Here is a 57493-nt window from a genome sequence, read left to right as displayed (position 1 = left end):
GAAGACCGGCACCTTACGCAGTTCGATCAGGCGCAGGAGCGCGTCGAAGTCGGCACCGTCCCGGAATGTCACGCCGAAATGGCGCGGGTACAACGCCAGCTCGCCCGGTTCATAATCGGGGCTGAGGTGGCAGACAAGCTGGTCGCCGAAGAAGTCAAGCGTGATCCGGTCGGCATAGCGGCGGGCGAGCCGGCAGCCGAGCAGATCGACGTAGAACCGCTCGGCCAGCGCCAGGTCTGTCACGGGTATGGCGAGGTGAAAGGTATCAGCGGTGTTCCGCACGGTTCGCTCCCTGTTCGCCCGCCGGCTCGAAGGCCAGCAGCGTGTCCGACCGGAGCCCGAGCCGCAGCGTCTCCAGGCCCACGATGTCGGCCGCGTGTACGTTCCCGAGATTGGCCTCCGGACCGACCCGGCGGATGAAGTGGGCCTGCAGGATCTTGGTGGGAGCCTCGAACACAAGTCGATCCACTGGCACGTCGGAATCCAGGATGTCCTCGATCAGGCCGAACCGCAGCTGCCCGTCTGGCCGGCAGATGCCGCTGGTGCCGCTCTCGCGGGCTTCCAGAATCACCAGATGAGCGCCGGCATGCAGATCGGTCCGGATCGCCGCGAGCCACCGGGACGGTGACTGGCGCTCGGAACGTTCGGCGTCCTTGAACCCGACCTCGCTCAGCACGATGAACTCGTCGGCGAGCTTGGAAACGTAACTCGCTTTCTCCTCGACGCCAAGGTCGATCGTCCCGTTCGACACCTCCACATACCGGCAGCCCTGCTCGTGGCACAGTCCCCGGAAATCGTCAAAACGGTTCTGCAGAATATGCTTTTCGAACAAGGTGCCACCGAAGAAGAAATCGATACCCAGAGTGCGCAGACAATTGATCTTGTTCGCGAGGCCGGCTGTCACGAGCGAGGTGCCCCACCCGAACTTCACGAGGTCGATATGATCACTAAAGCTGACAACAGCATCACAGAAGTAGCCGGTCGGCAGGCCATTGTCGATCACCAAGGTAATTCCACGGGAACGCGGTTTCGACTGGCGCGCGGGCAGCGCGAGAGCACTGATGATCATACTGCGGCCTCCTGGAGCGGTACTCGCCGATCGGGGATCCGGCAGGCGGGGCGAAATCACCACGCGCGCCAAATGCCACCCCACCCTTCTCCCACTACATGAAAACGCCTTTAACGCCGCCTGTGAGCTTACTGAAAAGATCGGGTGGACAGCGTAATCCTACCGGTCGGGTAATCATGACCTGTCGACGGATCCATCAGTAAGCTCTCATCGAGTTCCGGGGTTTCGTTAACGTTGTTCGAGAAGGATGCGAGCGTGCCTGCTGTCCTTGGCAATCCTCGTTCGATGGATCTAGAAAAGCGGTCGTCCGCGGGCCGCCACCGCATGATCGATCTGGTGGAGGCTCGCAGCCGAGATCATCCCCATCGCGTCTTTCTCACGGATGCGGGCAGTGGCCACAGCCTGCGCTACGGTGAACTCAACACGACGATACGTGACTGGTGGTCGGAACTCGACCGCGCCGGCTGTCGGCCTGGGCAGCGGGTGGCAATCGCCGTCTCCGACCCGGTGGACTTCGCCACCGCCTACCTCGCGGCTATCACCAGCGGGCGCCACGCCGTCCCGCTGAGCCCGAGCGCTCCCCCGGCGGAGCTGCGGCGGATACTTGCCCTGGCCCGGCCCGCCGCGGTGGTCACAGACCAGGGCCTGCCCCCGGCAGCTGGCGTCCAGCAGATCGCCCCGTGCCCAGCTCGGACCGGCTACCACGGTGTGGCTCCGGGGGGTGACGGTGGTGTGCTGTTGTCCACCTCAGGTACCACGGGTACCGCCAAACAGATCTTCCTGGCTGAGGCGCAGCTCAGCCACGTCGCGCACGCGGTGGCCGGCCACCACGCCCTCACCCGTGCCGACATCGGTTTCTGCCCGCTGCCTCTGTTCCACGTCAACGCCGAGGTGGTGGGGCTGCTCGCCACCCTGGTCGCGGGCGGCGCGATGGTGCTGGACACGCGCTTCCACCGGCGGGGATTCTGGCGGCGGATCGTCGAGCACAACGTGACCTGGATCAACGCCGTGCCGGCCATGGTGACGATCCTCGCCCGTGATCCGGATGCTGGGCAGGCGCGTTCGACCAGGGTGCGTTTTGTCCGGTCCGCGTCGGCGGCGTTGCCTGTCGCGGTGCTGCACGCGTTCGAGCAGGCCACCGGCATCGAGGTGCTGGAGACCTATGGCATGACCGAGGCGGCCAGCCAGATAACGGCCAATCCGCTGCGGGGAGTACGCAAGGCCGGCTCGGTCGGGCTACCGGTCGCCACCGAGGTACGCGTGGTCGACGAGGACGGGCAGGAATGCCCCGCGGGTGTCACCGGTCATGTCCAGATCCGCGGCGCAGGAGTGATCAGAGCGTATGTGGGCGAGGCGGGCAACGAACGGATCGACGTCCACGGTTGGCTGGATACCGGCGACCTGGGGTACCTCGACACAGATCGGTACCTGTTCCTGGTCGGCCGCACCGACGATGTGATTAACAGAGGCGGCGAGAAAATCTTCCCGCGGGAGGTCGAGGAAGTCCTCCTGACCGATCCCCGAGTCAGCGCGGCCGTGGTTGTCGGCCGCCCCGATCCGGTCCTCGGACAGACGCCGGTTGCGCTGGTGGTACCGGCCACCGGGGCCGGCGAGGGCCTCGCCGCCGACTTGGCCGCCCGCTGTGAGTCAGCGCTGGACCGTTTCAAACGTCCCGTCACCATCGACCTTGTCGACGCGCTGCCGGTCGGGCCCACCGGCAAGGTGATGCGGCGGCTCGCCGGCAGCCGCCTCGATGGAAGCCGACGGCTGCGCGACCGGCTCGGCTGTACGAACGGACTCTCATGACGACAGCGACATCCAGCCCGGTACGGGCCGCCACCGAGGCGCCGGACGCCCTCCACCGGCCCCGAACGGCGCCAGCGGGAGCGGAAGCGGCCCCAACAGGGCCAGCGGAACCGGGGCCGCTGATCGGCAGTACAGCCGCCGCCAGCCGGCGGGCGCATCTTCACGACGTCGACCTGGTCCGTCTGCTGACCTTTGTCGCGGTGGTCGGCGTCCACACGACGGGCGGCACGAACCCGTTCCAGAGCGTCGGCGGCAACGCGGCACTCATGCTGCTGCACTTCACCCGTGAGGCGTTCTTCTTCCTCACCACCTTCGTGCTGTTCCACACCCATTACGACCGGCCGCTCGCGTTGGGCCGGTTCTGGCGGCGTCGTTTCCTGCTCGTCGGAGTGCCCTATGTGGTCTGGACCGTCGCCTATGCCAGCCCGGTGCTGGTACGGCAACTTGCCGACGGTCAGATATCCGCCTCCGCACGCACTCTCGGCTACGACTTAATCACCGGTGATGCCTGGTACCACATGTACTTCCTACTGGTCACGCTGCAGGTGTACCTGCTGTACCCGCTGCTGGCGCGTCTTGTGCGCCGCACGGCCGGCTACCATTGGCAGCTACTGGCAGGAAGCGCCCTGCTCCAGATCGCGACTCTGGCGGAGGTCCACTACGGCCGGCCGTGGCCCGGGGTGGCCGGCATACTGGAACAGCACTGCCACGAGCTGTTCGCGATGTACCAGTTCTGGCTTGTCGCCGGTGCGCTGGCCGCGGTCCACGGCGATCGCTTCCGTGACTGGATGAGCCGGCACATCGTGCTCACGATGCTGAGCGCGGCGCTGGCCGCGGGCGCCGCCGAGCTCTGCTACACGATCGCACGCCACCATGGACAAGCACCATTTGACGCCGCATCGGTCTTTCAGCCCATTATGGTGCCATGGGGGGTAACGAGCATCATGGCCCTGTTCGCCCTGGGCGCGATATGGGAACGCAAACGGCGGCCAGGACGTCTGGACTCGCTCATGCGCAGGGGTTCGGAGCTGTCCTTCGGCATCTATCTCGTCCATCCGGCCATCCTGCCGGGTGTGCTGGCTCTCCTTCCTCGCACACTTCCCCCGCCGTGGTCGACCTTGTCGGCGATGTCAGCGACGCTGTTCCTGTCGGCGGCGGTGGTTGCGCTCTGCCGGCCCACGCCGCTGAGCCTGGCGGTATCCGGCCGACCCCGGCGACGGCCAAGGCGCACCGACGCGAAGACCGGCCCGAAGCGGCCCTCGGTTCCCGCGCCAACGGCATCGACGCGACCACGTTCTCTCGCGCCCGCGATCCGATCCTCCGATCAGTAACAGCCGGCCCGGCCGGACGATGACCTTCCGGCGCAAGAAACTCCTCCTGGCCACCCTGGCAGCGATGCTGCTCTTCGTGACGCTGACAGAACTCATCGCTCGTGCGGGCCACACAAAACCGGCCACGATAAGCATCTCGGCTGCCTCCAACCAGTCGCCTTCGCCGTCGCGACGTGAAACCGGCACCGTCAGAACCGCCGCCCAGACGCTGATGAACCAGAGCACAAGAACGATCACGGTAAATGGATTGCGACGCATCTACCTGTTGCTGCGGCCGGTTCAATCCGTTGGCCGGCTGCCCTTGGTGATACTTCTGCACGGCCGCGGGCTGACGCCAGCCGCGATGGTGTCGTTGAGTGGGCTCGCTCCGCTCGTGGCCGAAGGCCGCGCGATCCTTGCCGTACCCACGGGCCTCGGCCTGTCCTGGAACGCCGGCGGCGATTGTTGCGGAACGGCGGGCCGTTCACGGCCGGACGACCCGGCCTTCGTGCACAACGTGGTTGCCGCGGTGCTGCACGGAGAGCAGATCGACACGAGCCGCATCTACCTCGTCGGCTACAGCAACGGTGGGAAGCTCGCCCTCCGGATGGCCTGTGAGGACCCTGCTGCGTTCGCCGGGATCGCGACCTACGGAGCGGTCCCGCTGGTGCCGTGCGCGCAGGGGGGCGCGGTGTCGGTGCTGCTCGCCGCCGGCACCGCCGACCAGGTGCTTCCCTACCAGGGAACGCGGCTGGCCCGGCCACCGCTGATGTCGGTGGCCGCGGCCGTCCAGCTCTGGCATGATCGGGACGGCTGCCCGGCACGGCCGACGACAACAGGCCGAGTGGGCCCGGCCGAGATCCTGACATGGCGCGAATGCCGGAACCACACCGCGGTTGCCACCGTCATTTATCACGATCTACCGCATGCCTGGCCGGCTCAGCCGCGGGTAGCGGCCGCGGCCAGCGCCGCCACCGTCATCTGGGATTTCTTCACCGGTCTGCCGGACGTACCGGCCCCGCCAAACCCACCCGCCGCCACGGTCGCTCGCGCCACCCATGGACCAGGGTGACTGCGGCTCGACGGATATCGGGCACCTACTCAGGCCGCGCGCCCTGGGACTGCGGGATACGAGCCGTTCATGATCACATGATTTTCAGCTGGCTACGTATCGAGATGAGAAACGAAAATTCCGATCAGAATACGGCCGGCCAGCATTTCGCTTGGCGCGGAGAAATGACCGGACGAACCTCACGTTCCAGGATCCGCCGATGCAGCGCCCACATCTCACGATCACCCGCTTCAGCCGCCAGAAGGGTGCCGGTGTCGTACGTGACTCCACCTTCCTCCTCCGTCATCGGGATCTTCTCCCGACTCCGAGCCGATCGAGAATCTCGTCGGCCCGCCGCAGCGCGTCCGGGGGGATGGGGCCGTGCTCGGCTTCGTACTCACGGACGGCCGCAAGGCCCTCCTGGATGCCGATGTGGTGATCGATCACCTGTGACATCCAGGCCGACAGGCTGACCCCCTTGGCCGTCGCCGCCGCCCGTGCAGCCGTGAGGACACGTTCGTCCAGGGATGGGGCCAGGGCACGCGCCTCGCGTCATCGCTCCCCGTCCATCGCTGCGCGATGCACGGGTACCCCGGCTCATCGGTCGCCACCCAACACCTCCGGTGGCTCCCCGCGCCGCCTCGCGATGCACGGATGCACGGATGCACGGATGCACGGACCCCAGCCCCGCTCGTTGACCCACTCCCCTGTTGCCGGACGCTCTGAGCCCGGCAGGAACGGAGCCGCCAGGAAGTGGCCCGGACGGATCAACGCAGGCGCCGGGCCACCTCGGTCGCCCAGTACGTCAGGATGATGTCCGCGCCCGCCCGGCGGACAGCCGTCAATGTCTCGGTGATGGCGCGCTCCCGGTCGATCCAGCCGTTCGCCGCCGCGGCCTCAACCATCGCGTACTCGCCGGACACCTGGTAGGCGGCAACCGGCACGTCCACAGCGGCGGCGACCGCCGCCACAACATCGAGATAGGCCAACGCCGGCTTCACCATCACGGCGTCCGCGCCCTCGATGAGGTCGAGGGCGACTTCGCGCAGTGCCTCACCGGCCGAGCGGGCCGGGTCCTGCTGGTAGCCGGCACGGTCCCCGAAGCGCGGCGTGCACTCGGCCGCGTCCCGGAAGGGGCCGTAGAAGGCCGAGGCGTACTTCGCCGAGTAGGCAAGGATCGGTATCTCCGAGTACCCGCCCGCGTCGAGTGCCACGCGAATCGCGCCCACCTGGCCGTCCATCATTCCGCTCGGCGCGACCACCTCAGCACCCGCATGGGCCTGAGCCAGCGCGATCGAGCCGTACCGCGCCAGAGTCGCGTCGTTGTCGACCTCGCCGTCCTCGGTCAGCAGACCGCAGTGGCCGTGGTCGGTGTACTCGTCCAGGCACAGGTCCGTCATGATCACAATGTCGCCACCGACCTCGGCGACAAGATCGGCAAGGGCCAGCTGCACGATGCCAGACGGATCATCCGCGGCCGAACCACGCCCGTCCTTGTTCGCGGGGATGCCGAAGAGGATCAACCCGCCGACGCCGGCCCGAGCCGCCTCGGACGCGGCCTTGCGCAGCGACTCCCGGGTGTGCTGCACGACACCAGGCATCGAGGCGATGGGCGTCGGGGCGTCGATGCCCTCCTTGACGAACAGCGGAAGCACGAGGTCGGCCGGATGCAACCGCACATCGGACACCAACCGGCGCAGGGCCGCGCCGCGGCGCAGCCGGCGGGACCGGGCCAGCGGGAAGGCGACGCGATCACCAACGATATGATCAGCAGCGCCCGGCAGCCCGGTCACCGCCGGGAACCACGCCGGGCCTTGGGCAGCCGGGCGGCGAGCGGACCGACCTTGCCCAGTTCCTCACGGTGCTCGGCGGCGAAGTCCGCCAGCGCCTGCACCAGCGACGGGATGGTCGCCTCTGCCGCCTGGACGTCGACCCGCAGACCCAGCTCGGCCGCGGTGGCCGCGGTCTGCGGTCCGATCACCGCGATCACGGTGGTCTCGTGCGGCTTGCCGGCGATCCCGACCAGGTTGCGCACGGTCGAGGAGGACGTGAACACCACGGCATCCACCCGGCCGCCCTTGAGCGCCTCCCTGATCGGAGCCGGCGGCGGCGCGGCGCGCACCGTGCGGTAGGCCGTGACGTCGTCGACGTTCCAGCCCCGGTCCTTCAGACCCGCGACCAGCGTCTCGGTAGCGATGTCGGCCCGGGGCAGCAGCACCCGGTCGAGCGGGTCGAACACGTCGTCGTACTCGGGCCAGTCCGCCAGCAGCCCCTCACTGGACTGCTGGCCGGAAGGAACAAGATCTGGCCGGATGCCGAAGGCACGCAGCGCGTCCGCGGTCGCCTCACCGATCGCGGCCACCTTGACACCGGCAAACGCGCGGGCGTCCAGGCTGCGTTCCTCGACCTTCTCCTGGACGGCACGGACCGCGTTGACAGAGGTGAAGGCGACCCACTGGTAACGGCCGGACACCAGGCCGGTGATCGCGCGCTCCATCGGGGCGGCTGTCCGCGGTGGTTCCACCGCGATCGTCGGCACCTCCAGCGGGCTCGCGCCGTGCGAGCGCAACAGATCCGAAAGGATGGCCGCCTGCTCCTTGGTCCGCGGCACCAGAACCGTCCAGCCGAACAGTGCCCGCGACTCCCACCAGGACAGCTTGCCCCGGGCCGCGACCGCGGCCCCGATCGCCATCACGACACAGGGTGCGTTCGCGATGACGGGCGCCGCATCGGCCTCGATCCGGTCCAGCGTCGAGGAAACCGTCCGCTGGTCGGTGGTGGTGCCGTCCACCGTCACAGCGACGGGTGTGTCGCCCGGTCGGCCCTGCTCGACAAGCGCCGCCGCGACCTTGCCGACCTCGTTCGAGACCGCCGTCATCACCAGGGTGCCGGGTGCCTGCGCGAGGGAGACCCAGTCGATGTTCGCGCCGGGCGCGCCCGTGAGCCCCAGGCCCGCGCCGATCCCGCCGATCCCGAGCGACGCGCCCAGCGGTGGCGCCGTCAGGCCCGGACCACCGAGCGCCGTTCCACCCACGCCGGAACCACCCAGGTCGGCCAGGCCACGCCCGCCGAGGCGGCTGGCCCCGTACGTCGCCGCGCCCAACGCCATACCCGGGGTGTCCGCCGACGGGGCGATGGTCGGCTGCACCCCGCTGGCGGAGAACACTCCCGCCGTGCTCGCGAAGGTGACCGGAAGCCCGGGGGCGACCCCCGAGTAGGCGGCGACCGCGGCGCCGGTCAGGATCCCGGGCACCACCCGGAAGGGAATCTTGGCCTTGGCCAGCGCCTGCGCGTCGGCAGCACCGATCCCGGTGAGCCATGGATCCGACGCGTACAGCCGGACGACCCGTTCCCCCGCCCGGGCCCGCGCGACGACCGCGGCGGTTGCCGCGTCCGCGTCCATGATTGGTTTCACCAGTGCGGAATCGCCGATACGCAGCACCTCGCCGGGAAGCTTCGCGACAATCTCAGCAGCGACATCGGGATCAACGATTACCGAATCGGCGGCGGCCAGCGTCTCCGTGGCGAGAACGGTCAGCAGGTCAGGATCGCGCGGGCCGGCTCCAACGAGAGCGACTGGGATCAGGGGCTTCTTCGTGCGGCGGGTGGCCATGATCAGAAATTTCCCATCAACGTCTGTGCTCCAGCGGACAACATCTCGTCCGCGAGGCGCTCTCCCAGCGCCTCCGGGTGGTCAGCGGGCCCGGTGACCACGCGCCGGAGAACACCGTTCCCCTCCGGCGACGCAACCACCGCCCGTAGCCGGATGGCACCGGCGGCCATTGCTCCATCGGGCGTCACCGCAACGTCGGCAAGAGCGCCGACCGGTGCGCTACAACCGGCCTCGATGGCAGCCAGATAAGCACGCTCGGCAGCGACAGCAGTGCGCGACAGTGGGTCGTCCAGCGCAAACCGTAGCAGCTCGGCGAGAGTGCCTTCACGTCGGTACAGGTCGACCCGATTGACAATGCCGTCAAGGGCGTCAGGATCACCCACGCATTCGATCGCCAGCGCACCCTGCCCAGCGGCTGGCAGCATCACATCCGCATCCAGCACCTCGGTCACCGCGTCCAGCCGGTCCAGCCGGTCCAGCCCGGCATGGGCGAGCACAACCGCGTCGACCGCTCCGTCGATCGCCTTCTTTATTCGGGTATCGACGTTACCTCGGATCGGGACGACATTCAGCCCGAGCCCGAGGGCCCGCAGCTGCGCCGCCCGCCGGGGCGAGCCGGTACCAACCCTGGTCCCGGGCCCGAACTCGGCCAGCATCCGGCCGCTCGGCGCGACGATGACATCACGGGGATCCGCGCGCGGCGGAACGGCCGCGATCACAAGTCCGTCCGGTGTCGCCGTCGGCAGATCCTTCAGCGAGTGGACGGCAAGATCAATTTTGCCGGCCACCAGCGCTTCGCGCAGCGCGCTCACGAATACGCCAGTCCCGCCGAGCTGGCTGATCGCCTCCTGGGAGCTGTCTCCAGCGGTCACGATGCGCACCAGCTCGACCTGGCGGCCCAGCCGTTCCCGCAGCCAGCCCGCCACGGTGGCGGACTGCGCGATGGCCAGCGCCGAGCCCCGCGTGCCCAGCCGCAGCACATCCCCCCGCCCATCGCCGCCCAGGACGGGCCCAGCGCCCGCTGTCCGACCCGGCCGGAGCTTCCCGCTCGTCATGGTGCCTCTCGTAGATCAGGTGCGGATACGACGGCCGGCGCTTCCCGAGGGAGGTCGAACAGCTCACGCAGTGCCTCGGCATAGGTGTCGCCCCCAGGGGACGCGGCGAGCTGTTGCACCCGCACGGTCGGCGCATGCAACAGCTTGTCCGCCACCCGCCGCACCGTCCCCTCCACCAGCGCCCGGTCCCGGGGAGAAAGATCTGGCAGGCGGGTCTGCAGCCGGTCGAGCTCATCGCGGACGACAGCGGCGGCCTGCGCCCGAAGCGCCACGACAGTCGGCGCGACGCGGTGCGCACGACATCGATCAAGATAGGCGCCGACCTCGGAGGCCACCAGCGCCCGTACCGACTCGACGTCGCTGGCAACCTGCCGCCCGTCGAGGGCGGTCCGCAGGGTGTCGAGATCGATCAGGGTGACGCCCGGAAGATCACAAACGGTCACGTCGACGTCCCGGGGAAGAGCGAGGTCCAGCAGAACCAGCGGCCGCCCTCCCCTGCGGGCCATCGACTCGGCGATCGTCTGGCGGGTCAGGATAAGCCCGGCCGCCCCTGTCGACGTGATCACCAGGTCGGCCCGGTCCAGCTCCAGCGCCACCTGCGTGAGCCCGACCAGCTCAGCCGCGTAGGCCTCGACTATTCGTCGAGCTCGTGCCGGGGTGCGGTTCGCGACCACGAGATCGGCCGCGCCTGCCCGCCGCGCCACCGCCGCAGCCAGAGATCCCACGGCCCCCGCTCCCACCAGCAGGACCCGACGGCCGGCAAGCGCGTCGATCGCGGGCATGTCGATCACGGGCAACGTGCCGGCCGGCGCCACCCGATCCGCGGCATCCAGCGACCTGGCACCCAGCGTGGGCCCGGGCGCCGACGCGCTCCCCGTCGTGCCCGCCAAGCCGGGCTGGACGGTCGCCATCGCCTGCCACCCGGCCGCGGCCATGTGTATCCCCACCGAGACGATCGATGCTCCAGCCGAACCGATCTCGGTCTCGCTGTGCGCACGCTTGCCCACGCGCAACGCCGTCTGGAACAGACCGCCGAGGGTGGCTCCGGCGCTGGCCTCAAGCTGGGCCGCCCGGAAGGCCGCGCGCACCTGCCCGAGGATCTGCGCCTCCCCCACCAGCATCGAATCGAGGCCACAGACGACCGAGAACAGGTGGCTCACAGCCCGCGCCTCATGATGGACGTACAGGTGCGGAGCAAGATCCGACAGTTCTGTCCCGGTGATCCGGGTGAGCTGGTCGGACACGTCCGCGACGCCACCGTGGAAGGTCTCCACCTCGGCGTAGATCTCGGTGCGGTTACAGGTCGACAGCACCACGGCCTCGGCGACGCACGCGGCCTGGCACAGATCGCGGAGCACCTTCGGGACATCGTCATCGGTGACGGCAGCCATCTCCAGGATGGACGTCGGTGCCGTCCGGTGATTGAGCCCCACGGCAAGCAGGCTCATGCTCCGTCCCCTCCGGTGGTACCCACAAACGGGCTGCCACCACGGGTGCGCCGCGGTGTCGGCTCGGCGGGGGTGCGGGTCATGAGCACGATCCGGGAATCGACGGGCTCGCCCTGGCCGCCGGCGCCGCTGACGGGTGCGCCCACGTCGTCCCTCACGGCAAGGTCGTCTTTTACAGCACGGTCATCCGTTGCGCAAACGGGGCGTTTCCGGGCCTCGTGAAACGAGAGAATCTGCAGTTCCACTGCAAGATCAACCTTACGCACGTCCACTCCCACCGGTACCGACAGCACGATCGGCGCGAAATTGAGAATGCTTGTGACCCCTGCGGCGACAAGACGGTCACAGACAGCCTGCGCGGCGGCCGCCGGTGTGCAGATCACGCCGATGGTGACCTGATTCCCCTCGACAAGGGCCTCCAGCTCGTCGAGGGGACGCACCACAACGCCGCCGATCGATTCGCCGATCCGGCAGGGATCCACGTCAAGTAACGCGACCACGCGAAACCCCCGGGACTGGAACCCACCGTATCCCGCGAGCGCGTGGCCGAGATTGCCGACCCCGACCAGCAGCACCGAACGGTCCTCGGTCAGGCCGAGCTCAGCGGCGATGCGGCCAAGGAGAAGAGCCACACCGTAACCGACGCCACGCGTTCCGTACGAACCAAGATGAGACAGATCCTTACGCACCTTCGCCGAGGTCACGCCGGCCGCTGAAGCGAGCGTCTCGGACGACACCGTATGCACCCCCCGGTCGGCGAGCGAGGTAAGAACCCGCAGGTAGAGCGGAAGTCTGGCGACTGTTGCCGCTGGCACTGGCGAGCGAGCACGGACGGCCGACACTGCCCGGCGAAGCTCAGTCATGTACGACTCCCGCACCGCTTGAGGCGCCCGGCTGCCGGCGGCGCCTGCCGTCCGCCCCTCGCGGTGCTGCACGGTCGAACGACGCCGGTAGACGACTGTCCGGGTGAGTTTACGACTTCGTGAAGGCGTTCACGAAGTTGATGTGATCTTGTGCTCAGCCGGCCGGCGACCCGCCAGCGAGCCCGGGGCCCGCACATCGTCGGCGGCTATGCGCGGGAAGACCATCCCCAGCGACCGCCGGTCAACGCACGCCGAAGACGCGCCTCCTCGACCCGCCAATACCCGTGCTCCCGGCCATCCACAAGAATCACCGGCACCCGGTCACCGTAAGCATCGAGCAGATCAGCCCGCGTATCGACATCGACCTCCTGCCAGCCGGCCCCGACATCATCGGCCACCCGAGCGACCGCGATTCGCGCGTCCTCACAGAGATGGCAGCCGGCCCGGGTCACCAGGGTGATCCGGACGCTTCCCCGCTGGCCGCTCACGGCAGGGCACCAGCTCGGGCCGCGCCGGCCCGTAACGCCACTCCGGCTGTCAGGCCCCGGGCTGTCAGGCCCCGCCCCGGCAAGGCGGATCTTTCTAAATAACACGACCTAATCACAAAGGCACTTCCTCGTGACGCATGGGACAACCACACATCTTCACCTTGCCATGCACGCCTGGTACCGGATCGTTAGCTAGACTCGGCTGTCCAGGGTCCCTGATGGTCGTCGCCGGAGGCGCGAGAAAACCATGATCGCGCCTTTTCCGGCCAGGCCGCCCCGATGCGACGGGCGTCCGGATGATCCCGGGCCTGAACGGGTCACGCTCTACCTCGCTCAGCCTCGTTACCTCACTCAGCCTCGTTGATCCTTCGGAGCCAGTATGCCCGCCGCCCTGTCCCAGGCATACCGGGGACGTGGACGGCCACGGGCCCCGCTGCGGTTCATGCGCGGATCCCCGCCATGAACCGGTCCTGGTCGTGCCCTGCTCCCGGCCCCATCGGCCTGGCCTCGCTGCGTGCCGAGATCTCATCGATGGCGAACACCCCGCACGCGGCCATGCTGGGCGGGCCGCTACGGGCCAGCTCAGCCGCGGGGGGATCGGCCAGCCCGTCCGGCATCCGGCCGGCATCCCCGGATCACCATGGCGGTCACCATGCCTCCGAGCTGGCCGATCCACCGCCATCCCAGCATGCCCCGCAGCCAGAAACGGACATCACCGATCTCGTGCGCCGCGCGCAGGAGGGGGATAACGAGGCCTTCGGCCGGCTGTATGACTCCTACCTGGAGCTGGTCTTCCGCTATGTGTTCTACCGGGTCGGCAGCCGGGCCATGGCCGAGGACATTGTCAGCGAGACGTTTCTGCGCGCGCTGCGCGGCATCAGGACCTTCACCTGGCAGGGCCATGACATCGGCGCATGGTTCATCACAATCGCCCGGAACCTGATAATTGACCACAAAAAGTCACGCCGGACCCGCATGGAGTTCCCCACCGATGACATCCTGGCGGCCGCGGACACGCAGCTTGTCTCCGGGCCGGAGGAGTCGGTCCTGGCCGGCGTCACGAACAGGGAGCTGCTCGACGCCGTCCAGGCCCTCAACCCCGAGCAGCGGGAATGCGTCGTGCTGCGCTTCCTGGAGGGGCTCTCCGTACGGGAGACAGCATTGGCGATGAGCAAGAACGAAGGCGCGATCAAGGCGCTTCAATACCGGGCTGTCCGATCCCTGGCCCGCTATTTCGCGGCGGATACCACCCCGTAGGCCCGGCCCCGCCGGATCGGTTTCGTCATGCATCCAGCATCCAGCGGGAACCGGGCGAGTTCAAACGGTCGTTGCGACCCGTCCCATCCTGCTGGCTAGTTTGGGGGTACAGGGTACACATCGCTCCAAGGGGGTCACCGACAGCATAAAAAAAGATCTTTTTAATATTGGCTACGCGCAGGTGATATTTGATCGCCGAAACTCCGATCTCCGCCTGTAGCTGAATCCGGCCTTGCTGAGTGCCGAGTTCGGGGTGTGTCCGCGGCCCGTGCGGCGCGCCCGCCGGGGCCAGAACCACAGCGCGCGAAGCCGAGATCCCGCACCAGCCCGCCGTGAATATCGCGCCATCCAGGGCGTGTCCCAAAAGCCATCTGTCCGGCTCACCACGCCCAGGCGGCCCCTGGCCGCGTTCTCGGCGACACCGATACAGCTCATCCGGTACCGGTGTGGCCCGCGGCCTTGCCAGGAACCGCCTGAACGCGGCTCCCTGATTGCACGACGACTTCCGGAACACGCCGTAACGCCACGGGACGGATCATCGGCGGCGTCGATGTCGTCCAACAGCTGCTGGGAACCTGGCGACGGCCGGCGCCGAGTGCCGCCGCACAGCCGCAGCGCACCGTACGCTTCCCAGGTCGCAGTGACAGCGTGGCCCTCCCGTGGGCCGTGGACGTCCAGGAGATCACGATGCGGTTTCGATCACGCCCGGTACGGACAGCTGACGACCGCGCCCGCAGAGCCGATGCCGAAGCAGCCGCGACCGCGGCGCTCAAGGCGGCCGCCGAGTCCGCGGCCAAGGCGCCACCCGACCCGACCGCGGCCGCCTTCTTCGATGTGGACAACACCATGATGATGGGAGCGTCCATCTTCTACTTCGCCCGCGGGCTTGCCGCGCGCGACTTCTTCCAGTCCCGGGAGCTGCTGAAGTTCGGCTGGCAGCACGTGACCTACCGGGTCCGAGGGCTGGAGAACACCGATGGGATGCGCGACGTCAAGGAGACCGCACTCGCCTTCGTCGCCGGCCGCGAAGTCGCCGAGATCGTCCGCTTCGGCGAAGAGATCTACGACGAGCGGATGGCGGAGCGCATCTACTCGGGTACTCGCGCGCTGGCCGAGCAGCACCTCGACGCAGGCCAACGCGTGTGGCTCGTCACCGCCACACCGGTCGAGCTGGCGGCTGTCATCGCCAGGCGGCTCGGCCTCACCGGTGCGCTCGGAACGGTCAGCCAGGTCGCGGCCGGGCGTTATACCGGCCATCTCGTCGGTGATCCACTACACGGGCCGGCCAAGGCAGCCGCGGTGCAGGCCCTGGCCGAACGCGAGCAGCTGGATCTGTCCCGGTGCTGGGCGTATTCGGACTCCATCAACGATCTGCCCATGCTGTCGCTGGTCGGCCATCCCGTGGCAATCAACCCAGACCCTGACCTGAAGGCCGTCGCCCGTGAACGCGACTGGCCGATCAAGGACTTTCGTACCGCGCGCAAGGCCGCCCGTATCGGAGTGCCCACAGCGGCCGGTATGGGGGCGCTGGCCGGAAGTGTCGCGGCCGGCATGGCGCTGCGCCGTCGATACAGCGACGCGGCCGGCTGACCCTGACCGCGGGCACTCCCACCGCCCATCACCGCCCATCACCGCCCGCCACCCGCCGCCATACTGACCGATGCCACAGCCACAGCCACAGCCACAACCGACAACGTCGTCAGCGGCGGCCGCTCGGCATACCGGGATCTCTCGGCGTACCGAGCCGGGTGGGCCGCGGCGGGCTGGGCGGCGTGCCACGGGTCACGACAACGATGGTCACAACCGAGGCCAGCTCGAGCGCGGCCAGCCAGCTCGCCAGAAAAACATCATCGACCGCGGCCAGCAGACCAACCACGGCGGTTACCGACAGCAGGTAAACGAGTACGAAACAGCGGGCCACCCACGTCCGTCTGGATCCCCTGAAACGTCCGGTCGCCTGGGAAAAACCATGAGCGCGAGGTCGGTCCGCAGTCGTCATGTGTCAGAAGAATACCGATCGACGCTGCATCAGGAGTCCGTAGAGAGAATGTTGGATCGTCTCCCGGATACGATCGGTGAGTTCGAACACCAACATCGGGTCCTCGGCCGCCGCCGGGGTCAGCGATTCGGTGTCCACGGGCTCACCGAACTCGATGAGCCATTTCGACGGAAGAGGCAGCAGCCCGAACAGCCCAAACCAGGGAAAGGTGGGGGTGATCGGCAGGTAGGGCAGCCCGAGCAGCCGGGCCAGCATCCGGAGATTCCCAATCATGGGATAAATTTCCTCGGCTCCGACGATGGTGCAGGGAATAATGGGGACCCCGGCTCGCAAAGCGGCCGAGACAAACCCGCCACGACCGAAGCGCTGGAGCTTGTACCGCTCGCTGAACGGTTTCCCGATTCCCTTGAAGCCTTCCGGCCACACCCCGACCAGGTGGCCGCCCGCAAGCAGCCGTTCCGCGTCCGGCTGGCAGGCCAGGGTGTTACCCGTCTTGCGTGCGACCGGCGCGAGAAACGGGACGGCGAACACCAGATCCGCGGCGAGCATCCGCAGGTGTCGATGGGCCGGATGATGGTCCATGATTGCCAGCGCGGTCATCATCGCGTCCAGCGGCACCGTACCCGAATGGTTGGCCACGATGAGCGCGCCACCGGTGTCCGGAACGTTCTCCAGCCCCCGGGTCTCGACCCGGAAGTAGTTCTGGTAGATCGGCCGGAGCAACGGCGCGATGACGTTCTCGGTAAGATCCTCGTCGAAGCCGTGCTCGTCGACCACGTAGTCGCCAGTGATCCGTCGCCGCAAAAACGCGAGGAAACCCGCGAGAGCCTGCTCGAGGCTGCCCGCATCGGCCAACGGTTCGGCGGGCAGCATCGATGCGGGGGCCATACCCAAGTCTCCCGCCGGATCGCTCTCGCCGCCCGCGGCCGGCTCCCGCGGCGCGGCCGGCTCCCGCGGCGCGGCCGTCAGCTCCCCACCACCGTCCCGGGCGCCGCGCGCGGACCCGTTCCGACCAGGCGTGACGTGATCCTCACCAACCGGGTCTGTCTTGGCCCGGCCTGCCTCGGCTGGGTCCGGGTCCGGGTGGGGATTGCCGGCCGCGGTCATGCGCTCGGTCGCAAGCACGTCGGCAATCGGCTCGTCCTCAACCGGGACCGTCTCGCCGCCCCGGTCGACGCCCGACGGGCCCTGCTGCCGGGAACGCCGCTGCGCGGCAGCCCCCGTCCTGGCACGCCCGTCCTTACTCCCAAGCTGGATGATCCGCGCTTCGCTCACACCAGTGACCGCCTTTTCACCAGACCTGCCCCGCGCCCGCGGGCTGCCAGGGTTCCTCAGCCGTTGAGATGCGCCTGCCGAGCCAGACCGAAAAAACATGACCATGCGACCGTCGCCCACCCGGACCCTGGCGGCCACCGTCCCCGGCAGCCGACGTCGCCCGCCGCACGGCTACCGCCGCGGGCGGCTCCGGGTCACGACGTCCCGACAAGCCTGCGCCGCGCCAGTACGCCCAACAAGCCGCGTTCGACCCGGATAACAGTCTCACGGTCGATCGCGAAACGCATCGGGCGATCTCGTACAAAGTCGTCGAATGTCTCCAGCGTCGTGAATCTCGGGACATAGCCGAATACCTGCTTCAAACGGGTCGTATCGACAGCACGGCCGTGCGCGAGGAAGCCGAGCTGCTCCGCGGAGAAGTCCAGCAGCCGGGACCGGCGAACCAGGTTTCCCAGCGTCACCACGGCGGGTGACGGCACCGGCAGCGGCGCCCGCCCCGCGCGCCGTACCGCTTGGGACAGCAGGAGGACGCCGTCCCCCGCCACGTTGAACGTGCCGGGATGATCCTCGATCGCGGCCCTCGTCAGCACACCGAGCGCGTCCTCACTGTGCAACAGCTGCAGGCGCGGGTCAAACCCGAGCACCGTCGGGACAACCGGTAGCTCGAGGTAACGGGTCAACGGGCTGTCAATTCCGGGGCCGACGATGTTCGTGAAACGCAGCACGCTGACAGTGACATCCGGCCGGCGCCGGCTGAAGCCTCGGACGTATCCCTCCACCTCGAAGGCGTCCTTGCTATAACCACCGCGGGGAAGAGCACGCGGTTCCATTTCTTCCGTGAACAAAGCCGGATCCCGGGGCGACGATCCGTAAATTGTGGTAGTGGACTTGACGATCACCTTTGTAACGCTCGGCGCCTTCTGGCAGGCCGCAAGCAGCTGCATGGTGCCGATGACGTTGATTTCCTTCATCGCGCTCCGGCCCCCGGCACCGAGCGGAGTCGCGATGACATTCAGATGCAGCACGGTGTCGACCGCGGCGGCGCCGATGACCTTCGCGATCAACGGATTACGGATGTCCGCGCGGACAAACTGCGTACACCCGAGATCGCCATGCGGTGGTATGGTATCCACCCCGATCACATTCTCGATCTCCGGATCAGCCGCAAAGACACTCGCGACCTGCGCGCCGAGGGGTCGGGAAACACCGGTGACAAGCACACAACGCGGTCGCATTCTGGTCGCCCCCTGCCCGATCCCGACGTCATGTTACGCCCTGGGGTTGTCCATACGGCAACGCGCCGTGGTCCGTGGCGTGGCGTCCCATTAGCCGACGTTAGCCCGCGTTAGCGGACGCAATGTGACCTGACACCACGCCCAGCCGGCCCCGAACACCGCCAATCGATCACCGGGTGAAATCAGATATAAGCAGAACGCGAGAGTGGCTCCGCGGACACCACCGATCGTGAACGCTGTTCGCGAGGGCCATGAGCGATCACAATCGCGGCGCGGCGACGCACGCGCAAAACATCCACCGCCCGCCCGCAGTTAACAGCGATCATAACGCGGCGTAGTGAATCCTCGCAGACCGCAAGATGACCGACCGCAACCTCACCATAGGTATGGGTGAATCGCAGCGTCAGGGTACGTTCTGCTATGCGCACCTCAACCGGATCGCCGAGGATGATGCCCGCGGCCTCGAGATCCGTGCGAGTGATGTTCAGAGCGAGGTTACCGAAATGATCGATGTCGACGACCTCGCCATGGATGTGGTCCTCATCCACCGAACAGGCGCGTGGCCGCAGCTGGACCACGCAGGCGGGATCCAGCCTCGGCCCCACGTCCTCCAGCGGCAGCCCGACCGCCAGCCGCGCGGCGACCGGGGCGTAGACGTCCCGGCCGCGGAACACCGCGGTCGGCATCGGCAGCCACAGTTCCCGGTTGGCGATCTCGTGGACCTCGACAACACCGCCCAGCATCTCCCAGGCGAGCGAAGCCAGCCCATTGTCAGGCGCGACAATGATCGACCCGTCCGCGGTGCGCACCGCTATCCCGCGGACGTACCGGCCGTCGGTACCGAGTGGTTCGACCAGGGCGAGGTGTATCCCCCTGGGCAGGTAGCCGACGGCCCCCGCCAGCATTACCGCACCGTGCTCGACATCCTGCGGGAGTACCGCGTGAGAAATATCGATCACCCGCGCGTCCGGGGCGTGCCTGGCGATCACCCCGTGACACACACCCACGCAGGCGTCGTCCAGCCCGTAATCCGACAGAAAACTGATCCACAAACCCGCCATACGATCCCCTGTGCCGAGGCTGGCTCCGTTGCCATCCGTCACATGCGAGCTTCCCACAAGACTTGGCAGCCGGCAGTCGAGGACCTACCGCCGAAACCGGACTGTTACACAGCACTCCGCCCGAACCGCTGGAATTCAACGTGTCAGTTTTCCACCCCGGGCATGCGGAACAGTGCGGCAGCCAGGAGAAGAAATTGCGTACCGCAAAGTAGCAGCGCGACTACTTTTTGTTACGACGCTGAACGCGCGTGCGCTTGAGGAGCTTACGGTGCTTCTTCTTGGCCATACGCTTACGACGCTTCTTGATAACCGAACCCACGAACCCGACCGATCTGTTTGAGGAAAGCCGAACGAACTGTCGGCTGAGCCTACCCGCTCCCAGGCCCGTGCCGGCCGCGTCGCCCCCGGAGTGGCTCGGCTCCCGGGGCCTCCGATGGAGCGCCGGGGACCCACAACCGCACCCCCATCGGGCGCTGGGCACCCGCCGGACCTGGCCATCCGGACCACCGGGGCCAGACGAGCTGTATCGGTGTCGCCGAGAACGCGGCCAGGGGGCGCCTGGACACGGCGAGCCGGACAGACGACGTCCAAAACACGCCCTAACCGGAGGCGAGCGCGCAGGACCGGTCCCGGGCCGCCTCGATCGCGGCCAGCAACGCCGCTCTGACCCCGTGCTTCTCCAGCTCCCGGATAGCATTGATCGTTGTCCCGCCCGGGGAGGTCACAGCCTCCCGTAACATCACCGGATGCTCGCCGGAATCGCGCAGCATCACAGCGGCCCCCACCGCGGTCTGCACCAGCAGCTGAGCCGCGACCGCCCGCGGGATACCCAGCAGGATTCCCGCATCGATCATCGATTCGACGAGGTAGAAGAAGTAGGCCGGGCCGCTGCCGGACAACGCCGTCACCGCGTCCTGCTGTGCCTCGGGCACGCGGACGACCTTCCCGACCGGCGCCAGCAGATCCTCGGTACGCCGCAGGTGGTCCTCGCTGGCATGGACGCCCGCCGAGATCACTGACATCGCCTCGTCCACGAGGACCGGCGTGTTCGTCATCACCCGCACGACCGGTGTCCCCGCGGCGAGCCGCTGCTCCAGGTAGGTGGTGGTGATACCAGCCGCCACCGAGACAACCAGGTGCTCCGGGGTGACAACGGCCGCGATCTCATCGACCAGAGCGGTCATGTCCTGCGGCTTGACCGTGAGTATCAGCACGCTCGCCCGAGCGGCCGCGATCGGATTCGACAACGCCTGGACCCCGTGGCGGGCGGACAGCTCCTCGGCGCGCTCGGAGCGGCGCGCGGTCACAAAAAGATCATCGGGATCATGGCCAGAGCGGATCATACCGGACAACAGCGCCTCGCCCAGCTTGCCGGCACCGAGAATCGCGACCGTCATGAACATCCCTCCACTGGAACCGACCGCACGGCGCCGCTCCTATCGGGATGACCGCAGCGCCCGCAGGAAGAACAGCAGATTGGCCGGGCGCTCGGCAAGCCGCCGCATCAGGTAGGCGTACCACTCCCGCCCACACGGTACGTAGACCCGGACCACCTCACCCGCTCCGGCAAGGCGTCGCTGCTCGCCCGGCCGGACACCGAAGAGCATTTGATATTCGAACGGCCGGGGGCGGGGGCCACCCGGATCCGGCTCTACCAGGCCGGCCGTGCCCCCAGCAACAGCCCCAGCAACAGCTCTGGCCAGTCGACCGGCCAGCTCGACCAACGCAGGATCATGGGTGGCGACCATGGGGTAGCCCCGCCCAGCCATCAGGATCGCCAGACACCGCGCGTAGGAGGCGGCCACCTCGGTCTGGCGGGTGAAGGCCACCGACGACGGCTCGGCATAAGCGCCCTTGCACAGGCGGACCCGGCCACCGGCGACAGCAAGATCACGACAGTCCGCCTCGGTGCGGCGCAGGTACGCCTGGACGACGCTGCCCGTCTCGTCGAACTCCCGGCGCAGCTCGGCCACTGTGGTCAGGACCGCGTCGGTTGTGGTGTGGTCCTCCATGTCCACGGTGACGCAGGTGCCCGCGTCCCGAGCTGCCTGGCACACCCCGAACGCGAGCTCGCGGGCAAGCGGCGCGTCGAACGCCTGGCCAAACGAAGAGAGTTTGAGTGACACCTCCGTGGCCGGGGTGAGACCCGCGTCGGCAAGCGCCCGCAACAGGTCACAATAGGTCATGGCGGACTCGTACGCCCGCTGCCGGTCGATCGCGTCCTCACCGAGAACATCCAGGGACACCCGCAGGCCGGCCTCACACAACCGGCCCGCGACACCGACCCCCGCGGAAACGTCCTCACCCGCGACGAAGCGGTTGACCACACCGCGGGTGACCGGGCTCGTCGACACGAACCGCCGGACCCGATGATCGCTCGATGCGGCCAGCACCGCTGTTCGCAACATCGCGGTACGCAGCACCCTTCCAGCCTCCCCCCGCGGACCGTGGCCAGACCGCTGACGCGCGGCAGCAGCCCGGGAAAGGATTCTCCCCGCTCGCGGCAACCTGCCCTCGCCCGGTCCGCTGTCAGGCGAGGCGGGCGACGACCAGCACCGTGCGAAACGGCTCAGTGATCATACCGTCCGGGAACGCCTCCAGCAGCGACCTCCGCTCAGCGGCCAGAAAGTCCTCCAGGCGATCCCCGATCGCCTGGACGTACGACTTCGAGCGGAGCCACAGCTCATACGCGTCCAGCGCAAGCGTCCGGCTCCACCGGTCAGACACCGTCACGACTTCGGCGAACAGACCCGTCCACCGCAGTTCATCCGCCCACGGGCGGAGCCGGTAATCCCGCTGGTAGCCCGGGCTCATCGCCTCCAACCGCCGCTGCTGGCGTTCGCACCAGCGAAGATCCGCACCGTCGACGTCATTCCACCAGACGGCGAGCGCACCGCCGGGCCGCAGCACCCGGGCGGCCTCGGCCGCGGCCACCGGCACCCGGACCCAATGCCATGCCTGCGCATAGCAGACGAGGTCCGCCACAGTGCCGGTGAACGGAAGAGCCTCACCATCAGCGCGTACCGCGCCCAGTCCGGACGTGCGTTCGCGCAGGCGCCCGAGCATCACCGCACTGTGGTCCACCGGGATCACCCGAGCGCCGCGGGCCAGCAGCTGACGGGTCGCGATGCCGGTTCCCGCGCCGACCTCCACGATGTCGGCATCCGCGAGCCCGCGCCCGGCCAGCCACTCCAGATCCGCGAACAACCGATCCGGATAGGACGGCCGCGCGGCGTCATAGGCGTCCACCAACGGATCGAACAGCGACCTGGTGCCCACCAGAGCATCGTGTCATCATCGCGGAACGCCGTGAAGGACATCCGCGTCCGCAGCGTCGATCGCCAGTCGATCGCCGGTCGATCGCGGCGAGCCCCGCTGCTCGCGGAGCTGGATCAGCGCTCAATCAACGCGGGTGGCTGCTCGCTGTCGCGGGCGCGGCGGCGAGATTGAGCCGGGTGAACGCCAGCGCCTCAGCGAGATCCGCCTCCCGCTGGGCCCGGGACTCCGCTCGCCTCGTATTGATCTCTACGACCACGGTGCCGTCGAATCCCCGCGCCGCCAGCCTCTCCAACAGGTCAGCGCAAGGCTGGTTGCCGCGTCCGGGCACGAGGTGCTCGTCCTTGGCCAGCCCGCTGCCGTCGGCCATGTGGACGTGGACGAGCCGTTCGCCCAGCTCGTCCGCCATGGCCAATGCATCGGAACGCGAAACGCTGGTATGCGACAGGTCCAGAGTGACATGCCGGTAGTCATCACCCAGCGGCGACCAGTCCGGAGCGTACGCGGAAATCTCCCGCCCGCGCGCGCGCAGCGGAAACATGTTCTCGACCGCGAAGCGGACGGCTGTCTCGTCCGCCATCCTTTCGATGCCCTCGACAAAATCGCGGGCATAGTCACGCTGCCAGCGAAACGGCGGGTGGACGACGATGGTCGGCGCCCGCAGTGTCTCGGCGACCGAACGGGCCCGCTGTAGCTTCGCCCAGGGCTCAGCTCCCCATACGCGCTGGGTCAGCAACAGGCATGGGGCATGAACAGCGAGAATCGGAATACCGTGGTAATCGACAAGCCGCCGCAGAGCCTCCGGATCCTGGCTTACCGGGTCCGTCCACACCATGATTTCGACACCGTCGTAGCCGAGCCGCGCGGCCATCTCGAAGGCGGCCGCCGTCGATTCGGGGTACGTCGACGCGGTCGACAGCGCAATCTTCGCCGAAGGCACCCTGGCGGTGATCCGGTCAGCGCGGCGGGGAGCAATCACGGTCGGGTATGCGGTGCCGCGGGAAGATACGGCGAAACCTCGCGCCGGTCCTTGCGGGCGCCGCATACCGCCGCCTGCGGCCTCGGCGCCCCCGAGCCGCGGCGCTGGGGTTGACGCCTCGGGCATCCTTCCAGAGTAGGGTGTGCCCGCTCGATCTTCACTGCCACCTCACGTGCCGTCATCGGGTCTCCGGGACCCCGCGGGGATCCACCAACCCCCGCGGCGGCTCACCACCGTCCGAGAAATGAACATCCGGACACCATTGCGGTACTCGGCCCCACGTACCCAGGCAGCACGCGCGGATCCGGGCCGCCGGCCGTCAGCATCCGCCCTCAGCACCGGCTCTCGGGTCAGGCGGACGTCAACCAGTCCAGCCTACGCAGAATGACGCCTTCACGAAGCGCCCACGGACAGATCTCCACCTCGCTCAGGTTGAGCAGGTCGAGGGCCTCGGCGGCCACCACGGACCCCGCGACGAGCTGGCCCGCGCGATCAGCCGACACCCCCGGCAGGCTGCAGCGTTCAGCCGCGGACATCTTACACAGGCGGGTGGATATCTCACGCAGCGTATCCTGGCGCAAGACTCTGCGCACGTACGGGCCGCGGCTGTACGGCTCGGCACCGCCGATACGAGCCAGCGACCGGAAGGTCTTCGACGTCGCCACCGCCCGGGTGGGCTCGCCGACCACATACAGGTTCGAGACCACCGGCGCAATATGTGCCCGGACATACCGGCGCAGCGCCGCGACCTCCGAGCGCTTGGGCGGGTCGTTGGCCAACCAGTCACGGGTGAGCCGGCTCGCCCCCAACGGCAGGGATGACACCACGTCGGGATCCTCGTGCATCCCGGCCGCGATCTCCAGTGAGCCACCGCCGATGTCGAGCGCGAGCAGCCGCCCGGCGCTCCAGCCGAACCAGCGCCGCACCGCCAGGAAGGTCAGGCGCGCCTCATCCGGGCCGGGCAGGACCGCGAGCGCGATACCGCTGGCCGTCCGCAGTCTGGCCAGGACCTCCTCGCTGTTGGTAGCGTCACGCAGAGCAGACGTGGCGAACGCCACAAGGTCGTCCACACCGAGGTCGTCGGCACGGCCACGCATCTGGATGATGCATTCCGTCAGGGTCTGCTCGCCCTCGGCAGACAGCACGCCGCCGTCATCGAGGAGCTCGACCAGCCGCAGCGGAACCTTCACGCTGGCCGCCGGCAGCGGCTGGCCACCGACATGGGCGTCAACCACCAGCAGATGCACGGTGTTCGACCCGATGTCGATCACACCGAGGCGCATCCGACCGGCCGACACGCGCTGCACGGACACCTGACCGTCAGCCTGGCTCAGCCCTTCTGGACGGGCTCCGCCCGCTGTCACCGCATCCCGGGCAGTGGCCTGCCGGCTCACCGCGTTCGGATCAGCCGCCGGCTGATCACCGATGGCCGGCCTCACCGACACAGCACACATCCACCCGCTGTGACAACCAACCGTCCGCGCTGTGCTGGCCGCAACAGCTTCACCACGCTCGCATCCACTCCTGGTCAGTCGTCCGGCCACCGCACGCCGCACCGAAGATCTTGGACGTGCCCCGCCCCAACCAAGATACGGCAATGATCAGGGTTCGAACTTGTAACCCAGGCCTCGGACGGTCACCAGATGGCGCGGGTTGCCCGGCTCATCTTCGATCTTCGTACGCAGCCGCTTGACATGGACGTCAAGGGTCTTGGTGTCCCCGACGTAGTCCGACCCCCAGACACGGTCGATCAGCTGGCCGCGGGTGAGTACCCGGCCCGCGTTGCGCAGGAACATCTCCAGCAGCTCGAACTCCTTCAGCGGCAGCGGGACAGCGGTGCCGTCGACAGTGACCACATGGCGTTCGACGTCCATCCGGACCGGGCCGGCCTCCAGCGTGGCGGTGACGCGCTCCTCGGCCTCGCCGCGGCGGCGCAGCACCGCGCGGATACGGGCGACCAGCTCACGGGCGGAGAACGGTTTGGTGACGTAGTCGTCGGCACCCAGTTCCAGGCCGACAACCTTGTCGATCTCGCTGTCACGAGCCGTAAGCATGATCACAGGCACCGCCGACTGCTGACGCAACGCCCGGCAGACCTCGGTTCCGGACAACCCGGGCAGCATCAGGTCCAGCAGGACGAGATCAGCGCCGTGCCGCTCGAACTCGGCCAGCGCGGCCGGCCCGTCCGTGGCGACCGCGACCTCGAACCCCTCCCGTTCAAGCATGAACGACAACGCGTCCGAGAACGACTCCTCGTCTTCCACGACCAGAAGGCGGGTCACCCTTCACGCTCCTTTGTCATCGCTGTCGTTGCCACGCTCAACATCGGGATCAGCATCGACGCAGGCCCGCAACAGCGGCAATCTGATCGTGAAAGTCGAGCCGGCGCCTTCGGAACTCCACACACTGACGTTTCCCCCATGGTTCGTCGCGACGTGCTTGACGATCGCAAGCCCGAGCCCCGTGCCGCCTGTCTGGCGGGAACGCGCCGGGTCGGCACGGTAGAAGCGTTCGAACACCCGCTCCAGGTCCCGCTCGGCGATACCGATGCCCTCGTCGGCGACAGACAGCTCAACCGTGTCGCCTGCCCGGCGGACCCCGACGACCACCCGGGTGCCCGTCGGCGAGTAGCTGACGGCGTTGTCGAGCAGATTCGCCAACGCGGTCGCGAGCTGGCCCTCGTCGCCGCTGACAGCGAAATCGCTGTCGCCGATCACAGCAATAGTGATCTCACGGGCCGAAGCCGTCAGCCGGGTGCGGTCCAACGCCTCGGCCAGCACCGCCGACACCCGCACCGGTCGTGGATCGGGCATCGGATCCGCACCCTGCAGACGGGAAAGATCGATAATCTCTTGGACGAGCCGCGCGAGCCGGGAGGACTCACGCGTCATCCGGGAGGCGAAACGCCGGACCGCGACCGGGTCGTCGCTGGCGACGGCGACCGCTTCGGCGAGCACATGCAGCGCGCCGACCGGGGTCTTGAGCTCATGGCTGACATTGGCCACGAAGTCCCGGCGGACCGCCTCCACCCGGCGCGCCTCGGTGACGTCGTCAAGGATCACAGCCACATGGCCGTCCGAGCCGAGCCGCAGGGTGCGGGCCCGCACGGCGAACGCCTCCTGATCAGGACGCGGGCGGGTCAACGGCGGCTCCGGGCGCGGCGGCAGACCGAGCTGCCGGTCGCGGTCGACGCCGTCCGCGCGGGTCTGTCCGGCCAGGTCACCCAGTTCGTCGAGAGCCAGCCGGCCAGCATCGATCACGCCCATGGTCTGGGCCGCCGGGTTGGCGAGCACCACGACGTCGTCCGCGTCCAGCACGACCAGCCCGGATGGCAGCCCGTCAACGAGCCGCCTGATGAGCCGTGACGGCAGTGTTGGCTGCGCGGCCGGCACGTCGGGCAAGGTCACGTCAGGCAAGGCCGAGCCGGACGGGGTCTCGTCGGGCAGGGCCGCGGGCCGCTCCGGAGCGGGGCGCGCCGCCGGGCCGGATGAATTCGGGCGAAGCGCAAACCCAGGTCTTCGCTCACCCACACCGTCACCCACGGGCCGAATCGTAGGTGCCCAGCCGTAGCCTGCGCGTGCATCAAGCCAACCAGAGCCGATCGTCGCCAGGAGTTCATCCGCCTCATGCGATTCGTTCACCAAGGGGCGAGCGCCACGGACCATCGTTTGATCACGGTAAGGTGGCGCAACGGTCGGGACCATGCGTTGTCCGGGAAGCCACCGCCGCCTCGCGGTACCTCACGGCATGTTCGAGGCCGCGGGCGGTGGCAGCCTTCCGGAGCGCCGATGTCGACCCGTGGCGCCGGGAGGGCGGGTATGTGGTAATTGCCACGAAACCCGTCTCCGCTGTGATCAAATGGGCCGACAACCGCCGCGAACCCGAAGGAGCCGTCCGTGCGGGACGCCTTCCACGACGATCTCGAGAGCATCAACTCGTCCCTCGTCGAGATGACCAACCTGGTCGCCTCCGCAATGGCACGAGCCACAACGGCACTTCTCGACGCTGATCTCCAGCTTGCCGAAGGCGTGATCACCGCCGACGAAACTGTAGATCTTCTCCGTAACGAGATCGAAGAAAGATCCTTCGAAATAATGGCGCGGCAACAGCCAGTTGCCACCGATCTAAGAACCATGGTCACGACGCTGCGGATCGTCGCTGACCTCGAGCGCATGGGTGATCTTGCGCTGCACGTGGCCAAGGTGGCCCGACGGCGCTATCCCGGGCGCGCCATCCCGCCGGAGCTGCACTCGACCATCCTGGAGATGGGTCAGGTGGCGCAGCGGATCGTGGCCAAGGCAGGGTCGGTCATCGCAAGCCACGATGCCGCTCTCGCCAAGGAGCTGGAGAGCGATGACGACTCGATGGACGCCCTGCATCGCAAGCTCTTCCACGTGCTGCTGGAAACCGAATGGACCTACGGTATGGAAGCGGCGATCGACATCACGCTGTGTGGTCGTTTTTACGAACGCTACGCCGACCATGCGGTATCGGTCGCCCACCGAGTGATCTATCTGGTGACCGGTCACAAGCCCTGACACCCCTGGGACAGGCTGCCAGGCTCGGGATCTCGGGAACGCGGGAACGCGGGAACGCGCCCGGCAGCTGTACCGCCCTGTTGTTTCTGGGCGGCTGTGGCCACAGGAGACGCGGCATCATGGGGCTGGGGCACGCGCCCCAGCCCCATTTCTTGATCAACTCCCCTATTGCCGGGCGCTCTTGCCCTGTGCGGCCACGGCGGCGGCGGCCGTCGCCGCGGCCGCCGGGTCGAGATACGCCGAGCTCACGACCCGTAGATCGTTGTCCAGTTCGTAGCGCAACGGAATGCCGGTGGGGATGTTCATGCCGGCGATGTCGGCGTCGCTGATCGCGTCCAAGTGCTTGACCAGCGCACGCAGGGAGTTGCCGTGGGCCGCGACCAGCACGGTCTGCCCAGCCCGCAGATCAGGCACGATGGCGTCGTACCAGTACGGCAGCATCCGCACAACGACGTCACGCAGACACTCGGTTGCCGGTATCGCGTCTGGCGGCAGGCCCGCGTACCGCTCATCCACTCCGCTGGCCTGGTCGGGCCCGATCGGTGGTGGTGGCGTGTCGTAGGAACGGCGCCAGAGCATGAACTGCTCCTCGCCGTACTTCTCGAGCGTCTCAGCCTTGTTGAGACCTTGTAGGCCCCCGTAATGGCGCTCATTGAGACGCCATGAACGACGGACCGGGATCCAGGTGCGCCCGGCGGCATCCAAGGCGATCCAGGCGGTACGGATCGCGCGTACCAGCAGCGAGGTGTGTACCACGCTGGGCAGGAGGTCGGCGTCACGCAGAAGCTCGCCGCCGCGGGTCGCCTCCTTGACGCCCTTGTCGGAAAGATCTACATCCACCCAGCCGGTGAACAGATTCTCACGGTTCCACGTGCTCTCGCCGTGGCGGAGCAGGACGAGCGTCGGCATACGGTCGATCCTGCCGCAACATGGGCGCCACAGGTGGCCAGATCGATGCGGCGCGCTCATGCGGGCACGCCGCCCAGTCAGGACGCCCTGACAACGCGGTCCCTTTGCCGATCCATGCTGGGTCCACCCGCTCCCGGCCTGTCCGCGCCCGCGCCCGCGCCCGCGCGGACAGGAAACCCCCGAGCGTTTCCGCCAGCTCAGCCACAGGGCTGACACGCTGACGGGTCGTCGGGACCAGCGACGACGCTCGGGGGTCTGGTGCCTGTCTGGTTCTCGCCGGTGCCGGTGCCCGCAGGTCACCCGGCCGGATGAGGACCACGAGACCGGCTAGCGGACAGTCACCTCACGAGTCCGTTTATCACACAAAACTGGACCACCTCCCTTCCCGTGTACCGACAACGCTACGTTCACCCGGGCGTGCTCAGCAACCGCTTTTTCGACCACGGCGGCCAGCCCACCCGGAACGAGCGCCAATGTCTGGGTGCCCGGATCTGGTGTCAGATCTGGGTGCCGAGCCCGCATGCCCAAGGAGCCATGGGAGCGCCCGGCAACAGGGGCGTGGGTCAGGCAACGGCGTCCGGATGGATGGATGGATCGGGAGGCGACGCCCGGACGGCGCGAGCCGGACAGTCCTGTTGCCGTGCGCTCTGAACCGCGTCGCCTTCGGCCGACTGGGTTCGGTCCGCCAGCTACACTTGGCCCATGGCGGTGGATGTCGAGGATGGGCCGCGAAGTGGCTGGCAGACGCAGCTGCGGTCGCGCGGCTACCGCCTCACTCCGCAACGCCAACTCGTCCTGGAAGCGGTTGCCCGGCTTGGCCATGCCACTCCGGAAGAGATCGTCACAGAGGTCCACCGCACCGCGGGTGGGGTCAACATCTCGACAGTCTACCGAACGCTGGAACTTCTCGAGAAACTGAAGCTCGTCTCCCATGCCCACCTCAGGCACGGTGCGCCGACCTATCACGCCGCTGGCGCCGAAGACCACGTCCACCTCGTCTGCGGAGCATGCGGAGCCGTCCAGGAGGTCTCCCCGAACGTGTTGTCCGACCTGGTCATCGAACTGCGGGAGCGGCTCGGTTTCACCGTGGACGTCAACCACGTAGCGCTCACCGGCCGCTGTGTGGACTGCGCGGGCCCGCATGCCGGTTGAACGGTCCATGGCCACCGAAGCGTCTATGGCCACCGGCCCCACCGGGGTGCCCGTGACCGGCGCTGAGTCCCAGGCGTCGGACAAGTTGGATAACAACATCCATTATCGTTCTCCGCTGCTGGACATGACCGGCGCCGTACCCGCCACCGGACCCGATCTCGGGGTGGCTGACCATTACGGGGACCCCCTGCGCGAACAGCGCAAGGCCGCGTCCGGCGCGGCCGTCGTCGACCGCTCGCACCGCGGGGTCGTCGGCATTACCGGTTCGGACCGCCTTTCCTGGCTGCACAGCATCACCTCCCAACATCTCGGCACGCTGCCGGCGATGCGGGGCAGTGAGGCGTTGGTACTGTCTCCGCACGGCCACGTCGAACATCATCTGATGATCGCGGATGACGGTACGGCCACCTGGCTGGATGTGGAACCAGGTACCACCGACCAGCTGCTGGCCTACCTGGCATCGATGCGGTTCCTGCTGCGGGTCGAGCCGGTGGACAGCACCGGTGATCGAGCCGTCCTTTCGGTGATCGGTCCGGCCGCGGTGGCTGCCGTCACCGACGCCCTCGGTCCGCTCGACCGCTCGCTTCCCTGTCCTGGCGACGGGCCCGCCACCAGGACAGGGCTTACCGAGTACGACGGTGACCGGCTGGCCCAGGGACCGTATCCGCTGGCCGCGACCCATCATCGGGATCCGGGAGCCTCGGTCGGGACGCTTGTCCGGGCGATGCCCCACGGCGTCGACCTGCTGATTCCTCGACCGGAGCTGACCGCGACAGTCGACCGGTTGCGGTCGGCCGGAGTGACGCCAGCCGGCATCGCCGCGTTCGAGGCGCTGCGGGTCGCCGACCGTCGGCCTCGGCTGGGCGTCGACACCGACCACCGGACGATCCCGCACGAGGTCGGCTGGCTGTCCACCGCCGTCCACCTCGACAAGGGCTGCTACCGGGGTCAGGAGACCGTCGCCCGCGTGCACAACCTGGGACGTCCGCCGCGCCGTATGGTGCTGCTCCACCTCGACGGCACCACGGTCACCCAGGGCGCGCAGGTGAGCGCCGCTGGCCGGACGGTGGGGTTCGTCGGCACGTCGGCCATGCACGGGGAGCTCGGCCCGATCGCGCTGGCCATCCTCAAACGCGGCGTCGCCGACGACGCGGTCCTCGTGGTCAACGACCCAGCGGCTGGCCGCGTCGCCGCGTCCATCGACCCGGCCAGCGGGCCACAGCAGCCAGCGCGCCCGGCAGGCCGGCTTACTGGCTAAAAGGCTCCGGCAAGCAGGCCTCCGGCGGGAAAACGGTGCCGAGGTGTGTTCAGACCGGCCGGGCCGCGAGAAGATGATCAGCCTCGCGCGCCTGCGGGTCGGCGGCATACCGGCGCAGACGTCGGCGCACATCCTCTACTCGCCGTCCGTTACGCTGCGACCGGGTGGCCTCCAGCAGGGGCACGACCTCGCGGATCAGCGAGCATCCCTGATCAAGGTTACCCAGATCGATCTGGACAGCCGCGTGGCGTAACAAGTAAGTGGCGTGGTCGCGGGCATGGATGGCCGGGTGTATCGCCAGGGCTTGGGTCAGCCACCGATCGGCCTGACGCAGCCGGCCGAGGTCGATGTAACAGATTCCGATCTGGGCGGCATACGACCCCTCGTCGAAGATGCTCGCCCAGGCCGGGTCCTGTGGGGTGGCTCGTTCGAAAGCGGCCTCACACCGGACGAGCGCGCGGAAGCACTCCACCGGCTCCCCCAGCGCCGCATATGCCCGCGCCAGCCTCATCTGGAACATCGCGCCCGCGCGTCCGCTGATACCACCGCTGCTGGCAAGGGATGTGTTCGCCAGTTCAACAGCTTCCCGCGGACGGTCGAAGTCAACGCACTGCAGCGCCATGTTCTTCATGATGTTCGCACCGACCAAACGGTCCCCAGCGGCATGCGCCGCATGCAGGGCCGTGATCCAGTAACGCTGGGCGCTGGTGTGATACCCAGCGTCGAACGACGCCCAGCCCGCGACCCGAGCAAGCTCAGCGGCCAGCAGCTGGAGCCTTCCCCCGATCTTCTCCGTGTAGGAGCCCCGGGCGAGCAGCTCAGTGACCACACCCAGCTCAGCATCCACCAACCGCCGGACGCTCTCGCCACCAAGTCGATCATCCATCAGGCGTAACCCGGGGATGTTGTGCTCAATGCGATTGACGATCTGGGCGTCCACCTGTCTGCCACCCAGCGCCGCGGCGAGCCGGGCGGGCTCGAGGTTCAGCCACTCGCCGGCCAGGGCAGCCACACCGGCCCCCGTGATGGTCAAAAATCCACGACGATCCGTGAGGGCGTCTTCAACCACATCGATCATGGAAGTCACGCTGCCCGCGCCACTCCAGGGGTAGTCGGTGCGCACAACATCACCGGTCGGCAGCCACGCGGGCCATGGATGGGACTCCACCTTCTCCGACGAGACACCAAGCTCGGCGGCAAGAGCGAGCTGCGAGACCCGGTCGGGTACCACGCCGCGATGCTCCCAGCGCCAGACCTTCTGGCGTTCCGCCGCCATGTTGGCCACTCCCAGGTCGCGCGCGCGACGCGCCACCACCCGGGCCAGCCTCTGGTAAGACCAGCCACGCTGCGCTCGGACGAACGCGAGCGGGTGGGCGCAGACACCAGCGCTGTCAGTCAACATCATCCGCTTCCTTCGAGTCGCAATTGGTGAGCGATTAACAACTCTAGGTGAATGACCCCCCTTTCGTACAGTGACCAAGCCGGTGCTGTGAGCGCAAAGGTGTCGCCAAGAGCCAACAAATCGTTCGTAAGAACATCTATTGCACGGCAATCGCACAATGCACACACATAAATCGCCTAAAGTAGTCGATAGCAACATCTATCACCCAATTGCTTGCTGTCAAGCAAGCAATCAAAGAGATCGTACCGTCACTCCCCGACAACAACAAAGGGTGGACCACGGCGAGATCACACACAGAGTATTCGGCTACTCGCCGAACGCAGATACATGCCGGATCGCCAGCAGCCCAACGCACGCGGCTGAACTCGAGCAATCAGGGCGTGAACTGACCCGTTTCCACGGTCAGGACGGCAGCAGCCGCCCGTCCTCGCCAAAAAAGATCAACGAGTCGAACGGGGCGTCAAGCGTCACCAGGCCAACAGGATTCGGATGATCGACATTAACACGGACGGTGAGCATCCCGGCCTCGGTCCGGACGTAGACCGACCGGTCCGCGCCGAGACGCTCGACCACCACCACCTCGCCGCTGATCTGAAAGGTGTCACCCGGGCCACCGGCGTGACCGGCGCGCTCCCCGGCCGCGCCGGGCCCGGCCAGGCGCAGCCGCTCCGGCCGAACCCCCACCGCGACCGAACCTGCCGGCGCGGGAACGGCAAAGCCCCTGCCGCGCAGCGTTGCGTCCGCCCAGCTGCCGTCACACACGTTCATCGGCGGAGCACCTACGAAGGTGGCGACGAAACGCGTGGCTGGCCGGTCGTAAATGTCGTCCGGGGTGCCGGCCTGCTCCAGCCGCCCATGGTTGAGCACGGCGACCCGATCACCAACCGCCATGGCTTCGGCCTGGTCATGAGTGACGAACAGCGCGGTCGACCCCAGGCCACGCAGGAGAGCGACGATCTCCACTCGCAGTTCGGCCCGCAGTTGCGCGTCCAGCCCCGACATGGGCTCGTCGAGCAGGACGACCTTCGCCCGGGTAGCCAGTGCCCGCCCGATGGCTACCCGTTGACGCTGGCCACCGGACATCCGCGCGGGTCGCCGGCCCGCCAGCTCACCGATGGTGAGCATCTCCAACGTTTCGCGGGCCCGCGCCCGGGCCGCCGACTTCGACATACCGCGCCCGTACCTCAGCGCCAGCACAAGATTGTCCAGCGCGGTCAGGTGCGGGTAGAGCGCGAAATGCTGGAACACCATGGAGACGTCGCGCTGGTGCGGTGCGACACCGAGCTGGCTGACACCGCCAAAACGCAGATCACCGGCGGTCGGCTGCTCAAGACCCGCACAGATGCGCAGGAGCGTGGACTTCCCGGACCCGGATGGCCCGAGCAGGGCCACGATCTCCCCCGGCAGCACCGACAAGCTCACAGCGTCAAGCGCGCGGACCGTGCCGAAGGTCCGGCTGACTCCGGCGATCTCGATGTGCACCCCGTTCGCCGGCCTGGCAGGGGTCACTACGGGATCACCCACGAGCCGCCCCGTGCCAGCGGTCGGCTCGACCAATGATCCGCTCATGGCCGCCTCCGCCGGGGCAGCCGCTGGAGCCGCTGGAGCCGCTGGCGAGCCGGCCACCGCGGAAGAGAGCGACGGCGGTGGATGCGAACGGTCATTGGGTGAGGTTCTCCGCCTGACTTTGCAACTCAGTCAACGTAGCCACCGGATCCGCCCCCATAATAATCTTCTGGACCGCATCCGACGCGAGTGTGGGCACTTCACCACCGCGTGCGCCGGCCCAGTACGGCGCCCGCACCAGCGAATCGACCATTGCGTTGAAGGGGACGAGCTGTGGGAACCGCTGGTAGAGCGGCACCAGCCGGTTGGCGGCCTCCACGTCGACCGGCAGATAGCTCACTGCCTCCACGCCGGCCGCGACAACGTCCGGAGCGAGCAACGACACCATCAGCTCAGTCGCCATCTCGTTCTGGCAACGATCGGTCGCGAGCACCACCAGACCATTGCCACCGGCCACCGGGTGCTGGGTGCCGCCCGGCAGGACGGGGATCGGCACCGCTCCGAGCGGAAAAGAACCCTTGCCCTGCTGCTCGAGTGCCCGCAGCCCCGGCACGACCGAGTTGATGCTCGCCCCGGTCATGGCGGTCTGCCTGCCGAAACCGAACCGGACCAGGGCATCGGTCGGTGTCTTCGACTGCGGCCCGTAGGTGCCGACCTTGGCCAGGAAACCGGCGGCGGCACGCGCGGCGTCAGTCGCGAAGTTCGGCCGGCCCTCGGCGTTCTGGATGTTCGCGCCCTTCGAGCCCGCGATGGTGTTGAGGAACCACTGGCCGAACTGATCCCCGGTTGGCAGGTCGATCGGTTGGACACCCGGCAGCGCGGCCTTTATCCGGTCAGCGGCGGCGATCACGCCGACGGTGTCCGTCAGGGACTTCGGATCCACGCCGGCCTTGGCCAGCATGTCGGAGTTGTAGAGCAGGACGGGTACGGACACCTGCTGCGGCACGGTGTACAGCTGCTTGCCGACCTTGCCCAGAACCGTGAAGCGCTGGTCGTAGGAGGCACGCAACAGACGCGGAGCCAGCTCCTGGGCGTCGAGCTGCTGGACGAACGTGGGCAACAGGTCGAACCCGGCCACCGCGAGGTCGGTGTTGCGCCCCGCCGCGGCGTCGGCGCTGATCTGCTGAACGATCTGGGTGTAGGTGGTCGCGGTTGAAGTGATCTCAACGGTCAGGCCGGGATGCGCCTTCTCCATGTACGCCTTACCGGATTTGGCGGTGTCGTTGAGCGGGCCGCTCACGGTCATCCGCAGCGTCTTGACCTTGGCGGCGCACTGGGCCGACGCCAAGGCTCCGTTGATGTCGTCGACGGCGGCGGTCGCGGGGCGGGCGGTCGGGCGGAGGCTGGGGCTGACCGACGGGTCGCCTGAACCACCCGCCCCGCACGCGGCGGCCATGAACATGACAGCGGCAAGGGCGAGCGGCGCGGCCATGCCGCTGCGCGTGCGGCCGGGGCTCCCAAGGGGTCTGGACGGACGGGTCCGGATCACGTGTCTTCCTCTCGGGCGCGCTCTCATCCCTCAGCACCGACACCGGTGCCAGTGATTCCAGCAGCCAGTCGCCGCTGAGCAAGGATGAACACGAAAAGTGTTGGCAGGCTTATAATCAGCGCCGCAGCCGACAGCTGGGCGAAATCGGGGAAACCGCCGCTGGCTGAAACCAGGTTCGCCAGGGCCAGCGGCGGGGTCGCGATACCCGGTGACCGTGCCACTAGCAGCGGCCAAAGATATTCGTTGAACGAAAGGAGAAAGCTGAAGGTCGCGACCGTGGCGATCGCCGGTGTCGACAGCGGTAGGACGATCGCGCGTAGTGTCCGCCACGTACCGAGACCGTCCATCCGGGCCGCTTCGAGTAAAGCCGGTGGAATCGTGATCATATACTGGCGAAGCAGGAAGATTCCCGCGGCATTCGTCATGAAGGGCAGCACCAGCCCGGCCCTGGTATCGGCCAGGCCGACAGCGGAGATTGTCACGTAGTTCGGTATGGCGGTGATCTGTGGCGGTACCAGCAAAGTCGCGAGAATGACCGCGAACAGCACCGCGCGGCCACGAAACCTGAGGCAACCGAGGGCGTAGGCGGCTGGTATCGCCGTAGCGAGCTGCAGGAACGTGATCGCGATGCTCACCCCGATTCCGGTCGCCAGCGCAGGCCCGAGGCCCGCCGCCTCGAACGCACGCGGGAAGGCCGCGAAGCCGACATCGGACGGAAGCGGGCTCGACGACAGACCAAGCACATTCTGCGGTGGACCGACCGCGGTACGCAGCATCCACCAGAACGGAAGGAAGGCGCCGCCGATCCCGACGGCGAGAAACGCCCAGCGCAGACCGGTTGAGACGATCCTTCCTGGCGAGATGGCCGGATGGGCGCGGCTCACCACAGACACGCCACTGGCGTTCACAGCGTCACCTCGCGAGCGACTCGGGCACGTGCCCATCGTCCGACGGCGGCGCCAATAACACCGAGTAGGACGACAGCGACCAGCAGCAACAACGCCAGCATGGAGGCATAGCCGATCCGGAACGATCCAGTAAATCCTGCCTTGTAAATGTAGTACACAATCGTCGTGCTGGAGCCCAACGGACCACCCTGTGTGAGGACCGCGACCGTCTCGAACGTCTGCAGCGTGAGAATCGTCGCAAACACCGCGACAAAAACCGTGGTAGGAGCCAGCAGCGGCAGCGTGATCCGGCGCAGCCGCGCCCAGCCGTGGATGCCGTCGACATCAGCGGCTTCGCGCACCGACACCGGTATCGTTGTGAGGCCCGCGAGATACACGACGAAGACGAAGCTCGCCAACCGCCAGCCGCCAACAAGCGCGACCACCGGTAATGCGGTGGATGTGTTCCCGAGCCAGTCGACCGGGGCGATTCCGAACCAGCCGGCCACCGTGTTCGCCAGCGCGTCCGGATTAGCTGAAAAAATGTAGGAGAAAACAACCGCCACCGCGACAAGATTGGCGCTCACCGGTAGAAACAACGCAAGCCGGATGAGTGAACGCCCACGGGCCACCCGGTCGGCCGCGAGTGCCAGGCCAAGGCCGATCACCACCGCTGGAACAACGGTGATCAGGCAGTAGGCCACGGTATTACGGACAGCCTGCGCAAGGTCTGGATCATGCAACGCGGCACGAAAGTTGGTGGTGCCGACCCAGCGGAAGCTCGGCCCGGTGAGAGTCTTGTCAGTGCCCGCGATGAACGCGGAGACCAACGCCGGCGCGATCGTGAACACACCGAGGCCGACGACGGCCGGCAGCAACAGCGCCGCCACTCGCCAGCCTGGACGCTGGAACACCGAGTTCATGGAGCCGCCGGCCGGACATAGCGCCAGACACGCGGCCGGGCACACCGCCGGGCACGCGGCCGGACCGCCCGCCGGCCGCGCCCGGCCGGACAGGACGGAGCTGTTCGGTACACGGTTCGGAATCTTGGCCGGTGACAGGGCATTTGTACACGACCTGGCCGTGTCGACACGGCGACCGCGTGAAAGACAGTCTCCGATCACCGTTCACGGCCGCGAGCAACAGCCGGCGGGCGCAGAACGACGCGCACCGAAAGTCACACGCCGAACGCTTGGAGTCCGATGCCGGCCCTTCGGCTTCCGCTCCGGCAATCGGGTGTGCCTCCTCAGCGCGATCCCTGTAAGAATGTCAATTGACCTGATGTCGATCTCCGGGGCCACAATGAGTGAGCGCAGCAGTTCCGGCTGGGGGCGCGTCGGCGACGACGGCACCGTGTACCTGCGGACACCCTCGGGTGAACGCCCTGTCGGTTCCTGGCGGGCTGGCAGCCCGGCGGAGGGCCTCGCGCACTTCGGGCGGCGCTATGACGACTTGGCGGCCGAGGTCGTGCTGCTCGAGCGGCGGCTCACCGTCCCCAGCGCCGAGCCGGCGGACCTCGCGTCGAGCGCGCGCCGGCTGCTGGCGTCCCTCGACACCGCCGCGGTCGTCGGCGATCTGGAGACCTTGGCCCGCCGGCTCGAGGCGGTGCTCACCGCGGTCGATGCGCGAAAGGCCGAGCGGGCTGCCGAGCGGGCCCGACGGACCGCCGCGGCGATCGAGGCGAAGGAAGCACTCGTCGCGGAAAGTCAACGCCTCGCCAGTGGTTCCGACTGGAAGGCCTCGGGCGAGCGGTTCCGCGCCATCGCCACCGAGTTCCGGGCGATCACCGGCGTGGATCGCCGTACGGACACCGAGCTGTGGAAAAAGGTGACCGTTGCCCGCGAGGAGTTCAACCGGCGCCGGACCGCTCATTTCGCCGCGCTCGACCAGCAGCGCGCGCAGGCCAGGGAGCGCAAGGAGGCGATCGTCGCCGAAGCCGACGCGCTGGCCGACTCCACCGAGTGGTCATCCAGCAGTGCTCGGTACCGGGCGCTGCTGGATGAGTGGAAGTCGGCCGGACGCGCGCCCAAAGACGTCGAGGACGCCCTGTGGCTGCGCTTCCGCTCCGCGCAGGATGCCTTCTTCGCCCGCCGCAACGCGGCCAACGCCGAACGCGACGCCGCCCTGCGCACAAACCAGGCCAGCAAGGAACAGCTGCTCGCCGAAGCGGCCGCGCTCGACCCCAGCCAGCCCGAGCGGTCACTGCGCAGGCTACGGGAGATCGAACAACGCTGGGACACGATCGGGAAGGTGCCTCGCGAGGCCAGTGCCGACCTTGAGCGTCGGCTGTCGGCTGCCGGTGACCGTATCCGTCACGCGGCGGACGCCCGGTGGCGCCGGCCGCAGACGGCGGAGTCTGCGTTTGTGACGACATTGCGGGAGTCCGTCGCCAAGTTGGAGGCAAAACTGGAACGAGCTCGGGCGTGCGGGCGCGCGGACGAGGTAGCGAAAGCCGAGTCGGCGCTGGCGACACAGCGCGAATGGCTCTCGCACGCGACTCGTTGATCCTCATCCGCGCGACGCCTGGCCAGCTGAGCGCTTGCCATAGCTAGCAGTCGGACGTACGCTGCTCAGTGTTGGTCACCCGGTGCCGTAGCTCCTACTATCCCAGCCAGAATTCATTCGGGGGCCCGCTCAACCGACGGCGGCGTGAGCACAGATTTTTCGCGCCGTCGACAGCCAATACGATCCAGCGGCCAAAGGGTATGCGATCATTTTTCGCCTGCCCGGTGGCCCCAGGAAATCTAGCCGAGAGGAGGCTGCCGTCCAACGTGCCGCCCCTGAATGTGCGCGATCTCGGAGACTTCATCAGGGACCAGCGCAAAATCGCGCAGATCTCCCTTCGCCAGCTCGCCCGGCAGGCCGGGGTCAGTAATCCTTATCTGAGCCAGATCGAACGTGGTCTGCGAAAGCCGTCCGCGGAGATTCTGCAACAGATCGCCAAGGCACTTCGAATCTCCGCGGAAGTGCTTTACGTGCAGGCCGGCATTCTCGACGAACGGTCGTCCGACAATGATGTCGTCGTCTCGATTCTCGCGGACACGGGTCTCACCGAGCGGCAGAAACAGGTCATTATCGAGATTTATGACGCGTTCCGCAAGGAAAACTCGACCTGCGGCCTGGCGCCCGAGCCATCGTCGCCTGACGACCTGAGCACCGGGCAGAATGCTCCGGAGCCGGTCGCCGGATTCGACCGGGTGGAATCTTCCCCGAACGGTGCCGCCCAACCGGGCGACACGGCGGTAACGACCAGCTCCACCGCTGGCGGCCAGGCAAAGAGAACCACAACCAGGCGGAAGACGGCCAGCAGCCGGGCGGCTGGCGATCCCGAGCCGCGGACACCGGTGGCCCGGCGGCCACGCTCCGCGGAAACCGATGGAGAAACTGGTGGGAATGCCGGCGGCGGAGCCCCCGCGAAGACCGGCGTGACCGCGTCCGAGGATGTCCCGCTCACCACGGTGGCGGCCGATGAACCAACTACCCATGACCCGGCAGAGGACGCATAAAGATCAACAAGAGCGCCCGAGGATAGGGCGTTCGATCAGTGAGCGGCTCAGCCGCGCCTGATCTGGCAAGGCGGAGGAGGAAGGCGCCCTGGTGCTGGGCGCCGACTGACGACAACGCGGCCGGGCGGGACGCGGGGAGCCGCGAGCCGGACAGTCCTATCCTCGGGCGCTCTAAATCGGCAATACGCCGACAACCCACGGCCATGTCTTGACCGCAAACCAGGAGGTAGCGATGGCCACCATCCGAACCACCGCCCAAACGTCGGAGGACACCGCTGAGGCCGAGGTAGACGTCAAAATCCCGCTGTCCGAGGTCCGCAAGCCCCTGTACGCCTCCGTGGGTGCCGCCGACGCCGCCGTCAAGAAGATCCTCACCCTTCCCACCACCTACGTGGATGAGGTCAAGAAGTTTTCCGATCGGGTCAACGGTATCTCCACCCAGGCGCAGAAACTGCCGACCAACGTCCAGACCGCGGTCCGGTCACTGCCTGCCACAGTGGGTTCGCAGCTTTCCGACCTACAGGGACGCGCAAGCTCGCTCTACAACAGTTTTGCCGATCGGGGCGAGAGGCGGGTCTCCAGCATTCGCCGGAGCCCGGTCACCGAGGAGGCTGTTTCCCGCACCAGGACCGCGGTCAGTCAGACCAAGGTCGCCCGCGACTCAACCCGCAGGGCGGCCGAAGCCGTCAGCAAGGCCGTCGGCGACGCCGCCGCGTCCGACTAACGGCCAGCTGCTGGCCAAAGGCCGCGCGATCGTGGTTCTTTTCGCGCGACCGACGCCCCGGCAAAACAGACTCCGCCGCCACTCGGGAAACACAACCCCATCTCATGGTTCCGCTTCGGCAACCACGGGCCCCGGACCCTAACGTTCGGGACCCGTGGCGTGTCGTGCTGTACTGAGATATGAGATATCGCCCACTGGGATCTTCCGGTCTGCTGGTTTCCGTCGTCGGTCTCGGCTGCAACAACTTCGGGTCGAGAGTCGACATCGAGGGTACCCGGGCTGTTGTCACCGCGGCGCTCGACAACGGCGTCACGCTCTTCGACACAGCCGACACCTATGGCAACAAGGGCGGCTCCGAAACACTGCTCGGCCATATCCTGCGGACCCGACGCGACGACGTGGTCCTCGCCACTAAATTCGGCAACGACATGGGCGGCGCATACGGGCCCGACTTCAACGCGCGCGCTTCCCGCCGATACATCCGCAAGGCTGTGGAAGGTTCGCTCCGCCGGCTTCAGACCGACTACATCGATCTTTTCCAGCTCCACGCGCCCGACGCGTTCACCCCGATCGAGGAGACGCTGACCGCGCTTGACGAGGTCGTCCGCGAAGGCAAGGTCCGCTACGTGGGGTCGTCGAACCTCACGGCCTGGCAGATCGCGGACGCCGAGTGGACCGCACGCGCGTCCGGTACCACTCGTTTCATTTCCGCACAAAACCATTACAACCTCCTGGAACGCCGCGTCGAGGCAGAGCTCGTCCCGGCCGCGCAGAAGTACGGCATCGGTGTGCTGCCGTACTTCCCGCTGGCGAACGGCATTCTTACCGGCAAGTACACCCGGGACTCCCAGCCGCCGCCTGGCACCCGCCTCGTGGGGCGCCAGGACGAGCTGACCGACGAGGTCTTCGATCGACTCGAGACGCTGGAGACCTTCGCCCGCGAACGCGGCCGGTCCCTGCTGGACGTGGCCATCGGCGCGCTGGCCGCGCAGCCGGCGGTAGCGTCAGTGATCGCCGGTGCCACCACAGCGGAACAGGTCCGAGCAAACGTCGTGGCCGGCGAGTGGCAGCCGCGAGCCGACGACCTCGCCGTCCTCGACAAGATCGCCCCAACCCGACGCCCAGGTTCCTGACACCTCCCACGCGCCGGCAGCGGACAGCCGCTCCGCCGCCGCTGCCCACGGGAGGCGCAACCGGGTGCCGGGTCGTCGAAAATGGTGCTCATGGTCGAAGTGACGCTGGTACGGGGAGACATCACCGAGCAGGACGTCGACGCTGTCGTCAACGCGGCGAACTCGTCACTGCTCGGTGGCGGCGGGGTGGACGGCGCGATCCACCGCCGCGGTGGGCCTGACATCCTCGCCGCATGCCGTGCGCTGCGGGCAGGCACGCTGGGCGGCGGTCTGCCGACCGGCCGGGCGGTCGCCACAACAGCGGGCCGGCTGCCCGCCCGGTATGTCATCCACGTCGTCGGCCCCGTCTGGTCCGACGTCCAGGACCGTTCGCACCTGTTGCGATCCTGCTACGAGCAGGCTCTACGGGTCGCGGACGAGCTGGGCGTGGCGTCGGTGGCCTTCCCCGCGGTCAGCGCGGGTGCGTACGGCTGGCCGCTTGACGACGCCGCCCGCATCGCCGTGAGCAGCGTCCTGATCACGCCGACCAGCGTGCGGGAGGCCCGCTTCGTACTGTTCGACAACGCCAGCCACACCGCCTTCCAGACAGCTCTGGACGCGCTGCGCTGACGAGCCGTCTCAGCCCCGTCTCAGCGGCCCGCGTCTCAGCGGCCCGCGGCGGCGCCCGTACCCGCGCATCCGGGCGGCCAGGCCACGGTGACCTCGCCCAGCCGCCATCGCCGCGCGTTACCGCGCACCGGCCAGCCCTCCGTCCGGATGGCCTCGACCGCCGCGATCCATCGTTGTCTGGGCCCGAACGCCGCGCGCGGCGCCATCCGCAGCCAGGCGTCATCGAACGAGGACAGCAACGCATGTATGTCCTCACCCGCAACGTTGCGGGCGATAAGTGCCTTCGGCAGCCGTTGCGCGAGCTCGGACGGCCGGCTCAGGCTCGGCAGATGCGCCGCGAGGGTGAGGGTGGTGGTGCCCGGCCAGGGATCGGCCGGGAGTTCCCGGCCGGCTCCCGGTACCCCCGCCCCGGGGTGCGCACCGGAGGGACCGTCGACCGCGAACCAGCATGCGCGCCTGCCGATCTCGTCGCAGGTGCCTTCGACCAACAGGCCGCCGGCGGCGATCTGGTCGAGCATCGACCGCCAGGCCGAGCCAACCGCCATCGCCTCGTACTGGCGGAGCACGTTCATCGCGCGGACCAGCACGGGGCGCCGCCCCGCGAGCTCGAAGCCGCCGTGGGCGAAGGCCAGCCGTGGCGGGCGTGCGGCCGGAGCAGCCGCCGCCACCCGAGCCCGGTCGATCTCCAGCCCGACGACCTCGACGTCGGGCACCACCCGCGCCAACCGGTCGTAGAGCTCAACCGTGGTGATCGGGGACGAGCCGAAGCCGAGGTCGACGACCAGCGGAGTATCGGCGCCGCGCAGGCGGGCAGCCTGCGTTCCGATGATCCAGCGATCGACTCTGCGCAGGCGGTTCGGATTGGTTGTCCCGCGGGTCGCGACCCCCAGCGCCCTGGCCCGACCGGCGGCGAGCCGAGGCGTACGGCGGGCGGGAAAAGTACCGGGCACCGCTTCACCATCGCAGGGCCGTGGCGCTCGCCGCGGCGAGCCCTGGATTCCCCGCCCGCGGACATCCCAGGAGAGTCAGATGAATCTCACATTTCGACTTATATCGACCTATCAGCCGTGTCGATGGCAGAATGTAGCGGGCCCCATCGGGACGACGGACCCCACCATGGTGGTCGGTGCGGCCTGGTGCCGTACCCGTAGGGAGGCGTCCGGGCCGGCCCCCGGCGCGCCCGCCTACCAGCGCACGGGTATGTCGTCGGAGGTGTCCGGGCATGCGGGCGGCAGATCCGTTGTTCGGACATTCGGGAAGCTGGCGATCGGTGTGTCCGGCTCGATGTGGAGGTGATCGGTGCGTCGGGTGCGGTTCGGCCACTCCCGCCGGGTTGCCATGCTGTCGATGCATACGTCGCCGCTGGAGCAACCGGGGACCGGGGACGCGGGCGGGATGAACGTATACGTGGTCGAGCTGTCTCGGCAGCTCGCCCTGCTCGGTACCGAAGTTGAGATCTTTACCCGAGCCACCAGCAGCAAGGCCGAACCGACGGTCGCGCTCGCCCCCGGGGTCACAGTGCGCCACGTCAACGCGGGCCCGTTCGGGGACGTCAGGCGAGAGGACCTGCCCGCCTGGTTGTGTGCGTTCATCGTGGATGTGCTGCGGGCCGAGGCCGCGCGGGAGCCTGGTTGGTTCGATGTCATCCATTCGCACTACTGGCTGTCCGGCCAGGTGGGGCTCGCCCTGGCCCGGCGATGGGCGGTGCCGCTGGTGCACACAGCCCACACCCTGGCAAAAGTCAAAAATCATGCGCTTGCCGAGGGCGACCGGCCAGAGCCGCCACACCGTATCGTCGGCGAGCAGGAGGTCGTCACCGGCGCCAGCCGGATGATCGCGTCCGCCGCTGACGAGCGACAGCATCTCATCGATCTCTATGCGGCGGATCCGGACCTTGTCGACGTCGTGGCGCCCGGGGTCGATCTAGAGGTGTTCCGTCCCGGCGAGGCCGCGGCGGCGCGGACCCGCCTCGGCCTCCCGCCGGACGTGGTGCTCGTGTTGTTCGTGGGGCGCATCCAGCCGCTCAAGGCGCCTGACATGCTGCTGCACGCCACCGCCTACCTGCTGGCGCATGAACCGGCGCTGCGGGAGCGCATGGTTGTCGCTGTCATCGGCGGGCCGAGCGGCTCCGGCCTCGACCGGCCGGACGCCCTGGTCAAGCTCGCGGCCGAACTGGGCATCTGCGATGTCGTCCGATTCCAGCCACCGGTGCCCCAGCCGGAGCTGGCCGACTGGTACCGAGCCGCGAGCGCGGTCGTCGTCCCCAGCCACAGTGAGAGCTTCGGGCTTGTCGCGCTGGAGGCCCAGGCCTGTGGGACGCCGGTCGTCGCGGCGGCCGTGGGTGGGTTGCGCACAGCTGTCCGTCACGGCGTTTCAGGAATCCTGGTGGAGGGACGCGATCCGGCGGCCTACGCGGATGCGCTGGCCAGGCTGATCGGCCAGCCGCGCTGGCGACAACGGCTCGCTGCCGGCGCCGTCAAACAAGCGGCGGAATTCGGCTGGTCAGCGACCGCCCGCGGGGTCCTGGCCGGTTACCGTGACGCAGCGGCGCCGGCAACCGTTCCGGCGAGCGCCTGACAGACTGATGTCCCGCGCCCACCTCATCCGATCGCATCGGAGCCGGAGCATGTCACTATCTGTGAATGACACCGAGCGAGCACGCCTCGACCGTGTGATCGACGGCACCCTGGCGGACATCGGTCTGATCTACGAACGGGTGGACGAAGGATCCTTCCTCGTCACGCTGGAAGGCGACCACAAGCTCCGGACGATGACCTGGTTGATCGTGGGAGACCACACGCTGCTCATCGAGGCGTTCTTCATGCGCAAGCCCGCTGAGAACCCGGCGGGCACGTACGCGTTCCTGCTCGGCCGTAACGCGAGGACGTACGGCGTGCACTTCTCGATCGATCTGGTCGGGGATGTATATCTCACCGGTCGGCTCCCGCTGGCAGCGATCACCGCCGACGAGATCGACCGGGTGCTCGGTTGTACCCGCACCTACTCGGACGAGAACTTCGACCCGGCCGTAGCGCTGGGCTTCGCCAGCGCCATTGAGCGGGAGAAGGCGTGGCGGGCCCGGGTCAGCGCCGCCGAGGCGAGCACCCGGATGCGGAACTGACGCTACGGAGCGGACCGGACCCGGGCGAGGCGCGCGGAGAGGTGCGACTGCAGCGGCTTGCCCTCGGCCTCCATGTCGATGGCATAAGCAAGATCGCATCCTTCGACAAGGCCGTACAACCGCTCACAGCGGTTGACAGCGCGTGCCGTGGCAGTGCGGATCACAACGTTGGATCGCAGCTCCACCCGCGTGCCGACGACATCTCCGACGTAAATCTCGCTGACGCCGAACGGGTGGGCGAGCATGACCTCGACCGTGGGCGGCCCGTCGCCATCCGGCGGCTGCACGCGCCAGAACCCGACCTCGGTGGCCAGCGGGCTTCCCTCGTCACGACCGTCTCGAGGCGCACCAGCCCACCACGTCCGGGACTCGTAGGACAGAGCCGGCTGGCCGGTGCTGGAGAAGACGACCTCCTGGCCGTAACGGAAGCCGTCCATCCCCTCGTAACCGCCGACGCCCTCGCCGCGCCAAGTACCCAGCAGGAAGGCGAGCGGCCGCAAACGTGGATGAAGGTCGACCACCGGCCCCGGCAGTGTCGTCATGTCGGCTCCACCACACGCGGGCGCGGGCTGGAAACGCTCAACGCTGGCCTGAGTACAGCTTGTAGACGACGTACACGGAGAACCACCCGATAAGTACCGCCACTGTGATCAACAGAGCGGTGAAGAAGATTTCCAGCACCTGCCCACCCTAGCCTGGCAGCACCAGCCCAGCGCTGTGATTGCGGCTCTGTGACGTTATCTGTGCCGGCAGCCAGGCGCGCGGCAAAAATCGCACGCCCTTCGGCCTGGGATGTGGTACTCAGGCCGAAGGCCAGCGTCAGGATCGGTTCGGGAGCCTCGCCACGAGCTGGCCGGCGAGGCGCTGAGCGCACCACTCGGCGGAGCACCACTCGGCGCACAGCCACCGCGGCCCGATGTCGCCGTGTAACGTGGATCAACACCCCTATTGCCGGTCGCTCTAAGGCGTCGGGAAGACCCCGTGCAGACTGGGTGCCATGGGTTCCCTGGTCATCAAGGCAACTGCCGGTTCAGACGCGCCGGAGCGATGCGCGCAGGCTTTCACGGTCGCCGCCGTCGGGCTCGCCAGTGGCGCGGACGTCTCCCTGTGGCTTACCGGCGAGTCCGCTTGGTTCGCGCTGCCAGGACGCGCCGCCGAATTCGTGCTGCCCGAGTCCACGCCGCTGGTGGACCTGCTGGATACTGTGCTGACCGGAGGCCGGGTCACTGTCTGTGCTCAGTGCGCGGCACGGCGGGGCATAGGTCCCGATGACGTGCTCCCGGGCGTACGTATCGCGGGTGCCGCGCTCTTCGTCGCCGAGGTGCTGGCCGAAGGCGTTCAAGGGCTCGTGTACTGACGTCAGCTGTCTGGTGCCCGCCGGGCAACGGCTCCTGCAAAAGCAGACCACGTCCAGCACACGAGGTGACTCCTTCACGACGTCGACCGGATACGGTTTTGTGATCGTATGATGCACGAACCCGATGTCCTGTACGCAGTCGTCCAGTTCGACAGTACCGCGCGGCGGACGGTACGACGAGTCGTCGCACCATTTCCGGACCGGAGCTCCGCCGCGCTGTTCGCGACCGACAACGGCCTAGGTGATTTTACCGTCGGCCCCATGGCGTTTGCCGTACCGACCCGAGCGGCGCTGGTCGGCCAGAGTATTCCTGGCCCCCGGCCGGGCGATTCCTGAGGGACGGAAAACCCCGGCGGCGCAATCATATTCCCACTGGCGCCACCGGGGCCGCGGAAAACCTATACGGCTACTTCCACCTCGGTGTCGACTGGCTCGCCCTGGCGGGCGACGACCTTACGTTCACCGGATGCGCCCGGAACCAGCGCGCGGACGGTCCACGAGCCCGGCCGGGCAAAGAAACGAAACTGGCCGGTCGCGGACAGTGGCACTTCGGCCGTGAAGTCTCCACCCTCGTCCAACAGACGCGCGTAACCCGTTGAAACAGGCGAGCCGTCCCTGAGAACGACGCCCTGGATAACCGTTTCCTTGGCCACGTCAATTCCCTCCACCGAAGGTCCGCCGCTGGTCGCGCCGCACACGTGTCAGACGTCCTTCTCGATCGGAACGCCGACCAGCGAACCGTACTCGGTCCACGAGCCGTCGTAGTTCTTCACAGCCGGCAGGTCGAGCAGTTCGTGCAACGCGAACCAGGTGTGTGCCGAACGCTCGCCGATACGGCAGTAGGCGATGATGTCCTGCGTCAGGTCCACCCCCGCCGCGGAGTACAGAGCGGTCAGCTCGTCATTCGACCTGAACGTGCCGTCCTCGTTCGCCGTCTTCGCCCACGGGATGTTCTTTGCGGTCGGGACGTGCCCGGCGCGCTGCGACTGCTCCTGCGGGAGGTGCGCCGGAGCGAGCAGCCGCCCGGTGAACTCGTCAGGCGAGCGCACGTCCACGAGGCTCTTCTCGCCGATCGCGGCTATGACCTCATCCCGGAAGGCACGGATGTCGGTACGGGCGTCACCGGCGGTGTACTGCGTGGCCGGCCGCTCCAGGACTTCGTCCGTCAGCGGGCGGCTGTCCAGCTCCCATTTCTTGCGGCCGCCGTCGAGCAGCTTGACATCAGCGTGCCCGTAAAGGGTGAAATACCAGTAGGCATAAGCCGCGAACCAGTTGTTGTTGCCACCGTAGAGAACGACCGTGTCATCGTTCGAGATGCCCTTGGCCGACAGCAGCTTCTCGAACTGCTCCTTGTTGACGAAGTCACGGATCACCGGGTCCTGAAGCTCCGACTTCCAGTCGAGACGGACCGCACCCGGAATATGACCTTTGTCATAGGCGGAGACATCCTCGTCGACTTCGACCAGGACAACCTTGGGGTCTGTCAAGTGCGCTTCGGCCCAGGCCGGGTCGACGAGCGCGTTGGAACGACTCATGTGTGCACTCCCTTCACGGAACGTATGGCGAGATATAGCTGACAACCGAGACAAAAGCCGATGACAGCATTCAGCAACGCCGCCACACATGCAAACGTGGTGGCAATGTACCCAGCGGGATGAGTAACGATGAGAAATCCGATCGCGCCCACCGTGCCGAACAGCGCGCCAACCGCCTGCCCCAGCCCGGACCACGGTGGTCGTTCATCCGCCAGCTCGACCAGCGGCCCCCAGCCAAGGGCAGCGATACGCCATACAGCAGTCCGTACGGCACCCACCGCGGACCGGATACGGCGGTGGCGAAAAAAACCACCACCGGCGCGAGGAGTAACCAGCCGCTAGCGGTCAGAGCAAGTACGCCAAGGATAAGGCTGGGCACGATTACAGCGGACCAAGGACCTCGCGGAACAGCCACGAACTCATCTCCTGAAGGGCGGGCCCGCTAGCGGCGAGCGACATCAACGCACAAATCAGGAAAGTCGACACGATGTGCTACCGACACGACACAAATCGATCGTGCGGCGGCTGACGAGCACGGTGGCGAACATAACCCCTCGACCGTAGCAGCGAACACGACCGATGTGTTACCGATCCCACTAGCTGCCAAAATGATCAAATAGGACGAACACGGGGCCAGTCACGTGACAGACTCCACATTCTCACCCGCTGAAGTCAGCCCATCGCTCATAACGGGTTCAAGCGCCGCGCAGACGGCCGCCTGACGCGACGCGGCATCGACAGGGACTCGTCATCTCACAAGTGTGTGAGCGACGGCATATACAAAGGGCGCCGCCACCGCCAGCGGGAGGACCGCGGCAAGGGGGTAGCTGAGCCCAACCGCGCCATCGGCCTGGAGCTCAGCGACCCCACGGGCGACAACCGCGTCGATGACGACGGCCACCGCCGCGGCCACCGCCGCGATCACGGTACCGTCGAAAACGGTCAGCACACTGGACACCGCGCCGAAGACAGCCCCCACGACGACGCCCGTCGCAAGACCGGCGAGCCGGGTGAGCACCGGCCGGCCGGTGGAAATGGCCGCGCAGGTCCGCACGCACAGGACGGCTGAGCCACCGCTGGCGAGAGCGGCAGCCACCAGCGCGGCTCCGGCCACACGGCTGGCCGGAGCCGTTAGCGAAGCCGTGTCCGCGTAGGTGGTGAGCATGGTCACGACGACCACCCCGCTAAGACCCGCGGCCATGTCCACCGTGACCCGCACGGACCGTTCCGGTGGATGATCGCCGCTCGGCCCGTCAGCCACGCCGGCGCCCGCCGCGGCACCGGTCTGGTCCAGTATCGCCGCGGGCGGGCTGGCCCGCCGTCGCGCCAGCTGAACGAGGATGACCGCTGCCACCGCCACACCGACGACCCCGGCATAATCGCCGATCTCGTGAGAATCGACGATCAGCGCGATGGCGTCCGAGACGAGCGCGGCCGATCCGGCGATCGCCAGTGTCCCCATGGAGCCCGCGAACGTCCGTACCCACGCCCAACCGAGAAGGAACTGCTCGACGGCGATAACGGCGACAAACGACGACGGCCCGGCACCGATGCCGGCGACGAGCGCCGGGACAGCCGCGGCTACCACAACGGAGACAGCAGTGCGGGACAGCCGCGATCCGTTCGCCCGGCCTGGCCGCGGTGTCGGGACGGACGCCGACATACTGGCCGGCTCCGTCCTAGCGGCTGTTTCGGCTCCGCGGGCTCGCACGCCACCATGCTCCCATGCCCCGGCTACGACGAGAGCGACGAACCAGCTGAAGCCGACCGGACGAGTACACCACGGGCTACAGGGCACAGGCCACAGGCCGGCGGCTGCCGGCCACGACGGTCCTCACCCACCGGCGAACGGCGGGAGCACCTCCACCACGCAACCGTCCACGAGCAGCACGTCAGCATGCTCGCGGGGACCGACCGGGACATCCCCCACCAGGAACGCGCAACACGCCAGCACCGCCGCCAACCGTCCCGGGTGCCGCTCGGACACGGTGGCCAGCAGGTCGGCCAGGGTATCGGCATGCTGCCGCTCCTCGGCTACCCCGGCGGCCTCCCGGGCCGCGGCCCAGTACCGGATCGTCACGCAGGCCACGGGGACCCCGGCAGCTCCGGCGTGTCACCTCGGGCCGGAAGCGGCCGGGCCGGGCCCGGCTGGGCGGGAAGCGGCCGGTCAGCACCCGCATGCTCGCCATGGCCCGCGAGCAGTTCGGGCAGGTGACGGCCGAGCCGGTCCAGCAGCCCCGGGACCAGCCCCGATTCGGCATGCCCGAACCCGGTTATGATCCAGAGCTGGCTGCCCTCCCCCGCGGCGGCAGCCAGCGAGTGAGGATGTTCCAGGGCGAAGTAGGTGTCCCGATCCCCGTGAACGAACAAAACCGGCGTCGGCGTGATCCGGCCGACGACGTCGAGCGGGGACGCCGGGATCATCGGCCAGATCTCGGGCATCAGCCGTACACCGAGCGCACGACGTGCAACGCGGCGGCCGATGGCCGTCTCCGCGAACCAGTTCACACGCCGCATCGACGGGGTGTCCCGGACATACCACCGGCTCGGCGCGCTCACGCTGACGACCGCGTCGACCGGGTTCCGTACCGCATACCCACGCACGGTCTCCCCGGTCCGGGCGAAGGCCGCGTGGCGGAGTACCGCGGCGGCGCCCATCGACCAGCCCATGGTGATGACGTTCCGGTAACCAAGCCGCCGAGCCGCCCCCACCGCCGCATCCACATCCAGCACTTCAAGATCGCCAAAGGTGCACACGCCTGAGGACCGGCCGTGGCCCCGCAGATCGGGCACGACCACGCCAGCGTACGGACGGATGCCGGCACTGACCGCCCTGACCGGGGGCTTGTCACGCGAACCAGAAAAACCATGGGCGACGACAACTCCAAGATCAAAACTGTGACAGGTGGCGGAAGCAACACGGCTGTAATGGGTCGTGGCGAGGATCTCGCCGTCCGAGGTAGGGAGAACCTCGAAGACGGTATGAGTGGAGTGGGACACTCCGCTATCCTCCCCACAGGCCGGTGTTCGTTTCGCGCCCATGACGGTCGTGGAACGCGGGGGGCCGGTCGCAAGGTATCCGTGGGTCGACGCTGCCCCAACATCGCAACCGAACCCTGGAGGAGTCGACTTGAGCGTCGTCCTGTTGCTCACCAACGCCCCCGGACCGTCCGCGGAGTCCTTTCCCTCGCTTGGGCTCCTGACCCACACCGTTCGCGTCGCGCCGCTGGAGGCCAGCGCGCTCTTGGACGCTCCCCCGGTGGACGTCGTTGTGGTGGACGGGCGCCGGGAGCTCGTTGTCGCCCGCGGCCTGTGTCGTCTGCTGCGTACGACCGGACTCACCACGCCGCTGCTCGCGCTCGTCACCGAGGGTGGGCTGGCCGCGGTGTCAGCCGACTGGGGCGTCGATGACGTGGTCCTCGACAGCGCCGGACCCGCTGAGGTCGAGGCACGGCTGAGGCTCGCGATCGGTCGGATCGCGGCCGCCGGCGGTACCGCGGAAGCCGGTGTCATCCGGTCCGGCGACCTGTCGGTGGACGAGACCACCTACTCGGCCAAGCTGCGAGGCCGTCCGCTCGAGCTCACCTTCAAGGAATTCGAGCTGCTGAAGTACCTCGCGCAGCATCCGGGCCGAGTCTTCACCCGTGCTCAGCTCCTGCAGGAGGTGTGGGGTTATGACTACTACGGAGGTACCCGGACGGTCGACGTCCACGTGCGCCGGCTGCGGGCCAAACTCGGCCCGGAGCACGAGTCGATGATCGGTACAGTGCGGCACGTTGGTTACAAGTTCGTCGCGCCCCCGATCGCCCCGCTCCCTGACGACGCCATACACAACCGTAACGACCGCGAAGTAGTCCGCGCCCCCCAGCGGGTCTCGCTCTAAGCGGTCGGCGCTGGGGGCTGTGCGGCGGAACATGTCCGCGCGGCCCCCAGCCGCCCGAACGTCCTAATGTCGCCTGATGGCGCTGTATCGGACCCGACAACTGACCCGCCACGATGTCGATGCCCTACGGGATCTGACAGCGGCGGCCGCCGAGACGGACGGGATCGCTCCCCTGTCCGATGACGCCGTGTTGCGCATGTCGCCCGATCCGCTCGTACATGGGCAACACCTGATCAGCACTGTGCCAGATGTATCAGACATATCAGACGTGCCAGACGTGCCAGACCTGCCAGACCTGCCAGACCTGCCAGACCTGCCAGGGCCGCGCCGGATCGCCGGATACGCCTATCTGGCCGACCACCTCGACAACACGTGGCAGGCGGAACTGGTCGTTCACCCCGGGCAGCGGCGCCGCGGCCACGGCGGACGCCTGCTGGCCGCGCTGACCGGCTCCGCCGACCAGGCCGCCGCGCGGCTCAACGTCTGGGCACGCGGCGACCCGCCCGCAGCGGTGGCGCTGGCACACAGGTACGGCTTCGGCCGCGAGCGAGTGCTGTGGCAGATGCGCCGGCCGCTGTCCGTCCTCCCCGGCGTGGAGCTGCCGGCAGGGGTCACCATCCGCCTCTTCGTCCCGGGACAGGACGAGGAGGCGTGGTTGGCCGTCAATCGCGCCGCCTTCACCGGCCATCCCGAGCAGGGCCGTTGGACGGTGACCGACCTTCTCCTACGAGAGGCCGAGCCGTGGTTCGATCCGGCGGGCTTCTTCCTCGCCGAGTCCGCCGGCCGGCTCGCCGGTTTCCACTGGACGAAGGTCCATCCCGCCGCGGCCGGCCGTACCGCGGAGCCGGCCATGGGGGAGATCTATGTCGTCGGTCTGGAACCCGCCTTCGCCGGGCACGGGCTCGGGCGTGCGTTGACCCTCATCGGGCTGCACCATCTGCGTGATCGGGGATTGGCAACGTCGATGCTCTACGTTGACGACGTCAACCAACGGGCGATACGCCTGTACGAGGACCTCGGCTTCACCCGGTATCGCGCGGACATCTCCTACCTGCGCGAACCGGTGAACAGTCCGTTGACCTGATGTGCCGGCACCCGGCGCCGTGCGGAAACCCGCGGGCGCCTGCCATCGCCTCCTCTTCGGTCCGCTGCCGGGGTCGCAGTGCGTCCGGCTCGGCAGGTCAGGCCGTCGGCCCGTCAACGAGACGGAAACGGTAACCGACGCCACGGATGCTCTCGATCAGGCGCGGTTGTTCGGCGTCACCGGTGTCCCCGAGACGGCCGCGCAGGCGGCGCACATGCACCGCAAGCGTGTTCGTCTCATGATTGGTTGTCCCCCAGACACGCTCGAGCAGGGTCTGGCGAGTAACCACGGAGCCAGCCTGTTCAAGCAGGATGCGCAACAACCTGAACTCCTGCGGGGGCAGCCGCACCGGTATTCCGTCCACCCGGACCTCGTACGCGACCATGTTCAAGGTGACCCCACCGACCCGCAGCACACCGGGTTCGGTCCGGTCCACACCGAAGCCCCGGACGGATCGCACCAGAGCCAGTATTTCGTTGATCCGGTACGGCTTGGCAACGCAGGCGCTCGCGCCTGCCTCCAACCCAGCCGCGGCCTGGCGCCGGTCCTGCGGGCCGACCCCGAGCAGAATCGGCATGTCGTCGCGGGTACGGACGGTCCGCACCACCGTCACACCGTCAATGACCGGCAGCCGCGCGGAAATGATCACCGCTGCCGGTGCGAGACGGCCGATTTCCAGCAGCGCACGGGCACCGTCCACCGCGACCATGACCTCAACGCCGTGGTCCGCGAGAACGGACAGAAGTTCGCTGTCCGCGGCCGCGTCGGCAACCAGCAGCGTCGGGCGCCGGCCGCTGGGCAAGGCGACTTCCTCCCCGGAGCGACGTTGTTCCGGAGCCGGGGACTCGTCTTCAAATGGCTGCACGAGACGCATCCGAGTGGTCGCGGTGAATTCGGCTGAACGTGGGACCAGCTGCTGTCCGATTCAGCCGAAACGCCCGGTAATATAATCTTCGGTGCGCTTCTGTGTTGGATTAGAGAAAATCTTCTCCGTCCTGTCCATCTCCACCAGCCGTCCCGGATCACCGGTCTTGTCAAGCGTAAAGAATGCCGTCGTGTCACTGACCCGGGAAGCCTGCTGCATATTGTGCGTCACAATAACGATGGTGTAACTCGCCTTGAGCTGGGCGATCAGATCCTCAATAGCGAGCGTCGAGATCGGGTCAAGCGCGGAACACGGCTCGTCCATAAGCAGCACCTGCGGTTCCACGGCAATTGCACGCGCGATACACAGCCGCTGCTGCTGTCCGCCGGACAGGCCAGAGCCTGGCCGGCCGAGACGGTCCTTGACTTCCTCCCACAGGTTCGCGCCGCGCAGCGACTGCTCAACCCGCTCATCGAGGAGCGCCTTCTTACGGGTGCCGTTCAGCTTCAGGCCGGCGATGACGTTCTCGTAGATGGACATCGTCGGGAACGGATTCGGGCGCTGGAAGACCATACCGACGTTACGGCGCACGTTCACCGGGTCGACGCCGGCACCGTAGAGGTCCTGCCCGTCCATACGGACCTGTCCCTCAACCCGGGCGCCGGGCAGTACCTCATGCATGCGGTTGAGCGTCCGCAGCACAGTCGACTTACCGCAGCCGGATGGCCCGATGAAGGCGGTGACATTTTTCGGCTCTATGCTGAACTGGACGTTGGCGACGGCCTTGAAATTGCCATAATAGGCGGTCAGTCCGGAAACATCGATGCGGGTGGCCATGAGTTACCTCGGCTCGTTGCGCCGCAGCCGTACGATGACCGGTGCGGACGGTACGGACGGTACGGGAAAAACGACAAGCGTGGGTGCGGACAGCGCAATAACCATCATCGGACCCGGGCGAATCGAGCCGCAACCCGGGCGATGGCGCTCAGCAACATCACTAGAACAATAAGTGTCAACGCGGCGGCCCAGGCCCGGTCAACAGCCACCTGCTGCGGCGCCCCGGCCTGTGAGTAGATATAAAGCGGCAGCGCTGACTGCGGCCCGGAGAACGGGTTGAAGTTGATGGCGTCGTTCCCGAAAATAGTCAGCAGCAGCGGTGCGGTTTCACCGGCGACCCGAGCCACCGCGAGCATGACACCGGTCACAATGCCGGGCAGCGCGGTCGGCACGACAATTTTGAGAATAGTTCGCCACCGGGCGACACCCAACGCGTAACTGGCCTCACGCAACTCGTTCGGGACGAGTTTGAGCATCTCCTCGGTGGACCGCACGACGATAGGAATCATCAAAATGGTCAGGGCGAGCGCACCGGCGAAGCCGGACGGATTCTGGTTGAGCGCGAGAAGGTAGAACGACAGGATGAACAGGCCCGCGATGACCGAGGGCAGGCCGGTCAGTACGTCGACGAAAAAACTGATGGTCCGGCTGATCCGCCCGCGGCCGTACTCGACCAGATAGATCGCGACCAGCATGCTGAAGGGAACCGCGAAAAGACTTGCCAGGGCGATCTGCTCCAGGGTCCCGACCAGAGCGTGGTAAATGCCGCCGCCGGCGTCCCGCGCCCCGATATTTCGCATGGAGGTGGTCAGGAAGTCGTAGCTGACCCGCTGCGCGCCCTTGGCGATCACGCTTGCCAGCACCGCGACCAGCGGGATAAGCGCCAGCAGGAAAGCGAGATAGACCAGCGTGGTGACGAACCGGTCGACGGCCTTCCGGGCACCTTCAACCATGCCCGACGCCACGCTCTGGCCGATCAGGTAGAGCGCACCGGCAATCAGCACAAACTGAATCTTGCTGTCTATCGGCGCCACGACATATAGCAGCACGGTGGCCACGACCGCACCGGCGCCAATGGCCGCGAGCGTGGTCAGCGACAGCTTCTGGCCGGTCAGGTCCATGCCGCCGGGGCTGGTCGCCGGGGCGATAGTCGTTGTACTCATCAGGTGGCCCCCGAGAATTCACGCCGACGGGCGATGACTGCCCGGGCCATTATGTTGACGAGCATGGTGACAATAAACAGCACGAGACCGGACGCGATGAGAGCCCCACGGCCGATGGGATTGGCTTCGCTGAAGCCGTTCGCCACGTTGGCCGCGATGGTGTTGCCGGCCGGCGACAGGATATGCCAGGAAATGTTAAAGGACGCGGGCAGCACCAGTGCGACCGCGATCGTCTCCCCCATCGCCCGGCCGAGTCCCAGCATGGACGCGCTGATCACTCCGGGTTTGCCGTACGGGAGCACCGCGGTCCGGATCATTTCCCAGCGGGTCGCGCCGAGGGCGAGCGCCGCCTCCTTGTGCGGGTTCGGCACCTGGAGAAAAATCTCACGGGAAATCGCTGCGACAATTGGCAGAATCATGATGGCCAAGACAATCGAGGCAACGAAAATCGATCGTCCGACAAGACCGTCATCCGTGCTGAACAGGGGGATCCAGCCGAAGTAGTCGGTCAGCCACTGCTGCAGACCGTTCATTCTCGGGACAAGAACAATCAGGCCCCAGAGGCCGAAAACAACGCTGGGGACCGCCGCGAGCAAATCGACGATGAACGCCAGTGGGGTAGCGAGACGGCGCGGGGCGTACACCGTGATGAACAGCGCGATTCCAACTGCCACCGGCACAGCAATGATC

At 67.6% G+C, this 57493-nt stretch carries 58 protein-coding genes (1 of these 58 cut by a window edge); 19 read left to right on the top strand and 39 right to left on the bottom strand.

Annotated elements, in window-relative coordinates; translation table 11 throughout:
• Window positions 1-282, bottom strand: partial view of a VOC family protein gene (locus tag MJ777_RS05700; RefSeq protein WP_239310892.1) — the 5' portion only. 120 nt of this gene lie to the left of the window's left edge; only the first 282 of its 402 coding nucleotides appear in the window; it begins with the start codon at window positions 280-282; the stop codon falls past the left edge of the window.
• Window positions 266-1069 (bottom strand): phosphosulfolactate synthase, encoded by an 804-nt coding sequence (locus tag MJ777_RS05695; RefSeq protein ID WP_239310893.1) that lies wholly within the window; start codon window positions 1067-1069, stop codon window positions 266-268. Before MJ777_RS05695 ends, MJ777_RS05700 begins: the two co-directional genes overlap by 17 nt.
• 255 nt (window positions 1070-1324) lie before the next feature.
• Between MJ777_RS05695 and MJ777_RS05690 the strand changes: the two genes are divergently transcribed.
• From MJ777_RS05690 to MJ777_RS05680, 3 genes are read left to right on the top strand one after another with little or no spacing between them, the layout of a single operon-like run.
• Complete coding sequence (locus MJ777_RS05690; protein ID WP_239373766.1) at window positions 1325-2875, top strand: AMP-binding protein; 1551 nt, start codon at window positions 1325-1327, stop codon at window positions 2873-2875.
• Window positions 2872-4206 (top strand): acyltransferase, encoded by a 1335-nt coding sequence (locus MJ777_RS05685; protein ID WP_239373763.1) that lies wholly within the window; start codon window positions 2872-2874, stop codon window positions 4204-4206. Before MJ777_RS05690 ends, MJ777_RS05685 begins: the two co-directional genes overlap by 4 nt.
• Before the next feature lie 19 nt (window positions 4207-4225).
• Window positions 4226-5257: a PHB depolymerase family esterase gene (locus MJ777_RS05680; protein WP_239348043.1), complete on the top strand. Its 1032-nt coding sequence runs from the start codon at window positions 4226-4228 to the stop codon at window positions 5255-5257.
• 282 nt (window positions 5258-5539) lie between these two features.
• On the opposite strand, the gene MJ777_RS05675 is transcribed toward MJ777_RS05680, so the two are convergent.
• The 7 genes from MJ777_RS05675 to MJ777_RS05645 all read right to left on the bottom strand — a co-directional run bounded on the left by MJ777_RS05675 (window position 5540) and on the right by MJ777_RS05645 (window position 12703).
• Window positions 5540-5683: a hypothetical protein gene (locus MJ777_RS05675; RefSeq protein ID WP_239310897.1), complete on the bottom strand. Its 144-nt coding sequence runs from the start codon at window positions 5681-5683 to the stop codon at window positions 5540-5542.
• Window positions 5684-6003: 320 nt separating this feature from the next.
• A complete protein-coding gene (hemB, locus tag MJ777_RS05670; protein WP_370651626.1) occupies window positions 6004-7029 on the bottom strand; it encodes a porphobilinogen synthase in 1026 nt (341 codons plus the stop codon).
• A complete protein-coding gene (locus tag MJ777_RS05665) occupies window positions 7026-8849 on the bottom strand; it encodes a uroporphyrinogen-III synthase (protein ID WP_239348049.1) in 1824 nt (607 codons plus the stop codon). The genes hemB and MJ777_RS05665 overlap by 4 nt, the downstream gene beginning before the upstream one ends.
• 2 nt (window positions 8850-8851) lie before the next feature.
• A complete protein-coding gene (gene hemC / locus MJ777_RS05660) occupies window positions 8852-9904 on the bottom strand; it encodes a hydroxymethylbilane synthase (RefSeq protein WP_239310899.1) in 1053 nt (350 codons plus the stop codon).
• Window positions 9901-11352 carry a glutamyl-tRNA reductase gene (locus MJ777_RS05655; protein ID WP_239310900.1) on the bottom strand — a complete coding sequence of 484 codons (1452 nt, stop codon included), beginning with the start codon at window positions 11350-11352 and terminating at the stop codon, window positions 9901-9903. Before MJ777_RS05655 ends, hemC begins: the two co-directional genes overlap by 4 nt.
• Window positions 11349-12215: a redox-sensing transcriptional repressor Rex gene (locus MJ777_RS05650; protein ID WP_239310901.1), complete on the bottom strand. Its 867-nt coding sequence runs from the start codon at window positions 12213-12215 to the stop codon at window positions 11349-11351. The genes MJ777_RS05655 and MJ777_RS05650 overlap by 4 nt, the downstream gene beginning before the upstream one ends.
• A 206-nt stretch (window positions 12216-12421) precedes the next feature.
• The gene (locus MJ777_RS05645; protein ID WP_239310902.1) at window positions 12422-12703 is read right to left on the bottom strand and encodes a glutaredoxin family protein; all 282 of its coding nucleotides are present in this window, start codon (window positions 12701-12703) and stop codon (window positions 12422-12424) included.
• Between the two features lie 459 nt (window positions 12704-13162).
• Between MJ777_RS05645 and MJ777_RS05640 the strand changes: the two genes are divergently transcribed.
• Window positions 13163-13960, top strand: coding sequence for a sigma-70 family RNA polymerase sigma factor (locus tag MJ777_RS05640; protein WP_239348051.1), 798 nt, complete (start codon window positions 13163-13165; stop codon window positions 13958-13960).
• A gap of 687 nt (window positions 13961-14647) precedes the next feature.
• A complete protein-coding gene (locus MJ777_RS05635; protein WP_239310904.1) occupies window positions 14648-15550 on the top strand; it encodes an HAD family phosphatase in 903 nt (300 codons plus the stop codon).
• Between the two features lie 109 nt (window positions 15551-15659).
• Here the strand turns inward: MJ777_RS05635 and MJ777_RS05630 are convergent, their stop codons facing one another.
• The 12 genes from MJ777_RS05630 to MJ777_RS05575 form a co-directional block, all read right to left on the bottom strand.
• On the bottom strand, window positions 15660-15881 hold the full coding sequence (locus MJ777_RS05630; RefSeq protein WP_239373760.1) for a hypothetical protein: 222 nt from the start codon (window positions 15879-15881) through the stop codon (window positions 15660-15662).
• A gap of 81 nt (window positions 15882-15962) precedes the next feature.
• Entirely contained in the window at window positions 15963-17234 is a 1272-nt protein-coding gene (locus tag MJ777_RS05625) for a lysophospholipid acyltransferase family protein (RefSeq protein ID WP_239373757.1), read from the bottom strand.
• A 194-nt stretch (window positions 17235-17428) separates the two neighbouring features.
• Window positions 17429-18469, bottom strand: a complete 1041-nt coding sequence (locus tag MJ777_RS05620) for an NAD-dependent epimerase/dehydratase family protein (protein WP_239333923.1) — start codon at window positions 18467-18469, stop codon at window positions 17429-17431.
• Window positions 18470-18651: 182 nt separating this feature from the next.
• Window positions 18652-19530, bottom strand: a complete 879-nt coding sequence (locus MJ777_RS05615; RefSeq protein ID WP_239308225.1) for an S-adenosyl-l-methionine hydroxide adenosyltransferase family protein — start codon at window positions 19528-19530, stop codon at window positions 18652-18654.
• Window positions 19531-19750: 220 nt separating this feature from the next.
• Window positions 19751-19849: a 30S ribosomal protein bS22 gene (locus tag MJ777_RS05610; protein WP_003948845.1), complete on the bottom strand. Its 99-nt coding sequence runs from the start codon at window positions 19847-19849 to the stop codon at window positions 19751-19753.
• Between the two features lie 280 nt (window positions 19850-20129).
• Window positions 20130-20933 carry a pyrroline-5-carboxylate reductase gene (proC, locus tag MJ777_RS05605; RefSeq protein ID WP_370652657.1) on the bottom strand — a complete coding sequence of 268 codons (804 nt, stop codon included), beginning with the start codon at window positions 20931-20933 and terminating at the stop codon, window positions 20130-20132.
• Window positions 20934-20966: 33 nt separating this feature from the next.
• Complete coding sequence (locus tag MJ777_RS05600; RefSeq protein WP_305039367.1) at window positions 20967-21938, bottom strand: proline dehydrogenase family protein; 972 nt, start codon at window positions 21936-21938, stop codon at window positions 20967-20969.
• Window positions 21939-22059: 121 nt separating this feature from the next.
• Complete coding sequence (locus MJ777_RS05595) at window positions 22060-22809, bottom strand: class I SAM-dependent methyltransferase (RefSeq protein ID WP_239373754.1); 750 nt, start codon at window positions 22807-22809, stop codon at window positions 22060-22062.
• A 124-nt stretch (window positions 22810-22933) separates the two neighbouring features.
• Window positions 22934-23785, bottom strand: coding sequence for a sugar phosphate isomerase/epimerase family protein (locus tag MJ777_RS05590; protein ID WP_370651409.1), 852 nt, complete (start codon window positions 23783-23785; stop codon window positions 22934-22936).
• A 350-nt stretch (window positions 23786-24135) separates the two neighbouring features.
• The gene (locus tag MJ777_RS05585) at window positions 24136-25239 is read right to left on the bottom strand and encodes a Ppx/GppA phosphatase family protein (RefSeq protein ID WP_239373751.1); all 1104 of its coding nucleotides are present in this window, start codon (window positions 25237-25239) and stop codon (window positions 24136-24138) included.
• A 147-nt stretch (window positions 25240-25386) separates the two neighbouring features.
• Window positions 25387-26067: a response regulator transcription factor gene (locus tag MJ777_RS05580; RefSeq protein ID WP_239308231.1), complete on the bottom strand. Its 681-nt coding sequence runs from the start codon at window positions 26065-26067 to the stop codon at window positions 25387-25389.
• Window positions 26068-26070: 3 nt separating this feature from the next.
• Window positions 26071-27327 carry a sensor histidine kinase gene (locus MJ777_RS05575; RefSeq protein WP_370652656.1) on the bottom strand — a complete coding sequence of 419 codons (1257 nt, stop codon included), beginning with the start codon at window positions 27325-27327 and terminating at the stop codon, window positions 26071-26073.
• 354 nt (window positions 27328-27681) lie between these two features.
• Between MJ777_RS05575 and phoU the strand changes: the two genes are divergently transcribed.
• Window positions 27682-28323: a phosphate signaling complex protein PhoU gene (gene phoU, locus MJ777_RS05570; RefSeq protein WP_239308232.1), complete on the top strand. Its 642-nt coding sequence runs from the start codon at window positions 27682-27684 to the stop codon at window positions 28321-28323.
• A 165-nt stretch (window positions 28324-28488) separates the two neighbouring features.
• On the opposite strand, the gene MJ777_RS05565 is transcribed toward phoU, so the two are convergent.
• Complete coding sequence (locus MJ777_RS05565) at window positions 28489-29232, bottom strand: phosphoglyceromutase (RefSeq protein ID WP_239308233.1); 744 nt, start codon at window positions 29230-29232, stop codon at window positions 28489-28491.
• A 702-nt stretch (window positions 29233-29934) separates the two neighbouring features.
• Between MJ777_RS05565 and MJ777_RS05560 the strand changes: the two genes are divergently transcribed.
• Together MJ777_RS05560 and MJ777_RS05555 are read left to right on the top strand one after the other, a co-directional pair.
• The gene (locus tag MJ777_RS05560; protein WP_239308234.1) at window positions 29935-30384 is read left to right on the top strand and encodes a Fur family transcriptional regulator; all 450 of its coding nucleotides are present in this window, start codon (window positions 29935-29937) and stop codon (window positions 30382-30384) included.
• Between the two features lie 7 nt (window positions 30385-30391).
• The gene (locus MJ777_RS05555) at window positions 30392-31642 is read left to right on the top strand and encodes a folate-binding protein YgfZ (protein WP_370652655.1); all 1251 of its coding nucleotides are present in this window, start codon (window positions 30392-30394) and stop codon (window positions 31640-31642) included.
• Between the two features lie 49 nt (window positions 31643-31691).
• Here the strand turns inward: MJ777_RS05555 and MJ777_RS05550 are convergent, their stop codons facing one another.
• The 5 genes from MJ777_RS05550 to MJ777_RS05530 form a co-directional block, all read right to left on the bottom strand.
• Window positions 31692-33044: a transcriptional regulator gene (locus MJ777_RS05550; RefSeq protein ID WP_239373748.1), complete on the bottom strand. Its 1353-nt coding sequence runs from the start codon at window positions 33042-33044 to the stop codon at window positions 31692-31694.
• Between the two features lie 402 nt (window positions 33045-33446).
• Window positions 33447-34613, bottom strand: a complete 1167-nt coding sequence (locus MJ777_RS05545; RefSeq protein ID WP_239373745.1) for an ABC transporter ATP-binding protein — start codon at window positions 34611-34613, stop codon at window positions 33447-33449.
• 91 nt (window positions 34614-34704) lie between these two features.
• Entirely contained in the window at window positions 34705-36042 is a 1338-nt protein-coding gene (locus MJ777_RS05540; RefSeq protein WP_239373728.1) for an extracellular solute-binding protein, read from the bottom strand.
• 80 nt (window positions 36043-36122) lie between these two features.
• Window positions 36123-37007, bottom strand: coding sequence for a carbohydrate ABC transporter permease (locus MJ777_RS05535; RefSeq protein ID WP_370652654.1), 885 nt, complete (start codon window positions 37005-37007; stop codon window positions 36123-36125).
• On the bottom strand, window positions 37004-37909 hold the full coding sequence (locus MJ777_RS05530) for a carbohydrate ABC transporter permease (protein WP_239308236.1): 906 nt from the start codon (window positions 37907-37909) through the stop codon (window positions 37004-37006). Before MJ777_RS05530 ends, MJ777_RS05535 begins: the two co-directional genes overlap by 4 nt.
• Window positions 37910-38288: 379 nt before the next feature.
• Here MJ777_RS05530 and MJ777_RS05525 point away from each other — a divergent pair, with 379 nt between their 5' ends.
• From MJ777_RS05525 to MJ777_RS05505, 5 genes are all read left to right on the top strand, one after another.
• On the top strand, window positions 38289-39491 hold the full coding sequence (locus tag MJ777_RS05525; RefSeq protein ID WP_239348060.1) for a DUF349 domain-containing protein: 1203 nt from the start codon (window positions 38289-38291) through the stop codon (window positions 39489-39491).
• A gap of 266 nt (window positions 39492-39757) precedes the next feature.
• Window positions 39758-40492 carry a helix-turn-helix domain-containing protein gene (locus MJ777_RS22855; RefSeq protein ID WP_305039366.1) on the top strand — a complete coding sequence of 245 codons (735 nt, stop codon included), beginning with the start codon at window positions 39758-39760 and terminating at the stop codon, window positions 40490-40492.
• Window positions 40493-40724: 232 nt separating this feature from the next.
• Window positions 40725-41216: a hypothetical protein gene (locus MJ777_RS05515; protein ID WP_239308238.1), complete on the top strand. Its 492-nt coding sequence runs from the start codon at window positions 40725-40727 to the stop codon at window positions 41214-41216.
• A 179-nt stretch (window positions 41217-41395) separates the two neighbouring features.
• On the top strand, window positions 41396-42349 hold the full coding sequence (locus tag MJ777_RS05510; RefSeq protein ID WP_239308239.1) for an aldo/keto reductase: 954 nt from the start codon (window positions 41396-41398) through the stop codon (window positions 42347-42349).
• Between the two features lie 90 nt (window positions 42350-42439).
• Window positions 42440-42958 carry an O-acetyl-ADP-ribose deacetylase gene (locus tag MJ777_RS05505; protein ID WP_239373722.1) on the top strand — a complete coding sequence of 173 codons (519 nt, stop codon included), beginning with the start codon at window positions 42440-42442 and terminating at the stop codon, window positions 42956-42958.
• 35 nt (window positions 42959-42993) lie between these two features.
• Here the strand turns inward: MJ777_RS05505 and MJ777_RS05500 are convergent, their stop codons facing one another.
• The gene (locus MJ777_RS05500) at window positions 42994-43908 is read right to left on the bottom strand and encodes a class I SAM-dependent methyltransferase (protein WP_239373719.1); all 915 of its coding nucleotides are present in this window, start codon (window positions 43906-43908) and stop codon (window positions 42994-42996) included.
• Window positions 43909-44296: 388 nt separating this feature from the next.
• On the opposite strand from MJ777_RS05500, the gene mshA reads away from it, so the two are divergent.
• Together mshA and MJ777_RS05490 are read left to right on the top strand one after the other, a co-directional pair.
• Window positions 44297-45535, top strand: coding sequence for a D-inositol-3-phosphate glycosyltransferase (gene mshA / locus MJ777_RS05495; RefSeq protein WP_239373769.1), 1239 nt, complete (start codon window positions 44297-44299; stop codon window positions 45533-45535).
• A 49-nt stretch (window positions 45536-45584) separates the two neighbouring features.
• Complete coding sequence (locus MJ777_RS05490) at window positions 45585-46079, top strand: YbjN domain-containing protein (protein ID WP_239308241.1); 495 nt, start codon at window positions 45585-45587, stop codon at window positions 46077-46079.
• A 2-nt stretch (window positions 46080-46081) separates the two neighbouring features.
• Here the strand turns inward: MJ777_RS05490 and MJ777_RS05485 are convergent, their stop codons facing one another.
• Window positions 46082-46621: an FABP family protein gene (locus tag MJ777_RS05485; RefSeq protein ID WP_239348063.1), complete on the bottom strand. Its 540-nt coding sequence runs from the start codon at window positions 46619-46621 to the stop codon at window positions 46082-46084.
• A 455-nt stretch (window positions 46622-47076) separates the two neighbouring features.
• On the opposite strand from MJ777_RS05485, the gene MJ777_RS05480 reads away from it, so the two are divergent.
• Together MJ777_RS05480 and MJ777_RS05475 are read left to right on the top strand one after the other, a co-directional pair.
• The gene (locus MJ777_RS05480; RefSeq protein ID WP_239308243.1) at window positions 47077-47436 is read left to right on the top strand and encodes a DsrE family protein; all 360 of its coding nucleotides are present in this window, start codon (window positions 47077-47079) and stop codon (window positions 47434-47436) included.
• 111 nt (window positions 47437-47547) lie between these two features.
• Window positions 47548-47772 carry a hypothetical protein gene (locus MJ777_RS05475; RefSeq protein ID WP_370652653.1) on the top strand — a complete coding sequence of 75 codons (225 nt, stop codon included), beginning with the start codon at window positions 47548-47550 and terminating at the stop codon, window positions 47770-47772.
• 62 nt (window positions 47773-47834) lie between these two features.
• Here the strand turns inward: MJ777_RS05475 and MJ777_RS05470 are convergent, their stop codons facing one another.
• From MJ777_RS05470 to MJ777_RS05445, 6 genes are all read right to left on the bottom strand, one after another.
• Complete coding sequence (locus MJ777_RS05470) at window positions 47835-48134, bottom strand: DUF1416 domain-containing protein (RefSeq protein ID WP_239308245.1); 300 nt, start codon at window positions 48132-48134, stop codon at window positions 47835-47837.
• A gap of 3 nt (window positions 48135-48137) precedes the next feature.
• Window positions 48138-48971 carry a sulfurtransferase gene (locus tag MJ777_RS05465; RefSeq protein ID WP_239308246.1) on the bottom strand — a complete coding sequence of 278 codons (834 nt, stop codon included), beginning with the start codon at window positions 48969-48971 and terminating at the stop codon, window positions 48138-48140.
• The gene (locus MJ777_RS05460) at window positions 48968-49123 is read right to left on the bottom strand and encodes a DUF4395 family protein (protein ID WP_239308271.1); all 156 of its coding nucleotides are present in this window, start codon (window positions 49121-49123) and stop codon (window positions 48968-48970) included. The genes MJ777_RS05465 and MJ777_RS05460 overlap by 4 nt, the downstream gene beginning before the upstream one ends.
• 596 nt (window positions 49124-49719) lie before the next feature.
• A complete protein-coding gene (locus tag MJ777_RS05455; protein WP_239308247.1) occupies window positions 49720-50634 on the bottom strand; it encodes a hypothetical protein in 915 nt (304 codons plus the stop codon).
• A 171-nt stretch (window positions 50635-50805) separates the two neighbouring features.
• Window positions 50806-51060 (bottom strand): MoaD/ThiS family protein, encoded by a 255-nt coding sequence (locus tag MJ777_RS05450; RefSeq protein WP_239308248.1) that lies wholly within the window; start codon window positions 51058-51060, stop codon window positions 50806-50808.
• Complete coding sequence (locus MJ777_RS05445) at window positions 51048-51971, bottom strand: alpha/beta hydrolase (RefSeq protein ID WP_239348066.1); 924 nt, start codon at window positions 51969-51971, stop codon at window positions 51048-51050. Before MJ777_RS05445 ends, MJ777_RS05450 begins: the two co-directional genes overlap by 13 nt.
• Before the next feature lie 130 nt (window positions 51972-52101).
• Between MJ777_RS05445 and MJ777_RS05440 the strand changes: the two genes are divergently transcribed.
• Both MJ777_RS05440 and mshD read left to right on the top strand, forming a co-directional pair.
• Window positions 52102-52854 carry a response regulator transcription factor gene (locus MJ777_RS05440; RefSeq protein WP_239308250.1) on the top strand — a complete coding sequence of 251 codons (753 nt, stop codon included), beginning with the start codon at window positions 52102-52104 and terminating at the stop codon, window positions 52852-52854.
• 76 nt (window positions 52855-52930) lie between these two features.
• On the top strand, window positions 52931-53938 hold the full coding sequence (mshD, locus tag MJ777_RS05435) for a mycothiol synthase (protein WP_239373716.1): 1008 nt from the start codon (window positions 52931-52933) through the stop codon (window positions 53936-53938).
• A 97-nt stretch (window positions 53939-54035) separates the two neighbouring features.
• Here mshD and MJ777_RS05430 read toward each other — a convergent pair whose 3' ends face one another.
• From MJ777_RS05430 to pstC, 4 genes are all read right to left on the bottom strand, one after another.
• Window positions 54036-54803 carry a response regulator transcription factor gene (locus tag MJ777_RS05430; RefSeq protein ID WP_370652651.1) on the bottom strand — a complete coding sequence of 256 codons (768 nt, stop codon included), beginning with the start codon at window positions 54801-54803 and terminating at the stop codon, window positions 54036-54038.
• 60 nt (window positions 54804-54863) lie between these two features.
• Window positions 54864-55640, bottom strand: a complete 777-nt coding sequence (pstB, locus tag MJ777_RS05425; protein ID WP_239308252.1) for a phosphate ABC transporter ATP-binding protein PstB — start codon at window positions 55638-55640, stop codon at window positions 54864-54866.
• 104 nt (window positions 55641-55744) lie between these two features.
• Complete coding sequence (gene pstA, locus MJ777_RS05420) at window positions 55745-56803, bottom strand: phosphate ABC transporter permease PstA (protein WP_239308253.1); 1059 nt, start codon at window positions 56801-56803, stop codon at window positions 55745-55747.
• Window positions 56803-57493, bottom strand: a 691-nt coding sequence (gene pstC / locus MJ777_RS05415) for a phosphate ABC transporter permease subunit PstC (protein ID WP_239373713.1), incomplete at its 5' end; no start/stop codon positions are given. The genes pstA and pstC, both read right to left, overlap by 1 nt.

It is taken from the genome of Protofrankia sp. Cj5 (assembly GCF_917627405.1).
Lineage (GTDB): Bacteria > Actinomycetota > Actinomycetes > Frankiales > Frankiaceae > Protofrankia.
Note: the sequence above shows the minus strand (reverse complement) of the source record. Positions and strands in the feature narration are given on the sequence as shown.

Coding starts and splice junctions, on each gene's coding strand:
- MJ777_RS05695 (WP_239310893.1), bottom strand. CDS start 1,069: ATGATCATCAGTGCTCTCGCGCTGCCCGCGCGCCAGTCGAAACCGCGT.
- MJ777_RS05685 (WP_239373763.1), top strand. CDS start 2,872: ATGACGACAGCGACATCCAGCCCGGTACGGGCCGCCACCGAGGCGCCG.
- MJ777_RS05680 (WP_239348043.1), top strand. CDS start 4,226: ATGACCTTCCGGCGCAAGAAACTCCTCCTGGCCACCCTGGCAGCGATG.
- MJ777_RS05665 (WP_239348049.1), bottom strand. CDS start 8,849: ATGGCCACCCGCCGCACGAAGAAGCCCCTGATCCCAGTCGCTCTCGTT.
- hemC (WP_239310899.1), bottom strand. CDS start 9,904: ATGACGAGCGGGAAGCTCCGGCCGGGTCGGACAGCGGGCGCTGGGCCC.
- MJ777_RS05655 (WP_239310900.1), bottom strand. CDS start 11,352: ATGAGCCTGCTTGCCGTGGGGCTCAATCACCGGACGGCACCGACGTCC.
- MJ777_RS05650 (WP_239310901.1), bottom strand. CDS start 12,215: ATGACTGAGCTTCGCCGGGCAGTGTCGGCCGTCCGTGCTCGCTCGCCA.
- MJ777_RS05640 (WP_239348051.1), top strand. CDS start 13,163: ATGAACCGGTCCTGGTCGTGCCCTGCTCCCGGCCCCATCGGCCTGGCC.
- MJ777_RS05635 (WP_239310904.1), top strand. CDS start 14,648: ATGCGGTTTCGATCACGCCCGGTACGGACAGCTGACGACCGCGCCCGC.
- MJ777_RS05620 (WP_239333923.1), bottom strand. CDS start 18,469: ATGCGACCGCGTTGTGTGCTTGTCACCGGTGTTTCCCGACCCCTCGGC.
- MJ777_RS05615 (WP_239308225.1), bottom strand. CDS start 19,530: ATGGCGGGTTTGTGGATCAGTTTTCTGTCGGATTACGGGCTGGACGAC.
- proC (WP_370652657.1), bottom strand. CDS start 20,933: ATGTTCATGACGGTCGCGATTCTCGGTGCCGGCAAGCTGGGCGAGGCG.
- MJ777_RS05600 (WP_305039367.1), bottom strand. CDS start 21,938: ATGTTGCGAACAGCGGTGCTGGCCGCATCGAGCGATCATCGGGTCCGG.
- MJ777_RS05585 (WP_239373751.1), bottom strand. CDS start 25,239: ATGTGTGCTGTGTCGGTGAGGCCGGCCATCGGTGATCAGCCGGCGGCT.
- MJ777_RS05565 (WP_239308233.1), bottom strand. CDS start 29,232: ATGCCGACGCTCGTCCTGCTCCGCCACGGCGAGAGCACGTGGAACCGT.
- MJ777_RS05560 (WP_239308234.1), top strand. CDS start 29,935: ATGGCGGTGGATGTCGAGGATGGGCCGCGAAGTGGCTGGCAGACGCAG.
- MJ777_RS05555 (WP_370652655.1), top strand. CDS start 30,392: ATGGCCACCGAAGCGTCTATGGCCACCGGCCCCACCGGGGTGCCCGTG.
- MJ777_RS05550 (WP_239373748.1), bottom strand. CDS start 33,044: ATGTTGACTGACAGCGCTGGTGTCTGCGCCCACCCGCTCGCGTTCGTC.
- MJ777_RS05545 (WP_239373745.1), bottom strand. CDS start 34,613: ATGAGCGGATCATTGGTCGAGCCGACCGCTGGCACGGGGCGGCTCGTG.
- MJ777_RS05540 (WP_239373728.1), bottom strand. CDS start 36,042: ATGGCCGCGCCGCTCGCCCTTGCCGCTGTCATGTTCATGGCCGCCGCG.
- MJ777_RS05530 (WP_239308236.1), bottom strand. CDS start 37,909: ATGAACTCGGTGTTCCAGCGTCCAGGCTGGCGAGTGGCGGCGCTGTTG.
- MJ777_RS05525 (WP_239348060.1), top strand. CDS start 38,289: ATGAGTGAGCGCAGCAGTTCCGGCTGGGGGCGCGTCGGCGACGACGGC.
- MJ777_RS05515 (WP_239308238.1), top strand. CDS start 40,725: ATGGCCACCATCCGAACCACCGCCCAAACGTCGGAGGACACCGCTGAG.
- MJ777_RS05510 (WP_239308239.1), top strand. CDS start 41,396: ATGAGATATCGCCCACTGGGATCTTCCGGTCTGCTGGTTTCCGTCGTC.
- MJ777_RS05505 (WP_239373722.1), top strand. CDS start 42,440: ATGGTCGAAGTGACGCTGGTACGGGGAGACATCACCGAGCAGGACGTC.
- mshA (WP_239373769.1), top strand. CDS start 44,297: ATGCTGTCGATGCATACGTCGCCGCTGGAGCAACCGGGGACCGGGGAC.
- MJ777_RS05490 (WP_239308241.1), top strand. CDS start 45,585: ATGTCACTATCTGTGAATGACACCGAGCGAGCACGCCTCGACCGTGTG.
- MJ777_RS05485 (WP_239348063.1), bottom strand. CDS start 46,621: ATGACGACACTGCCGGGGCCGGTGGTCGACCTTCATCCACGTTTGCGG.
- MJ777_RS05480 (WP_239308243.1), top strand. CDS start 47,077: ATGGGTTCCCTGGTCATCAAGGCAACTGCCGGTTCAGACGCGCCGGAG.
- MJ777_RS05475 (WP_370652653.1), top strand. CDS start 47,548: ATGCACGAACCCGATGTCCTGTACGCAGTCGTCCAGTTCGACAGTACC.
- MJ777_RS05465 (WP_239308246.1), bottom strand. CDS start 48,971: ATGAGTCGTTCCAACGCGCTCGTCGACCCGGCCTGGGCCGAAGCGCAC.
- MJ777_RS05455 (WP_239308247.1), bottom strand. CDS start 50,634: ATGTCGGCGTCCGTCCCGACACCGCGGCCAGGCCGGGCGAACGGATCG.
- mshD (WP_239373716.1), top strand. CDS start 52,931: ATGGCGCTGTATCGGACCCGACAACTGACCCGCCACGATGTCGATGCC.
- pstB (WP_239308252.1), bottom strand. CDS start 55,640: ATGGCCACCCGCATCGATGTTTCCGGACTGACCGCCTATTATGGCAAT.
- pstA (WP_239308253.1), bottom strand. CDS start 56,803: ATGAGTACAACGACTATCGCCCCGGCGACCAGCCCCGGCGGCATGGAC.